Genomic DNA, 43,147 nt, shown 5'->3' on the forward strand with positions numbered 1-43,147 from the left:
ACAAAGGGCTAAAATGAACTTTATTTTAGCCCTTTGTCTTCTTTTCAGCGTGAACTGAAAACCTTTGCAGTCTAGGAAGGACGAGTACCGGAGCGGAGCGAATTTGACATTCGTGAGCACCGGCACGCAGGACTGACAAAGAATGCGATGGTTTGTCTACACTCTGGAGCCCCTTATCCATTTGATAAGGGGCTTTTCTTTATGCCAATTCTTCTTTCATTCGCTCATGCAATTGATCGAGATCCTCAATTTTCCCAAGAAACTTACTTGGGTCCACTTGTAAAATCATCTTGCCTTCTCTCTCAACGACGCCGAAGAAATATTCAGATGCTTTTGTGTTCATATGAAATGGCTTGATCTCGCTTAGCTCGATATCAATGATATCTTTTGCATCTGAGACAAGGCAGCCAATCATTTGATCATCTAATTCAAAAAGTAAAATCTTGGACTGATCGGTTACATCAAGAGGTTTTCCGTGAAGCATGACGCCTGTGTCACTGACTGGAATGACTTCTCCTCTTAAAGACATCAGTCCTTTAATCTCTTTTGGAAGGTTCGATACTTCTTGTAAATAAGGCACCTTCTCAATCGAACGAATATGCTCTACACTAATGCCAAAATCCTCTTGTCCTACTTGGAAAATAATGATTTTTTGCGTGCTCACAGAGTCTCCTGCCTTTACGATGGATTTGTCGTTTCTTCGATAATGGCGAGAACCATTTCAGCTGTCTTGACTAATTCTTCAATCGGCATCTTCTCATTTTTTGTATGAATATCTTCATATCCAACAGCTAGATTGACGGTTGGGATGCCGTTCCCAGCAATAACGTTTGCATCACTGCCTCCCCCGCTTGTCTGTAGCTCTGAAGGCCGGCCAATTTTTGCAGCCGCTTTTTTCGCCACTTCAACGACTTGATCGCCGTGAGAGAATTTGAAGCCTGGATACATGATGTCAATTTGTACATCGGCACTTCCGCCCATTTCTTTAGCGGTTTTTTCAAAGGCTTCTTTCATCTTCGCTACTTGCGCTTCCATTTTTGCAGGTTCTAAAGAGCGTGCTTCGGCAAGAATATCTACTTGATCGCAAACAATATTCGTTTGCGTTCCACCTTCAAAACGGCCAATATTCGCCGTTGTTTCGTCATCAATACGGCCAAGCGGCATGCTGGCAATCGCTTTTGCTGCAATGGTAATCGCAGACACGCCTTTTTCAGGTGCTACACCTGCGTGAGCTGTTTTTCCGTAAATGGTTGCCCGTACTTTCGCCTGTGTGGGCGCAGCTACGATAATTGTACCGACCTTGCCATCTGAATCGAGGGCATAGCCGTATTTCGCTGTCATCCATTTCGGGTCTAACGCTTTTGCTCCAACAAGTCCTGATTCCTCACCTGCTGTGATGACAAATTCAATTGTCCCATGCGGTAAATTCTTCTCTTTTAGGACACGGATCGCTTCCAACATCGCGGCAAGCCCTGTTTTGTCGTCAGCACCTAGTATCGTTGTTCCATCTGTTTTGACATAGCCGTCTTCAACGATTGGATTCACGCCGTTACCAGGAACCACTGTATCCATATGAGAAGTGAAATAGATTGTATCTGCCTGTTGATTTCCTTCAAGTGTACAGATCAGATTGCCTGCGCCGTGACCCGTTACCGCTTTTGAATCGTCTTCAACCACTTTAAGGCCAAGTCCCGAAAATTTTTCTTTAAGTACTTCCACAATTTTTTCTTCATGTTTTGTTTCTGAGTCGATTTGAACGAGTTCTAAAAATTCGTCTAATAAGCGTTTCTCATTGATCATGATGGTGTTCCTCCTCTTATAGCGGTATGTTGCCATGCTTTTTTAATGGTCTATCTTCTTGTTTACTGCGAAGCAGGTCAAATGAGCGGATCAACCGCTCTCTCGTTTCAGCTGGCATTAGAATATCGTCTATCAAACCTAATTGAGCCGCCTTCACGACATTGGGTTCGCTGCCGGTCTCACGCGAAGCATGATGAACAATTTCGTCTGCGAACGTTTTTCCCATGACATCAATTTCTGCCTTTGGCCATGCATAAACAAAGTCAGCACCTAAGCCCTTGCTGTTCATGGCGACATATGCCCCGCCAAACGCCTTTCTTAAAATCACGGTGATTTTTGGAACGGTCGCCTCAGCGTATGCATATAGAAGCTTCGCGCCGTGGCGGATAATTCCTGCATGCTCGGCTTTCTCCCCTGGCAAAAATCCGGGAACGTCCACAAGGGTTAAAATAGGAATATGAAATGCATCGCAAAATCGAATAAACCTGGCCGCTTTATCAGCAGCGTCAAGATCAAGACTTCCTGCCAGCACCTTTGGCTGATTGGCAACAAGACCAATCGAAGCCCCTTGTAATCTAGCAAAGCCAGTGACAATATTCTTCGAGAAACAAGGCTGCGTTTCAAAGAATGAGTCGTCATCGGTTAATGTTGTCACAACTTGCTTGACATCATAGGTGCGTGATGGGTCCTTTGGCAAAAATTCGGCTGGATCACTTGCAACATGCTTTCGTACCTCACGATGAATGACAGCCTGTTGTTTCGTTGGTATGTACGTTAAAAGAGTTCGAACTGCTTTTAACACGTCCTTCTCATCTTTCCCCGTATAGTGCACATTCCCGCTTGTCTGATGCTGAACACTTGCACCGCCAAGCCGGTCAGGACAGACCGTTTCTCCTGTTGCTTTTTCTATGACTTTCGGACCAGTTAAAAACATATGGGCTGTTTGCTTTGTCATGAAGACAAAATCAGTCAATGCAGGAGAATAGACTGCACCTCCAGCACAGGAGCCTAGAATAACGGATATTTGCGGGATTTGACCAGAGTACAGGACGTTACGTTTAAAAATCTGACCGTATCCTTCTAATGATACCACACCCTCTTGAATTCTCGCACCACCTGAGTCTTTTAGACCGATAATCGGCATTTGATTTTTAGCCGCCAGATCCATTAAAGAAGCAATTTTTTTGGCATGCATGTCGCCTAACGAGCCTCCGTATACTGTCGCATCTTGAGCATAGACACATACGGGTCTCTTATGAATTAGTCCCGTACCAATAACAACACCGTCACCTGCATACTCTGACCATTGACCTTTTGCAAATGGCTGAATTTCCATAAAACTGCCTCGGTCAAGAAGTTCATGAAGCCGTTCACGGACAGTCAGCTTTCCTTTGTTCCGGTGAGCCGCTGCCCGTTTTTCACCGCCGCCCTGTAAGGCCTTCTCTCGCCATTTAGACAAGTCATTGAACGATTCATGCATCTCCATCTCTCTCTCCTTTCAAAGGCTCACATAATTCAACTAACGCACCTGACGTTTCTTTTGGTGAAATAAACGCAATGCGCTTTCCGTTTGCACCCATTTGTGCGTTTTTTTGAAGGAGCTGTACACCTTGCTGGTCAAGTTGACGGAGATCAGCCTGGATGTCACCTGATTTTAATGCAATATGGTGAAGCCCCTCTCCTCTTTTTGTTAAAAAAATATGTAATTTGCTGTGATCTGACATCGGTTCAATCAATTCAATGTGCAGATCACCAAGTGAAACAAACGATGCCTTAATCTCTTGTTCAGGAATTTCTTGTATGTCTGAAAATTGCCAGTTAAACAACTGATAAAGCGTTTGACTTGTTTCTTTAATCGAAAAGACTGCAATGGCGATATGATCGATTTGATTCATCTGTTCACTTCCTTTGTTGATCACTTGTCGCGTACGAAAAAACCAGCTAAAATAAAGAAAGATGCGCTCGTCGCAAAAATCTTCGGTTATAGGGGTGCGATATGTCTCAGAAATTCATGAAATTTATGGTATTGCTCATGATTAGCCTGCTGTTAATTTCTTCACTATTAGCAGGAGCGGCAACCTTTTTATAAGGTTTCTATCATAAAACAGACAAGCAGGTGATTCGTTTGATCAACGAATGGCCTGTTTGTCTTTGGCTAGCTTTTCAAATGAATCGCTTGATTTAGTAATCCATACCTTTGTTCCAATTGGAAGCTGGTCAAACAATCGTTCTACATCTTGATTATGAAGTCTCACACAGCCTGCGGTTATAAATTTCCCTATCGATGTTTCGTCACTTGTTCCATGAATTCCGTAAGTTCTGCCATCTGTTCCTCGTGCATCAAATCCAATCCACCTTCGGCCGAGAGGGTTGTTCTTCGCACCGCCTTCAATATTCTTTCTTCTGTAGTAGGGATCTTTTGCTTTGATCATAATGGTAAATTCACCTTCTGGCGTTAAATCAGCTGTTTTGCCTGTAGAAACTGGATATATTTTTTGAATTTTCCCATGATCAATATAAGCAAGCTCGTTCGTTTGTTTATTAATAATGACAAACGGGTCCCCTGGAAGCGGATTCTGTCCGAGCGGCCAGATTGGCGAAAGCGACATGGTTAGCACAGTATAAAATAAAAGACGCATAGGCTCCTCCTTTTTTCATTAGATTGACCAATGAAGGAGGAACTCATGCGTCTCTATTCTTTCATCCCTTTAAAATAGCTTTTCAGCACTAAATATTGTTCCATTTCCCCTAGAAAATGAAATAGTGCCGCTCTTGCTTCAAATTCTTCACGTGTTTGCGGAAGCGGCAGTGCATCAAACTCTTCTTTCATATCAATCAGGCGTCTTAAGAACTTATGTGCCGTGTTCCCTGGGTGAATATGCTCGCGTAAGTCTCTGATATATTCTGCAATGATTTGTCCATGCTCTGTTGTAACAGAAATGGACGTAATCTTCGGCAGCACCCGCTCAATGATTTCAAATTGCTTTTGTCTCATGTTGAAATAATGATAATACAGATTTTCATGTCTTAGGACATGGTTTTCGACATCACGGTATGCAAGAGCTTTCGCTTCTTTGATCAATTGATGCGTTTCCGGTATTTCTGTTCCTGTCCAGTCTTGCTTCCCTGTCATTAAGTATTGTTCGATTTCTTCAAAGATTTTCGCAAAATTGGCTTCAATCTGTTCACTGTATTGTTTCAGCTTTTTATCAACGCTAGGCATATACAGGTTCATGATGAGTGCTACCCCGACGCCAATTGTAATGAGTAAAAGTTCATTCCAGATGAGCTGAAACGTGATTCCTCCAGACATATACAAATGAAGGATAATGACTGAGCTTGTGACAATTCCTTCTTTGATTCGAAGCAAAACGGTGGTCGGAATAAAGACGAGCAGCATAAGTCCTATAACGAAAGGGTGGTAACCAATGAGATCGAAAAATAAATAAGAAAATAAGATGGCTAGACTGCATGCTGCAAAGCGGGCACCTGATGCTAACAGTGACCTTTTTTTCGTCACCTGAATACAGAGGATAGTAATAATTCCGGCAGCTGAATAATTTTGCAAGCCAAGCATTTGTGCAATATAAATGGCTAGAGCTGTTCCTAATGCCGTTTTCAGCGTTCGATAGCCGATTTTAAACATGATGTGATTCACTCTTTTCTGTCTTGTTTCCATCACTTTTGTGAAATGATGAGCTTTTTTTACTTCCCCATTATAATCAAAAAAAGAAGAAGATGTTAAGTCTCCTTCTCTTTTTCTTTATAATATTTTTTGTAAAAAGTCTTGAGCACGCTGTGAAGATGGTGATTCAAAGAATTCCACTGGATTCGCATCTTCTACAATTTTTCCGTCATCCATAAAGATCACACGGTCTGCCACTTCTTTTGCAAAGCCCATTTCATGTGTGACGATGACGAGCGTCATCCCTGATTGAGCCAGCTCTTTCATGACCTCTAATACTTCCTTTACCATTTCAGGATCAAGTGCAGACGTTGGTTCGTCAAAGAGCATAATGTCTGGAGTCATCGCAAGTGCACGTGCAATGGCGACACGCTGTTTTTGACCACCTGACAAACGATTCGGGTAATCATCTTTCTTCTCTAGAAGTCCTACCTTTTTCAAAAGATTCTCGGCCTGCTTGATGCTGTCTTCCTTCGATTGATTCTTGACATTCATAGGAGCATACGTAATATTTTCTAGCACAGTTTTATGCGGGAATAAGTGAAAATGCTGAAACACCATCCCAATGTTTTCGCGCACTTTTAAAGCATTTGTTTTTGGATTTGTAATTTCAGTATCCCGAATCGTAATGACACCAGAAGTCGGCTTTTCAAGCAGGTTGATGCAGCGAAGAAACGTTGATTTCCCTGAACCAGACGGCCCGATGACGGCCACCACTTCGCCTTCTTTAATCGTGGTGTCAATGCCTTTTAATACTTCATTTTTCCCAAAGGATTTTGTGAGCTTCTCTATTTTAATCATTTGATTTTAACTTCCTTTCCACCGATTTACCGACAAAGGTGAGAACAAGAACGATGACATAATAGATGAGACCTGCAAAAATAAGCGGTTCAAGATAGTTATAGGTGACGGCACCTGCTTGATAGGCTCGTCTCATGACATCGCCCAGTCCAATGACTGTGACAATCGCTGATTCTTTTGTCAGTGTAATCGTTTCGTTCACAAGTGCTGGTGAAATATTTTTGAATGCTTGCGGAAGCAATAAGTCCTTCATCATTTTAGCATAAGGGATACCTAAAGCTACGGCTGCTTCTTTTTGCCCTTTATCAATGGCATTAATGCCCGCACGAATAATTTCTGATACATACGCCGCTGAGTTTAAAGAGAATGCGGCTACAGCAGCCCAGTATTGATCAATTTGAAAGCCGAGCAGCTGAGGAAGACCAAAATAGATAATCAACAGCTGAAGCACAAGCGGTGTGCCTCGAAAGATTGACGTATAAAAATCTGCAAGCCAAATGAGCGGCTTAAACACACTAATTTTACAGAGGGTTAATAAAATGCCCAAAATAAAACCAAGGAAGAGTGACACCACGACAATAGAAAGCGTTACTTTAAGACCTTCTAAAATAAAGGGCATCTGAGGTATTACATCTTTAAAATCCATCATTGTATTCTCCTTTTTTTGCCTTCAGATAAAATCAAAGAATAAACAGGAAAAAAGTTCAACAGATGTTGAACTTTTCAGCGCTTTCTACTTGATTTTCATGCATGACGCTGATCCTTTTCCTGACTTACTTTTCATCAGCAAACCATTTTTTAATTAATTTATCAAGTTCGCCATTTTCCTTCATTTCTTTTAATGATTGATTGAATTTCGCTGTTAGGTCGCTATTTTTTTTGAATGCAATGGCTGACCCTTCGTTTGTGCTATTTAATTTAAACGCTTGGAAGTCTTTTTCCTTTTTCAAATAACCAGCAGCCACTTTATCTTCAATAATCGCTGCATCAAAGCGGCCAGCTTTGATCTCTTGAATGATATCTGAGATTTTATTGCGATCTTCCACCGTTAAGTTATATTTCTCTTTCAAGCCGTTAGCTTCATCCTGTTGGATAGAACCTAATTGAACGCCGACTGTTTTGTCTTTTAAATCTTTCTCTGATTGAATACCGCTAGATTTTTTTGACACAATTAAGTTTTCAGCATTGTAGTAGACATCAGAGAAATCAACTTGTTTTTTACGCTTTTCTGTAGGTGTCATTCCTGCAAGAACAATATCCGCTTTGTTTGTTTTAAGTGCTGACACAAGGCTCGCAAAGTCCATATCTTGAATTTCCAGCTTATAGCCGTTCTTTTTCGCTAGAGCTGTTGCAAGGTCGACATCAAAACCGATAATTTTATCACCGTCTTTTGATTCAAATGGCGGATAATCTGCTGAAGTCGCCATGATGAGTGTTTTGTCGTCCCCTGATGCATTTGAATTATTAGAAGAAGTTCCGCACGCCGCTAGTGCAGCTGCAAGACCAGCTGTCATAAGTAATAATAACCACTTTTTCATATGATAATGCCTCCCAGTATTTAAACTCCATTGTAGAATTGAATATTTATTCACTATAATGTATTTTAAACACTTTCTTTTTGATATGCAATAGTATTTTGCTAAAATTATTTTGATTCTTATGTCTTATAAAACAAAAAACAGACCGGCCAAAAGACCGGACTGCTTCGTATTTATTCATTCAAAAGTAACATTTTATACTTCTTCGCAATGCTCATCGAAAGCGGCTTGAAGTTTTGACACCACTTCCATTGGTTCGTGCCCCTCAATCTCATGGCGCTCTACCATTGTAATCATTTTTCCATCTTTTAATAGGGCAAACGATGGCGAAGATGGCGGGTAGCCTTCAAAGTATTCACGTGCTCTTGCCGTTGCCTCTTTGTCCTGTCCAGCAAACACTGTAAGCAATTGATCCGGACGCTTATCGTAATGAACAGAATAACCAGCTGCTGGTCTTGCAATACCGCCAGCACAGCCGCAAACTGAATTCACCATGACAAGTGCCGTTCCTTTTTTCGTCAGCGCTTCATCAACCTCTTCAGCTGTTGTCAGTTCCGTGTAGCCTGCCTGCTTGATCTCGTCTCTCGCTTGTTTCACAATATCATTCATAAATAAATTAAAATCAATATTCATATCCGTCCACTCCTTCTACGTACCAAAGCATTTCAACTACATCATATCAAGGAAAACGCTGGCGGGCAAATGTGTTGTCTTGCCCTTTTCACTTTTTCCGAAGATCGTTTATGAGCTGTGGGATTGGGGAAAAGTGATAATAAAGTGATGAAAGGGAGAATGGCATGATGGCACAATTCAAAAAAGCGATGCTTATCTATAACGGAAATGCTGGACAAAAAAACATGGAAAAAACTCTAAGTCAAACAGTGCCTCTTCTTTCTTTACATATGGATGAACTCATCCTTAAACCGACAAAGCGGCCACATGATGCCTACCATTTCTGCCGTGAGATGGATGAGACGGTTGAACTGCTGATTATATTAGGCGGGGATGGAACCGTCCATGAATGTATGAACGGAATTGGCGGTTTAGAAAAAAGGCCGGCAGTCGCGATATTGCCTGGCGGAACATGCAATGATTTTTCTAGAACGCTGGGCATACCTCAGCAAATGCCAAAAGCCGCTCAAGTCATCATAGACGGCGCTAAAAAAAAGGTCGACTTAATCAAAGCAGAAGATCGATATCTTTTAAACTTTTGGGGGATCGGGCTTATTGCAGATACCTCTAATAATATCAACGACAAAGAAAAGGCCGTACTCGGAAAAATCAGCTACTTCACGAGCGCTATTCGAACCATTCAGCAAACAGATCCGTTTCACGTTCGAATTGAAACCGAAGAGGAAAACTGGGAAGAGGAAGCAGTCATCGTCCTTGTCATGAATGGGCATTTTATCGGTACAAATAAAATAGATCTGCCAAATGCGGCAATTGATGATGGAAAAGCCGAAATTTTAATTTGCAGAAATACGAGTTTCTCTGCTTTAAAAGAGATTTTTTCAATGAACCGGGAAGAGCTAGAGGATTTTACAGGAGACCTGTCTCTTATTCAAGCATCACGCATTCATATCCATACAAAAGAAGAAATGGATGCAGATACAGATGGTGAGGTATATATGACTGCTCCTTCTTCACTTGAAGTATTAAAACAGCGTTTGACCTTTATCGTTCCAGCAGAATAGAGAAAACGCCCGCATCATTTCGATTCGGGCGTTTTTTTGATATAACGTCTGTATAAATATTCAAGTGCATAGCCTAGCAGTGTCCCTAAAAGAAGGGAAATCCCTAAAAAACTATTGGCGACTCCTTTAAACCCGCCTACCATCAACAAGCAATAAGCGATTTGAATGATTGAAACGATAGATATGATCAGCAGTAATCGTTCAGGATGATTGCGTGATTTGGAAATATACCGAAGAAAAGCGAACGCAATGGCTGTCATAAACATAAGACCCACGGTAAGGAAAGCAAAGAAATCTAGTCCAGACATATCGCCGCTCCTTTCTGATTGATGTGGAAATCCCCTTCTCCTTGTGAGAAGGGGAAACATAAATGACTTAATAGACGGACGTCTGCTCGTCGATGCCTTCAAGAATTTGTTTAATTCTTTGCAGGAATCTGCCGCATACAAGACCATCAAGTACTCTATGATCTAATGAGAGACAAAGGTTCACCATATCTCTTGCTGCAATCATGCCATTTACAATCATTGGACGCTTCACGATTGATTCTACTTGTAAAATAGCGGCTTGCGGATAGTTAATGATCCCCATTGATTGAATCGAACCAAATGATCCTGTGTTGTTCACAGTGAAAGTGCCGCCTTCCATATCACTTTGCTTCAGTTTGCCTTGTCTCACCTTGGAAGCAAGCTCATGAATGTCTTTGGCGATACCCTTAATCGTCTTTTCATCCGCATCTTTGATCACTGGGACAAAAAGAGCGTCATCTGTAGCAACAGCAATGGATACATTGATCGCTTTCTTTTGCACAATTTTATCTCCAGCCCACATGCTGTTCATTTCAGGGAATTCTTTTAAGCCCTGAGCCACTGCTTTGACAAAGAATGCAAAGAACGTCAAATTAAAGCCTTCTTTTGCTTTGAATTGATCTTTTAGCTGATTTCTTCTTGTCACAAGGTTTGTCACATCCACTTCCATCATCGTCCAGGCATGTGGAATTTCGTGTTTGCTTCTTAGCATATTGGCGGCAATCGCCTGTCTAATCGGTGTGACCGGCAGTTCAACATCTCCAGGCATTGAAGAGATAGAAGGAGCTGCTTTTGCTTGTGACGGCTTCGCAGGCTCCGTTTGACCCGTACCATCACTCACAGGTGCTGCCGTTTCTTTTACGCCTCCACTTTCGATAAGCTTCAGCAAATCTTTTCTTGTGATTCTGCCGCCAGCTCCCGTTCCTTGAACAGCCGCTAAATCAATTCCGTGCTCATCTGCTAAACGAAGGACTGCTGGAGAGTATCGTTTCTTTTGACTCTGATCGGCATTTGTTTGATCAGCTTCTTTTGTTTCACTTTGCACAGGTGCCGCTTCTGCTTCTTTTGCACTCTGCTGCGCACTGCCTTCTACTTCAATTTCACAAAACACTTCACCTACTTGAAGTGTGTCACCCTCTGCAGCCGATAGCTTTGTGATCGTTCCTGTAAAGGATGACGGAACCTCTGCGTTCACTTTATCCGTCATGACTTCCGCAATCGGATCGTATTTATTCACATGATCGCCAGGTGAAACGAGCCATTTGCTAATGGTTCCTTCTGTTACACTTTCACCTAGCTGAGGCATTTTCATTTGTTCAATTGCCACTTGAAACCCTCCTCTTTCTTAAAACGCCGCTAACTCTCTCATTTCAGCTTCTACCTTATCCGGATTGACCATGAAAAATTTCTCCATTGTCGGTGCATACGGCATTGCCGGAATATCAGGTCCTGCTAGACGTTTAATTGGTGCATCTAAATCAAACAAGCAGTGCTCAGAAATGATCGCTGCCACTTCGCTCATGATGCTTCCTTCTTTTGTATCTTCCGTTAAAAGGAGCACCTTGCCTGTTTTTGATGCCGCTTCAATAATCGCTTCTTGATCAAGTGGATACACGGTACGTAAATCAAGAATATGAGCGGAAATTCCGTCCTTCGCAAGGCGCTCTGCTGCTTGCAAGGCAAAATGAACACAAAGACCATATGTAATGACCGTGATGTCATCGCCTTCACGTTTCACATCTGCTTTTCCAATAGGAAGCGTATAATCCTCCTCAGGCACTTCTCCTTTAATGAGACGGTATGCACGTTTGTGTTCAAAGAACAATACAGGATCTGGATCACGCACTGCGGCCTTTAACAGACCTTTTACATCATAAGGTGTAGAAGGCATGACAATCTTTAAGCCAGGCTGATTAGCAAAAATCGCTTCAACCGATTGTGAATGATAAAGCGCCCCGTGTACACCGCCCCCGTAAGGTGCACGGATGACCATCGGACAGCTCCAATCATTGTTTGAGCGGTATCTAATTTTTGCAGCCTCTGAAATGATTTGGTTGACAGCTGGCAGAATGAAATCCGCAAATTGCATCTCTGCGATCGGACGCATTCCATACATGGCTGCCCCAATGCCGACACCAGCAATCGCTGATTCTGCAAGAGGTGTATCCATCACGCGCGCTTCTCCAAATTGCTCGTAAAGACCCGCTGTCGCTTTAAATACGCCGCCTTTTTTCCCGACATCCTCTCCGAGCACAAACACTTTCGGATCTCGCTGCATTTCTTCTTTCATCGCTAGTGTAATAGCATCTATATATGACATGACAGGCATTTTTCTTCCTCCTTACTCCGCATACACGTAACGAAGTGCGCTTTCTGCATCAGCATAAGCTGCGTTTTCCGCTTCATCAGTGGCTTCGTTTACGATTTGCATAATTTCTGTTGTCATCTCTTCTTTCATTTCAGAAGTCATGACGTTTCCTTCGATTAAGTACGTTTCATACTGAATGAGCGGATCTTTCTTTCTCGCTTCGAGCACTTCTTCCTTTTCACGATAGCTAGAATCGTCGTCATCACTTGAATGCGCGGTTAATCGGTAAGAAATAGTTTCGATCAATGTTGGGCCTTCGCCTCGTGCCGCACGGTCTCTCGCTTCTTTGACCGCTGCATAGACTTCAAGCGGATCATTTCCATCAACCGTCACGCCAGGCATTCCGTACCCAATTGCACGATCGGAAATGCGTTCACATGCCACTTGTTTGTCATACGGAACGGAAATCGCATATTTATTGTTTTCACACATGAAAATAACAGGCAGCTTATGCACAGCAGCAAAGTTGGCGCCTTCGTGGAAATCCCCTTGGTTTGAAGAGCCTTCACCGAACGTGACAAAGCTGACAAAGTTCTTCTGCTCTAGACGCCCAGCAAGTGCAATTCCAACCGCATGGGGAACCTGTGTGGTCACAGGCGATGATCCAGTCACAATTCGGTTTGACTTTTGCCCAAAATGACCCGGCATCTGTCTCCCGCCTGAGTTTGGATCGTCTTTTTTCGCAAAACCAGACATCATCAAATCTTTCGCTGTCATCCCAAATGCCAGGACAACTCCCATATCACGGTAGTAAGGTAAAACGTAATCTTCTTCTCTATTGAGGGCAAAAGCAGCGCCGACTTGCTGCGCTTCCTGTCCCTGACAAGAAATCACGAATGGAATTTTTCCAGAACGGTTTAAAAGCCACATCCGTTCATCAATTTTTCTTGCTAGAAGCATGGTTTTATATATATCAATCGCTTGTTCATCTGATAATCCTAATTCCTGATGACGCATGTTACTCATCATGTTTCCCTCCTTGATTAAAAATGGATCGCCTTTCCGTCAACAGCAAGTGCTGCCTCGCCCATCGCCTCTGACAGGGTTGGATGCGGGTGTATCGTCTGCCCCACTTCCCACGGAGTTGCATCAAGTACTTTGGCTAATCCAGCTTCAGATATCATATCTGTTACATGGGGACCAATCATATGAATCCCTAAGATATCATCCGTCTTTTGATCGGCAATGATTTTGACAAATCCATCAGTCTCCCCAAACACAAGTGCTTTTCCAATGGCCATGAAAGGGAATGTCCCAACCTTGACTTCGTAGCCTTGCTCTTTTGCCTCCTGTTCAGTCAGTCCAACACTAGCGGCTTCTGGGTGAGAGTAAACACATTTAGACACGAGTGTTTCATCAAGCGGCTTTGGATCTTGACCTGCCATATGTTCCACCGCAATCATGCCTTCATGCGAAGCGACATGGGCCAGCTGAAGTCCGCCAATGACATCTCCTATCGCGTAAATATGTGACTCTTTCGTTTGATAATGCTCATTCACAACAATGCCTTGCTTTTCTATCTGGATGTCCGTGTTTTCAAGTCCAATGCCTTCCACATTCGGCACCCGGCCAACTGAAAGGAGCAATTTTTCTGCTTCAAACGATTGAATGTCTCCATCCTTTTCCGCTTGTATCTTAACGAGATTTTCATGCTTTTCTACGGAATCTGGCAGGACCTTCGCATTTGTCACAAAGGTGATGCCTTTTTTCGTTAATAGCTTTTCCATTTCTTTAGAAATATCTTGATCTTCTGTTGGCAAAATGCGATCAGCAAACTCGATTACTGTGACTTTTACGCCAAAGTCATTCAGCATGGATGCCCACTCGATCCCGATCACACCGCCGCCAACAATAAGCATGGACTGAGGGAGTTCTTGCAGTTCAAGCGCATCATCTGATGTGAGGATGTGCATTCCATCCGCTTCAAGTCCAGGCAAGACGCGTGGTCTTGATCCTGTCGCGATGATCACCTGCTTTGGAATCAGCATTTCATTTTCATCTCCATTTGCCATTTCTACCGAGATGGTTCCTGGCATTGGAGAAAAGATAGAAGGCCCCAGTATACGGCCTATTCCTTCATATACATCAATTTTCCCTTGTTTCATTAAATGTTTAACGCCGCCTGCTAATTTTTCTACAATCTCTGTTTTTCTTTTTTGTACGTTGGCAAATTGCAAGGCAACGCCGCTTGCTTCAACGCCAAAATCAGCGGCACGTTTCACCGTTTGATAGACTTCTGCACTTCTGAGGAGCGCTTTAGATGGAATACAGCCTTTATGAAGACATGTTCCACCAAGCTTTGATTTTTCTACGACTGCTGTTTTCAATCCAAGCTGAGAGGCACGGATAGCGGCTACATAGCCCCCTGTGCCTCCACCAAGAATGACGAGGTCATATTCAGTTGCCATGACTTGTCACTCCTTTCTTCATCCTTTGATCATTTGGGTATTCCTTCGGTGATTCTTCTTCTTTTAAAATACGGAGCGCACCTTCTGCTAAGGATTGCAACTCATTTTCACCTGGGTACACGACAACATCTGAAATCCAGTCAATGTACCCTCTAATACTTGACGTAATTTGTTTGCTGTACGCAAGGCCGCCTGTTAACACAATCACGTCAACAGCCCCTTTTAAGACAGCACTCGCCGCACCGATTTCTTTGGCAATTTGATAGCACATCGCTTCATAAATAAGGGCTGCACGCTCATCGCCAGCTTCGATCATGCGCTCTACTTTTACCGCGTCTGTCGTGCCGAGATAGCCCGCAAGACCGCCTTCACCAATAATGCGTTTGAGCATTTCCTCTTGTGAGTATTCACCAGAAAAGCAAAGGGTGACAAGGTCACCTGTCGGAAGTGTTCCCGCTCGCTCTGGGCTAAAAGGACCTTCGCCATGGAGACCGTTATTGACATCAATGACCTTTCCTTTTTCATGTACACCAATCGTAATCCCGCCGCCCATATGGGTAATAATCATGTTCAAATCTTCGTAACGCTTTCCAAAAGAAGCGGCTGTTTTTCTTGCGACTGCTTTTTGATTTAACGCATGAAAAATGCTTTTTCGCTCAATTGTCGGCAGCCCGGAAATCCGAGCAATCGGCTTTAGTTCATCTACTACCACTGGGTCCACAATAAAAGCCGGAATGTTGAGGCCAAGTGCAATTTCTCGGGCAATAATTCCGCCTAGATTGGAGGCATGCTGGCCAGCATACCCTTCTTTTAGATCTTTGACCATTTGCTCATTTACTTCATATGTGCCTCCTTCAATCGGGCGAAGAAGACCGCCGCGCGCGCAAACAGCATCAAATTTTGAGATGTTCATCCCCTGTTCATGCAGCGTTTTAAGAATTGTTTCTTTACGAAATGAAAACTGATCAATGATATGAGGGAATTTCTTTAATTCCTCATCTGTATGTCTTAATGTCGTTTCAAAGATAGATCGTTCATTATGAAACACACCGATTTTTGTTGAAGTAGAGCCAGGATTAATCGTGAGAATACGCCATTCTTTTGTCAGCAAAAACAAAACCTCCGTTTCAACTCATTCATCAAATTAGCGGCGACTTAAAATATGTTGGCCATTTTGCAGGAATTGACTTCTTGATTTGCGCATTCTTTCAATTCGCTCTTCAGCCAATCGGTCTGCCGCTTTATACGTTGGAATGGCATCACGGTTTGAGATTTCAATTACACGCTCAATATTTTGGTAAATGCCTTCTACTTTTTTCATTGCACGATCTGCATTATAGCCATAAAGTTCATCAGCCACGTTAATGACGCCACCTGCATTGATCACATAATCAGGTGCATACACTATGCCCATCTCATGAATAAGATCTCCGTGATGGGTTTCTCTCAGCTGGTTATTGGCTGCACCTGCAATGACTTTTGCTTTTAGCTTAGGAATTGTCACATCATTAATGGTTGCACCAAGTGCACATGGTGCATAAATATCACATGGTTGATCATAAATATCGTCAGGATCTACCGCTTTTGCACCGAAGTCTTCTACAGCTCGCTGAACAGAATCTTTGTTGATATCTGTGACGATCAGTTGTGCGCCTTCTTCATGCAGGTGTTTACATAGGTTGTAAGCCACATTTCCAACACCTTGAACGGCAATTGTTTTTCCTTCTAATGAATCCGTCCCGAAAGCAGCTTTTGCAGCTGCTTTCATTCCTTTATATACACCGTAAGCTGTGACTGGTGATGGGTTTCCGGAAGAACCAAATGCAGGAGAGATTCCTGTGACAAAGTCTGTTTCTTCATGGATAAGGTCCATGTCTTCTACCGTTGTACCGACATCTTCAGCTGTAATATAACGGCCATTCAGCCCTTGAATGTAGCGTCCAAATGCACGGAACATTTCTTCATTCTTGTCTTTTCTCGGATCACCGATGATGACCGTTTTACCGCCGCCAAGATTCAGGCCTGCTGCCGCATTTTTATACGTCATCCCTCTTGCAAGACGCAGCGCATCTTCAATAGCGGCTTCTTCGTTTTCATATGTCCACATTCTTGTTCCGCCTAGTGCTGGCCCAAGTGTTGTATCATGTATCGCAATAATGGCTTTTAAACCAGACTGCTCATCCTGACAAAATACAAGCTGTTCATAATCGTATCGTTCCATATATTTAAAAAGTTCCATTGTTTTTTCCTCCTATTACTTCCGCTTCATTTGATGTACAAATGGCAAGTGCAATTGAATAGAGCTTACTTTCGGCTGAATCAGACCGGCTTGTTAAAGCAATCGGTGCCTTCGCTCCTGCCACCACAGCCCCCACCTTTGCATGAGCAAAGTAGATGAGGGATTTATAAAGAATGTTGCCTGCTTCAATGGTTGGGACAAGCAAAATATCTGCATGACCAGCGACATCACTCGTAATATTTTTATGAGAAGCTGCCGTTTGAGAGATGGCATTATCTAAAGCAAGCGGTCCATCAATCAGGCAACCAGAAATTTGACCTCGGCGGTTCATTTGCGCAAGACTTGCAGCCGTGAGCGTCGAATCCATCGCTGGGTTCACCACCTCTACCGCAGATAGTACTGCCACCTTTGGCATGGCATTTCCAATAGCATGTGCGACTTGAACGGAATTGACCGTAATTTCTTTCAGCATTTTTAAATCCGGTGCGATGTTCATAGCAGAATCTGTGACATAAATAAAACGGTCGAAGCCCGGTACTTCAAATGCCGCAACATGTGATAGGACACTCGCTGTTCGAAGTCCATACTCTTTATTCAGAACAGCTTTTAACAATACGGCTGTCGGGACATGCCCCTTCATGAGAATATCTGCATGGTTTTCACTGACTGCCTGCACGGCAATTTTGGCAGATTCTTCGGGTGAATCGGAGTGAATAATATCTATCCAGTCTTCATTGATCTCATGCTGTTTGACTAGCTCCTTTAGGCTACGTTTGTTCCCAACCAGCAGGAAGCGAGCAACCTTTCGCTGAATGGCCATTTTGATGGCCTGAAGCACTTCTTCGTCTTCTGCATGAGCCACAGCCGCTGTTTTATTCTGCAACTGTGAGGCTTTCATAATCAGATCGTCAAGCTTCATACTTGCCCACCTTTCCTTGTGCTCGGTTCGTGTTTTTATATGCAAGTTCCGTGCCAGCTTGAAATGTGTGAAAAACGAACCTTTCCGAGAAGAATTCGTGCAATTTTTTGCAGATTACGTGCATGTTACTGCATGCTATCTTTTGCAAGCTGGTATTTATCCATTTTATAGTAAAGGTTTCGAATACTGATCCCTAATGTTTTCGCTGTTTTCGTACGATTGAATTGATGTTTTTCAAGGGTTTGTTTGATCAACTGCGCTTCAAATGCTTCAACAGCATCTGAAAGCGCCTCCCCTTCAAATTGACTTACAGCAAGCTCCTGCTGCTCTTTTTCTTCACGCGCTTCTGACTCCATAAAGGCAATATGCCTTTCTTCGATCCATTCTTCTTGCGGATTTAAAAAGATCATGGCTCGTCCAAGCACATTTTCAAGCTCTCTTACGTTACCTGGCCAACTATAAGAGCGAAGTCTATTGAGAGCCTGTTCTGTTAATCCGTTGACATTCCGTCCATAGTCTAAATTGATCTTCTGAATGAGTCGCTTGCTTAATGAGTCAATATCTTCAAGTCGCTGCCTGAGCGGCGGGATAGATATCGGGTATCTGTTCATTCGATAATATAAATCCTCTCTGAACTTCCCCTCTGCCATCGCTTTTTCGATATTGACATTTGTTGCCGTAATCACACGGACATCTACAGGTATCGCTTTTGTTCCGCCCACTCTCACAATTTCTTTCTCCTGCATGACGCGCAGTAATTTCGCTTGTGTACTTGGGCTCATTTCACCAATTTCATCTAAAAAGATGCTACCGTGATTCGCTTCTTCAAACAGCCCCTTTTTCCCGCCGCGCCTTGCACCAGAGAAAGCTCCCTCCTCGTAGCCAAAAAGCTCTGACTCTAAAAGGGTCTCTGATAATGCCGCACAATTGACACGAACAAAGCGGTTATATTTACGGTCACTTTCATTGTGGATGGCGTGCGCAAACAATTCTTTCCCAGTACCTGACTCTCCGCGCAGCAAAATGGTTGCCGGCGTTTTTGCGCCTAGCTTTGCCTGCTCAAGTGCAACAAGCATTTGTTCACTTTCCCCAACAATGTCTTCAAACGTATATTTGGCCTCAAGTGTACGGATGAGCTGTCTCGCTTTATTCAATTCATTCGTCAGTGATTGAATTTCTGATACGTCGTGAATGACACCGACACTACCCTTTAGAATGCCGTCAACAATCACAGGCGCTACGTTGACGATCACATCTTTTTTGTTTGGTCCAACCTTCATTCTGACGCCGCGAACCGGTCTTCTTGTTTCGAGTACCTTCAAGTGCATGCTTTCCCCTTCAGAGATATCTGCACCTGCTGGTTTACCAACCACTTCTTTGTCTGTTAAACCGGTCATTTTCGTATAAGCACGGTTAATCAAAATACCTTTTCCTTGCTCATCCACAACCGATATGGCTTCATCTGATGATTGAATGATGGCCTCAAGCATCGTTCGTACTTCTTTGAGGTTCGTCACTTCCTCCGCAAGCTCAACCGCATCTGTAATATCTTTAAAGATGGATAAAGCGCCAAGCATTTTCCCTGCGTCATCAATAATCGGAAGACGCGTGGTGACAATTTGAATTTGCTGATTTAAAAATTGTTTTTGATGAAATTCCGGCTCTCTGGATCTTAAAATATCGGGAAGTTTTGTGTTTGGAATGACTTCTCGAATGTGGCGGCCGATCGCATCCTTTTGTGAGCACCCTACCATTTTGGCAGCCGATCGATTAAATAGGACCACTTCTTCATCCATATTAATAAAAATCATGCCGTCATTCGTTGCATTAAAAATGCGGTCATGTTTATAGGTTTGTTCTTTGAGTATTTGAATAAGCTGTTGTTTCTCAGCCATTAATTCTGAAATGACGTATGCCATCGAACTTGGCACAATCACAGCATGCTCTGGTTTTTCTTCAATCAATTCCTTTAGCACAGCAGAACTGCCTGTTGTTTCAATGATGATATCAATGTCATCTTTTATGTATTCTTTCCAATCTGTTGTCGTGTCAATTCCATTCTTTTTCGCTTCTACCATCCCCGGTGCCTCGAGATCAAGGTCGGCGATCGCAATGATTTGAATCATATTTGTTTTCAGCAATGTTTCAAGCAGTGCTGATCCACCCTGTCCCGCACCGACAATCAAGACTCTCTGCATCCCGTTACCCCTTTATATGAAAAATTTTGCACACCATATTTTTCCGTTGCAAAAAATTGCACAACTCTTATATTACCACGTTTTCCTTTCTTGACAAAATATTTTTTGAATTAGACAATGGAAGTAAATGACGTTTAAGGGGACATTTGATGGGGAGAATCCTAGCATTAGTGATTATATTAATACCTGGCGCCTTTGCAGCACTTGGAATTAAGCTGCTGCGCGACACTATTTTCGGCATCATCATTGCACCATTTCCATATTTATGGCTGCAAGGAATTGCAGGGTTGTTTTTTTTAGGGGCAGGTCTTTATGTTGTCGCTGGATTTATTTTATATAGAGACCGCAAACGAAATAAAGTAACCACTCGTTTTAAACAAAGATGAGCATTAAAAGAGCCCTGCTATTGATTAGCAGGGTTTTTCGTCATTTCTTCTCTTATGTATGCTCACCGCTCGGTCAGGAAAATCAGTGAAAATGCCATCGACACCTAATGAGAACATGTTTCGTATTTGCTTTTCACTATTTACAGTAAACGGTCTGATCACTTGATGGGTGGCATGGAGCGCCGATACGACCTCTTTTGTCACCCCAGCGCCCTTGATATTCGGATGGTACCCTTTTGCCGGTATTGTTTTTAAATACATCTCCGGCTGATGAATGACATCCATCGTGAGGACAGCCAGTTCAATGTGCGGCATCAGCTTGTGAAAAAGAGCTAAGCTACCATGATGAAATGATGAGACCAGCACCCGGTCCTCAATCTGAAAGTGCTCAATTTGCTCTTTTACCTTTTCTTCGATCCCTGGATAGCGATAAATGGAGTTTTTCAGTTCAATATTGATCATAAAAGATGATCGCTGCGTGACTAGCTCTAACACTTCCTCTAAAAGGGGGATCTGCACCGCACCTGTTTCTTCATAAAAAGAATGACTCGCGTCCCCTCTTTTTAACTCCTCATATGTATAGTCTTTCACTAAGCCTTTCATATTCGTTGTTCGGTTTAGCTTCTCATCGTGAATGACCGCCAGTCTGCCGTCTTTGGTCAGCTGAACATCAAGCTCAATCCCGTCAGCTCCAGAATGGAGTGCATGTTCAAAGGCGATCATGGTGTTTTCAGGATACATTCCTTTAAAGCCTCTGTGTGCAAAAATTTTCGTCATATGCCACCTCTAAATATGATGATTACCTTCATTATGACGTGTCTATTTCCGTTTTTCCAGTCTGAGCACATAAAAAAACCTCTTCTGATAAGAGAGAAGAGGTTAACAGGTCAATTCGATCACGTAATCGCTCTGATGGCTTGCTCTGTCGTCTCTGCGTCAAGAGCAAAAAGGGAAGAAACAACTGCGAATGCTGTAACGATTGTTACACCTAACAACAACTTTTTCATAAGATAACCTCCACTTTCTTTTGAAGTATTTGTGCATCGAATTTCTTTTCAAGAAAACGAATGGCATTTTGATAATCGTTTCGTTCCTTGAAGTATTTCGATATTTGTTCAGACAAATCCTCAAGCTCCACATATAATCTATTTTTTTCTATGTAGTCTAGTTTTTCAGAGAATACGTCTGCTGCTCCACTATTTTCGCACATCAAATCTAAAATTTCAAATTTTACTATATATTCATTATTTTGGATATCGCAACTGTACTGAATACCCTCTTTAATATATTCTTTCGCCTCAGGATCATCTAGATGAACTAGGGCATTCGCCAAAACATATAAAGATTGGATGTAATAATGGCGATTGTCACGGTGAATTTGAATGCTCATCCCTTTTTTGGCGTACTGCGCACTTTTTTCATAATCGGGTTTTGCATAATAAAGAACCGCTAAATTGTGATAGCACTTTCCAATCAGCACTTCATTGTTAATGCGCTTACTTTTCTCAAGTGCCTCTTGATACTTTTCTTCTGCTTCATCAAATTGAAATAAATCAATACAATTGCTTGCATGTAAAATTAAGCTATCAATCGCCTGCGATGTGTACTCCTCATGCGCTTTGAACGTATCAATGGCTTTTTTTATATGATTAATGGAAATGAAATTCTGCTTAAGTTCATAATAGATCGAAGCGACTTTATGGTGAAAAGTTCCTACTTCCAGATCTTCATTCACCCGTTTTAGGCGCTGCTCTGCAATTTTGTAAAAGCTAATCGCTTCATCATACTTTTTCACATACGCGGCATACTGTCCTTTGTAAAAGTAAAAATAAAAATTAATAATGTCATCTGCTTTTTCATCCAGCGTTCCGACACTTTTTATAATATGATTGGCTTTTTCAATATTTCCAAGTAACATTTCATGTCTGCCGTCGACAAGCTGATAATAAAGGAGAACTTCGCGATCTTCATCTGTGTTTTTTAGCAAATTCTGAATTTTCTCTTTATAGACAACAGATTTCTCCAGATCATTTTGAGAAATGACCCTCGTCCACTTGCTAATTTCGTTCGCAACCTCAGCAGAGTGGATTTTCAGCTTTCCCATAACCTCACCCTCTTCTTTTCATTATTATAGCATAGTAAAAGAATGTGAAAATTATTAAATTCGACAATGGGAATATTCAGTTCAAAAGGCACAATCTCTAAGAAGCCAGTGACTTTAAAACGCCAATCAATCAGGTCAATAGAAATAGAACTTTCGATCTTATTTGTTTTATTTACCAATTGCATAAGACCTTTTGCTCTCATCCTTTTTCTTACGAATAAGCGTTTTCTTCTTCTATTTTGGTGTTAAGCCAATTGATTGGCGTAGCTGATTACCACTACTTTATGTCATATTGATTTCTTTCATGCTTTATTTTTCATTTTATTCTGAAAATAAAGCTGCCCGTTTGTCCAATTTAAACATAAGATGATTTTATCAATTTAACCATTTTTTGACAATGTTTTTTAAAAATAAAAAAACGCCTCAATGAAGAAACGTTTTTTCATGTTCATATATTTAGCTAGCTCTATGCTCTAAACGCAGACGATCAGCCACCATAGCAATAAATTCTGAATTGGTCGGTTTGGCTTTTGACATACTGACTGTGTAACCAAAGAGTGAGGAAATGGAATCAATGTTCCCTCTGCTCCAAGCAACTTCAATGGCATGACGAATGGCTCGTTCTACTCTGCTGGCTGTCGTGTTAAATTTCTTCGCAATGTCTGGATACAATACTTTTGTGATACTGCCGAGAAGTTCAATGTCATTGTACACCATCGAAATGGCTTCTCTTAAGTATAAATATCCTTTAATATGAGCTGGCACGCCAATTTCATGAATAATCGTCGTAATGCTCGCATCTAAGTTTTTACGTTTAGGTTCAGGTTTGTTACGAAGGACACTGTTTTGGATAGAAGAAGATCGATGGGTGATTTGTGTGCCGTTTCCACTGACTTGACGAATATGACCTACTAAGTTTTCCATATCAAATGGCTTTAAAATGAAATAGGATGCGCCTAAATCGACTGCTTTTTTCGTTACATCTTCTTGCCCAAACGCCGTTAGCATAATCACACTTGGCTGCTTGGTCATATCAGTGTTTTCACGAAGTCGTTCCAGTACAGCAAGACCGTCTAAATGAGGCATGATAATATCTAAGAGAAGAACGTCCGGCTCTTTATCTTTAAATAATGTCAGACACTCCTGACCATTATATGCCACGCCAAGTACTTCCATATCTTCCTGTCCCTCAATATACTCTGTCAAAAGGCCAACAAGTTCTCGATTGTCATCAGCTACACACACTTTAATTTTCTCCACGTTCTTTCCTCCCCAATGTCGATTCCTTTAGTCTTTTGCATTTCTCTTCTGAGTGTTCAATTCGACAAAACCATGCTATCCCCTTTAAAAAACTTTCATTTTCCGAATAATAGAGCATTATCTAGCTTTTTCTACGTTTTTCTTAATGAATCGACGATTATCGCAATTTGACAACATGCTGTTTTCCATTTTGTCGAAAAATCTCTTTTTCCTTATTTTATAACATGCGGAAAGAGAAAGAAAGGGGAGAAAAAAACTGCCGAAAAATTCACGGCAGTTTTTGATCAGCTTGCTTTTTTGTTTTTCTGATATAGGTCAATTCCTGCTTCTGACAGCATCCACTCGATGTGTACGCCATACCCGCTTGTCGGGTCATTGACGAAGACGTGAGTGACCGCTCCAATGACTTTGCCATTTTGAATAATAGGGCTTCCGCTCATTCCTTGAACAATGCCGCCCGTTTTGCTTAATAAACGTTCATCCGTTACTTTCAGCACCATTCCTTTTGTTGCCGGAAATTTTTGTGGTGTTGTGCTGACGATTTTAATATCAAACTTCTCCACTTTATCATGGTCCACAACGGTTAGTATTTCTGCTGGTCCTTCTTTTACTTCATTCGATAAAGCGACTGGGAGTGGTTGATCTGCTACATGATTTTCGAGCTTTTCGGTTAACGTACCAAATATACCGAAAGGACTGTTGCGAGAAATATCACCTATTGTTTTTCGCTCGGAAGAAAATCTGGCCAATTTTTCTCCAGGATTGCCTCCTGTGCCTTTTTCAATGGATGTTACGGTTGATCTGACAATTTCACCATTGTCGACGACGATTGGTTTTTTTGTATCCATATCAGAAATCACATGCCCTAGGGCACCATATTTTTTAGAAGATGGTTCATAGAAGGTCATGGTTCCAATTCCTGCTGCGGAATCACGAATGTAAAGACCGATTCGATAGGTGCCTTCACTTGCATCTTTCGCGGGTATTAATGTTGTTTGAAAGGTTTTATGATCTCTTTTGATGAGTAAATGAAGGGTTTCTCCCGTTTTCCCGGCTTTCTGGATAAATGGGGTAAGATCATTCATTTTCTCCATCTTTTGACCATTGATTTCAATGATCATATCCCCTGATTGAATGCCTGCGGCTTCACCTGGTGATTTTTTGCCGTCTGCTGTTGTGATTTGATGAAAACCGACAACGAGAACTCCGACAGAGTGGAGCTTGACACCAATGGATTGTCCTCCAGGAATGACTTTTAATTCAGGGAGAACGTCAACTTTTGTTTTCTTAATAGGAAATCCTTTAAAATCATAAACAATTTCGGCTTTTCCCGCCTTTTGTCCTGTTACTTCAAATTGATTCTGTTTGTCTGAAAGACTAAAGGCTGGTGAAGAAGCATTGGCTGATGCTTCAATTGATGTTTCAATCGAATGCTTCTCGTTTTCAAATACTGCGACATTTGTTGGAATGCTGATATAGTCCTTCACTATGCTCATAAACCCTGTACTTATTAAAGAAACAAGGAGAATAACACCAATGGCTTTTCTCATCTTTTCGGGCATTCATTTTTCACTCTCCTCGCTCCTTACCCACACCAGAACATAAATGTTTTGGCTACACCTTTACTTTTGCCTTCTTAGCGAGGATTTATAACCGGCAGCTGTAGAAAATGATTGGATAAATTGATAAAAGAAAAAGACGATTCCATGCGTATATACAGTGAATTTCAGACAACATAAAAAAGGCAGCTGATTTTTCAGCTACCCTGTCGTTTTGACATCATTTGCTTGATGCAATAATTCTTTTGCATGCTGTTTTGTCAGCTCTGTGACTTCTACGCCTGCAATCATTCGGCCAATTTCACTCACTTTTTCTTCATTACTTAATGGTTTGACACTCGTCAGTGTTCTGCCAGCTTTAGAGCGTTTAGAAATGAAGAGGTGAGTGTCAGCCATTGCTGCTACTTGCGGCAGATGCGTAATGCATAGGACTTGTGAGCCTGCCGCTACTTTATAAATTTTTTCAGCAATCGCCTGTGCGACTCTGCCGCTGACGCCTGTATCCACTTCATCAAAGATAATGGATGTCACTTCTTGTTTGGCGGAGAAAATACTCTTCACCGCCAGCATGACACGTGAAATTTCTCCTCCAGATGCTACTTTTGACAAAGACTTCATCGGTTCGCCAGGATTAGTAGAAATGACAAATTGCGCTTGATCTATTCCGTTTCTCCCGAGCTGAACGGGCTTTCCATCTAAAAGCGGGCAATCCGTACTGCCAAATGGCGCATATCGAACGGAAAAGGCCGTATCAAAGGACGATTTCTTCATATATAAATCCTTCAATTCAGCTTGAATTTGCTTCGCTAGTTTTTTTGCCCATTTTTTGCGAAGCTCGGAAACGTTAAGCGCTTCAAGCAATGCATCTCGGCTTAACGCATCAAGCTTGTCTTTGAGTGTTTGCAGGTGGCTGTCTCGATGTTGAATTTGATCTATTTCCTCTTCAATCTTAGCCGCATACTCTAAAATTTCCTCTACCGTTGTGCCGTATTTTCGCTTCAGCTGTTTCATCTCATTTAGCCTGGACTCAATAAAATCAAGACGAGCTGGGTCGAATTCTAACTGATCGAGCATACTGCGCATTTGAAAAGTCGAATCCTCTAATAGGTAATAGGAGTTCGAGACTTGTTCAGAGAGCTGTTTTAAATCTTCATTGATGTCAGAAACTTGCTCAAGCTCGCTTGAGGCCATTCCAACCCAATCAAGCCCTCCTTGCTCATTGCGCAAGGCATTATATGCATTTTGCAGCGAGGAGTAGATCTTTTCGAAATTGCTGATTTGATGACGTTCCTCTTGAAGCTTCTCATCTTCCCCAGGCTCTAATTGTGCCGCTTCAATCTCTTCCAGCTGAAATTGCAATAAGTCTAAACGGTGTACCATCTCTTGCTCATTTTCAGACAGCTGTTTGAGCTTTTGGGCCGTCTTCATATATTGATCATACGCTTCTTGATATTGCATGAGAGCAGGTGCAATTTCTTCTGCCCCAAATTGATCGAGCAGATGCAGATGATTTTCATCCTCCATCAATAGCTGATTATCATGCTGTCCATGTATATCGAGCAACAGCCGGCCAATTTCTCGCAGAAGAGAGATGGTGACAAGCTTACCATTAATGCGGCAGATGCTTTTCCCGCTTTGATTGATATCCCGGCGAAGAATCATCATTTCATCCGATGCGTCAATCCCCTGCTCTTCGCATAAAGCAAACACAGGATGATCTGCTGGTACAAGAAAAAGCCCTTCCAGCTCTGCTTTTTTTTCACCGTAGCGGACAAATTCAGATGATCCTCTTCCCCCTACAAGAAGTGAGACAGCATCAATCATAATTGATTTTCCGGCACCTGTTTCCCCGGTTAGAACTGTGAGTCCTTTTTCAAATGAAACCGTTAACTCTTCAATGATTGCAAAGTTTTTAATGGTTAGTTCTGCTAACACTCATTTGACACCTCTTTTTGTAAACCTGATCTCTTTATAGAAGCTCTAAAATTTTGGCCGAAACTGTATCCGTATCATCTGGCGTGCGGCAAATGATTAAAATGGTATCATCCCCGCAAATGGTTCCCATAATTTCTTCCCAATCTAAATTATCCATTAAAGCACCAATGGCCTGAGCATTCCCCGGCATGGTTTTTAAAACAATTAAATGACTGGCAGCATCCATTTTAATAAATGCATCCATCAAAGCACGCTTTAATTTTGACAGCGGGTTAAACCGCTGATCCGCAGGTAGGCTGTATTTATACGTTCCGTTGTTCGTTGGCACTTTCACTAAATGCAATTCTTTAATATCCCTTGATACGGTCGCCTGTGTAATGTTATATCCATCGGCTTTCAAAATATCGACTAATTCATCTTGTGTTTCGATCTCTTGGCTTGCAATGATTTCTCTAATCTTAATATGCCTTTGACCTTTATTCATTTTGACCCCCCTAGTAGGCGTTTCATTCTCAGTTTGTCTTTACGTTCTATGTTATATGATGCACACTTCAAAAAACAAGCATTACGTGAGAAACTGTCGATTCTCGTCTTTTGTCTATATAAAAAGGAATAATGCGTGCCGGTGCTCAACCGGTGCTCACGAATGTTAAATTCGCTCCGGTACTCGTCCTTCCTAGGGCTGCAAAGGTTTTCAGGTCACGCTGAAAAGAAGACAAAGGGCTAAAATAAAGTTCATTTTAGCCCTTTGTCAACAATCTAAAAGGAATAATAGCGAGCTATTATTCCTTTCATTTCAATGATCTCATGTGTCAGCCGGCTCAGGACTGTTTTTCTTTTCTTTCAATACGGAATGGGCTTCCTTGACGACTTTCTCAAGCGCAGAAACTGGAAGGGCCGTATTTTCCTCTTGATTAGGACGAAGCACCAAGTGAAGCAGGAATTCAATATTTCCGTCACCGCCCGTAATGGGTGAAAATGATACATCCTTTACATCATAGCCTTCTTTTGCAGCAAATTGATTCATTTCTTCTAATACTCCGAGGTGTACAGAAGGTTCACGCACAATGCCTTTTTTTCCAACAAGCTCTCGGCCAGCTTCAAATTGAGGCTTGACGAGGGCAATACAGTCACCGCCTGGCACAAGAATATGCTTAAGTGCCGGGAGAATGAGTTTGAGCGAAATAAACGAGACATCTATGGAAGCAACCTCTGGCAATCCTTCGGTAAAATCAGCTGGAACAGAATGGCGGAAATTGGTGCGTTCCATCACGATCACTCGATCATCCTGCCTTAATTTCCAAGCGAGCTGATTGTAGCCAACATCAACAGCATAGGATTTGACCGCTCCATTTTGGAGTGCACAGTCTGTAAATCCTCCTGTTGATGAGCCGATATCAATCAGCAGTTTTCCTTTAACTGTTAAGTCAAATTCTTTTAGTGCTTTTTCAAGCTTTAACCCGCCGCGGCTTACATATTTTAAAGGATTCCCCTTTACAGTCAGCGGGGTATCACGAGCGATTTTTTCTCCTGGTTTATCCAAACGGTTTTCATTTGAGTAAACGATCCCTGCCATAATGGCACGCTTTGCTTTCTCTCTCGTTTCCATTAGCCCTTGTTCGACTAATAAAACGTCAAGTCGTTCTTTCTTTGATGTCATGATCCAATTCCTTTTCTTGGTGCTGCAGGAAGCAGGTCACGTAAAGTTTCAGCCACCTGTGTTTTCGTCAGTCCAATTTCTTCAAGAAGCGCATCGACACTTCCATGCTCAATAAATTCATCTGGAATGCCCATACGTTCTACTTTTATATGTGACGTTTTTTTATCGTGTATATATTCTAATACGCTGCTGCCAAATCCACCTTGGAGCACAGCTTCTTCAATCGTTAAAATTGGAATGCCTTCAGACAGTATTTCATTTAACATTCCTTCATCCAGCGGCTTAATAAAACGAGCATTGACGACACGAATTGATTTTCCTTCTTTTTGGAGTTCTTCTGCTGCTTGCAGCGCCATTTTAATGGTAGTACCGAATGTTAAAATAACGGCATCTTTCCCTGGACGAAGAACTTCCCATGAACCAATTGGAATGGTTTTCAGCTGTTCATCCATTTTGACGCCTAGTCCATTTCCACGCGGGAAGCGCATGGCAATCGGACCGTCATTATATTGAATGGCTGTGTTGACCATGTGCTGTCCTTCATTTTCATCCTTTGGCATCATGAGAACCATATTCGGCATATGGCGCATGAAAGCAATGTCAAACACACCTTGATGCGTTTCTCCATCAGCTCCGACAAGACCCGCACGATCAATACCAATAAACACATTGAGGTTTTGACGGCAAATATCATGAAGCACTTGGTCATAGGCTCTTTGAAGGAAGGTCGAATAAATGGCCAAAAATGGCTTCATATTCTGAGTTGCAAGCCCTGCTGCCATTGTTGCGGCATGCTGCTCTGCAATCCCTACATCAAACATTCGCTCTGGAAATTCCTTTGCAAACCCTTCAAGCTTTGAGCCAACAGGCATCGCAGGTGTAATTGCGACAATCCGTTCGTCTTCCCTCGCCAGCTTTCTGACGGTTTCACTCACGAGCCCACTCCATGACGGTGCGGCCGCTGCCGGTTTCACAAAATCGCCTGTATCAATTTTGTATGGACCTGTGCCGTGCCAAGTACCGATTTTATCAGATTCTGCCGGCTTATAGCCTTTTCCTTTTTTCGTGATGACATGAAGGAGAACAGGGCCTTTTGTTTTCTTTGCGTATTCAAGGTTTTCAAAAAGGTCCTCATAGGAATGTCCGTCTACAGGGCCTAAGTACGTAAAGCCCATTTCCTCAAAGAACATACCAGAGACAAGCAAATATTTCAGGCTGTCTTTAATACGTTCTGCTGTTGCAGCAAGTTTTCCGCCTACTGCTGGAATACGCTTGAATAAGTATTCAAGCTCGTCCTTCACCCATTGGTATTTGCCAGCTGTACGCAGTCTGCCAAGCATGGTATGAATGGCACCGACGTTTGGCGCAATACTCATTTCATTGTCATTTAAGATGACAATCATGTCTTTCTTTTCATCACCGATATGGTTCAGTGCTTCAAGCGCCATACCGCCGGTTAATGCACCATCTCCGATAATCGGGAGAATATATTCATCTGTTCCTTTAATATCACGTGCTACCGCCATACCCATCGCGCCAGATAATGAGGTTGAACTGTGCCCAGTCTCCCACACATCATGTTCACTTTCATTTCGTTTAGGAAAACCGCAGAGCCCTTTATATTGACGAAGTGTATCAAACTCAGCACCACGTCCAGTTAACAGCTTGTGAACGTAAGATTGATGTCCAACATCCCAAAGGAATTTGTCTTTCGGGCTGTCAAATACTTTATGAAGTGCAACAGTCAGTTCAACGACACCAAGATTTGGACCGATGTGCCCGCCAGAGTTCGCTAACGACTCAATTAAAAACGTGCGAATTTCAGCACTAAGCTCCTCTAATTCTGCATTTGACATTCCTTTTAGAAACGTTGGATTTTTTATTGATAAAAGATCCAATCAGGATCAACTCGCTTTCAACAAAATTTCTATCTACATATATAATGCCTCATTCCTGTGAAAACCAATTCAGGAATAAGAGTTGTCTCACCACGATAAACTGTTTACAGTTTACCACAATTGCTCGAAGCCCCTCAAATCTAGGCTGTTTTTAATGATCTCTTGAGGCAATCAGATCGCATAAATCATGCAGCAAGTGCTGCTCTAAATCAAGATTTGAGACAATTTCTTTCGCACGAGTGATATGTTCATCAAGTTTTTCTTTCGCTCCTGAAAGCGTTAATAAAGAAGGATATGTCGACTTTTCATTTGCTGTATCGGAGCCGACCCGTTTTCCTATTTTTTCTTCGCTTCCTTCGAGATCTAAAATATCATCTCGAATTTGAAAAGCAATGCCAATGTGGTAGCTGAATTCTCTCAGCTTTTCGATATCATCATTAGATGCACCTGCCAGCATTGCGCCAGCTGCCACACTAAAGGTCAAAAGCTTTCCAGTTTTACGGGCATGTATTGATTCTAGTTCAGAAAGAGGGATCTGCTTTTGTTCTGCTTCCATATCATCAAATTGCCCGCCAACCATTCCAAGTGCACCTGCTGATTTTACAAGTTCATCGATGATTTTGAGCTTTTGCTCAGCTGGTACACGATCCGATAATTGCGATGTGATGAGGCGGAAGCTTTCCGTTAAAAGCGCATCACCTGCAAGAACCGCAGTTGCCTCTCCATATACTTTATGGTTGGTCGGCTTTCCTCTGCGCAGGTCATCATCATCCATGCAAGGAAGATCGTCATGAATCAATGAATACGTATGAATCATTTCCACCGCACAGCCCACTGGTATGCCGTCTTCTTCCCTTTTTCCATAAGCATTTAAAAGAGCAAGGACAAGAACAGGGCGAAGTCTTTTCCCCCCTGCTTTAAGAGAATAAAGCATCGAAGCTTTCAAGTCCTCTGGAATAGTTAATTCCTGAACATATGTAAATAAATAATCTTCAATTACCTGTTTTCTTGTTGTCAAAAATTCAGTTAAGTTACTTGTCACCAGCATCTGCCTCCTTCACTGAAAAAGGAGCCAGTTCACCGTCCTCTTTTAAAATGAAATCCATTTGCTTTTCAACGTGCTGTAATTTCTCATGACAAAGCTTTGAAAGTGTCATCCCCTCTTGGAAATAGTGGATGGCTTGCTCAAGCGGTACATCTCCTTCTTCAAGCTTCCCAACAATCTCTTCTAAACCTTTCATCGCCTCTTCAAATGTCATTTGTTCTTCTTTTTGTTTATTTGATTCTGTCATGATGATTGCTCCTCCTTCTCAATGACCTCACAAATGAGACGTCCATCCTTCATTGTGATGGCCAGCTGATCCTTCGTTTCTACTTGATTCACACTTTTAACCAGTTCATCTTCTTTATAGGCTAAACTATAGCCTCTTTCCATCACTTGAAGTGGATTTAATGCATTTAGTTTACCAAGAACCGATTGGAACTGCGAATGAATTGTTTTCATTTGCACATTCATGCTTCGGATGAGCTGTTCTGTTTGATTGACATGCCGTTTTTTCGCCTGAAGCAGCTGCTCTTTTGGATGAAGCGGTTTAAGTCTATAGATCTCACGCTCGAGTTGACTCCGTTTTTGTTCCATTTGTCTCGTCAGCTGTTTTTGAAAACGATCAAATACCATATCGAATTGCTGCTCTTTTTGCTCTTGTAATCGCTTTGGAAAACGGAAAGCATAAGAGGATTGAAGTGCCACAAGACGGTCTTTTGCTTGTGACGTTCGATTTTTTACTGCTCTTGTTAACCGAATGTCGATTGATTTGATTCGTTCCATTAAGTCAGCGGTGCTTGGAACAGCTAGTTCGGCTGCTCCTGTTGGTGTGGGTGCTCTCATGTCTGCAGTGAAATCACTAATCGTAAAGTCGGTTTCGTGCCCAACTGCAGAAATGATTGGAATGTCTGATGCGAAGATCGCTCTTGCGACTGCTTCTTCATTAAAGGCCCAAAGTTCTTCAATCGATCCTCCGCCTCTTCCGACAATCAAGACATCACAAAGCTGTTTTTCATTGGCTTCTTTAATCCGTTCCACAATCGAACGCGGAGCATTTTCTCCTTGGACTAATGCCGGTAGCACAATGATCTTGGCCTGCTGATAGCGCCGGTTGATGGTTGTAATAACATCTCGAACAGCGGCTCCTGTTGGGGATGTAATGACACCAACGACCTCCGGATACTCAGGAATTGTTTTTTTGTAGCGCGCATCAAATAAGCCTTCACTGGCTAGCTTTTTCTTCAGCTCTTCGTAAGCAAGATGAAGAGCACCAACACCATCAGGCTGCATTTCTTTTGCATATAATTGATAGCTTCCGCTCGGTTCGTAGACTTGAATTCCGCCACGCACGAACACTTTCATTCCGCTCTTTGGTGAAAAGGGCAGCTTGGACGCAGAACGCTGGAACATGACAGCTTGCATACGTGCATGTTCGTCTTTTAAGGTGAAGTAAACGTGACCTCTTGAATGAATCTTCACATTTGATAACTCACCTTTGATCCAAATATCTTCTAAATGAGGGTCAACATCAAATTTTCTTTTTATGTATTTTGTAAGGGCTGTGACCGTCACAAAGGCTTTTTCACTCATGACGTATTCCTCCTCTTCAAAAACGCACATTCATCCACCGGCAGCACGCAGGTGGATGAATGGATCAAGCTTATGATAATGTACGTTTTGCTGATTTAACCGTATTGTGTGCAAGCATCGTAATCGTCATTGGACCAACTCCGCCAGGGACTGGTGTGATGTAAGAAGCTTTTTCTTTTGCTGCTTCAAAGTCAACGTCCCCTACAAGTTTCCCTGTTTCTAGACGATTGACTCCTACATCAATGACAATAGCGCCTTCTTTAATTTGGTCAGCTTTAATAAAGTTTGCTCGACCGACGGCAACAACTAAAATGTCCGCTTTTAACGTATGTTCTGAAATGTTCGCCGTTTTGGAGTGACAGTATGTGACAGTTGCATTTTCGTTTAACAGCAATTGTCCAACTGGTTTGCCGACAATATTGCTTCGTCCCACAACCACTACTTCTTTTCCAGAAAGATTGACACCGGTTTTGTTCAGCAATTCAACAATACCTGCTGGTGTACATGGAAGGAATGTGTCTTCACCAAGCAGCATCTTCCCAATATTCAGCGGATGAAAACCATCTACATCTTTCTCTGGTGAGATACGTTCAATGACGGCTTTTTCAGAAATATGTTTTGGCAGTGGAAGCTGAACAAGAATCCCGTGGAATTGATCGTTCGCATTGTACTGATCGATTAGCTGAAGCAATTCTTCTTCTGTTAAAGAAGCATCTAAATGATCAAGCTGAAAATGCATGCCCATGGCTTCAGCTGCTTTTTTCTTCCCGCGCACATAAGAAAGTGAGGCCGGATCATCACCGATTAGAATAACGGCAAGACCAGGTGTGACTCCTTTTTGTTTTAGCTCTTCTACTTCTTTTGCTAATTGTTCACGCTTTTCTTTTGCTGTTTCTTTTCCATCGATGATTGTTGCGGTCATGTCGAATCCTCCTATTGCTTTAGGTCGTTTTTAATGTTTGAAAGTACGCCATTTACAAATTTCGGTGCTTTATCATCACCAAACACTTTAGCCAGTTCAATGGCTTCATTCATTGAAACACTAACCGGGATGTCTTCTTGATATACCATTTCGTATACAGACAGCCTTAAAATGGCTCTGTCTACGTTCGCAATACGATCGAGTTTCCAATTCACAAGGTGCTGTGAAATCATGTCATCGAGCTTGTCCTTTTGTTCAAGCACACCGAAAACCAGTTCCTCGAAAAAAGGATCTGATTCTTGTTCATCCAGCGCATGTGTAATGGCCTCTTTCGGATCAATATTGCTGACATCAATTTGAAATAATGTTTGTAGCGCCTTTTCTCTTGCAGTTCTTCTTTTCATCATTTACTCCTTTAACCACTTTATCCGCTTGTCGTTAAGCCATACAGAGATCATAACATATTTTGAACGTGGTCGCACCAAGATCCATGCGAGCTACGGCGAAAAACGAATAAATCAAAGCGTGACGTAATCATTATTCGGAACTCACCCAAAAATGGGCTTTAAAAAACCAAAGAGGCGATGCCTCCTTGGTTTCACTTCAACCCTTTTTACATTTCTTGATCTACTTCAGCCTCAGGTGCTTTTGTATCAAATTGAATGCCCACCACATGAATGTTGATTTCATTAATCGTTAAGGCGGTCATGTTTAAAAGGGTTTGACGGATATTTTCTTGAACAGCGGTGGATACCTTTGGAATGGACAGGCCAAACTCAACCACACAATACACATCAATTGTGATGACTTCATCAGAGACATCTACTTTTACACCTTTACGGTGATTTTTCTTACCAAAGCGTTCTGCCACATCAGCAGCGAAGTTGCCGCGCATTTCCGCAATTCCCTCAACCTCTGAAGCAGCAATCCCAGCGATGACTTCAATCACTTCTGGCGCAATTTGCACTTTTCCCAATTGATCTTCATCAAGGTTCATTTCAAGCAAATTGTTTTCTGACACGATCATTCACCTCCGAAAGCTGTTATTATTTCATAATTTGATACGTTTCTAAAAACTTCGTATTAAAATTACCGCTCACAAATGTTTCATGCTCAAGCAATCTAAGGTGGAATGGAATGGTTGTGTAGACTCCTTCAATGACGAATTCTTGAAGCGCACGTTTCATTTTTGCAATCGCTTCTTCTCTCGTCTTACCATATGTGATGACTTTTGCAATCATACTATCGTAATATGGCGGAATCACATAACCCGGATAAGCAGCAGAATCAACACGTACACCTAGTCCGCCTGGCGGAAGATACATTTTAATTTCACCTGCAGAAGGCATGAAGTTTTTCTCTGGGTTCTCTGCATTAATACGGCATTCGATTGCCCAGCCTTCATATACGACATCCTCTTGAGTAAGAGAAAGCTTTTCACCTGATGCAACCATGATCTGTTCTTTGATCAAGTCAACACCTGTGACCATTTCCGTAACAGGATGCTCTACTTGGATACGGGTATTCATTTCCATGAAGTAAAATTTCTCTTCATTATAATCATAAATGAATTCGACCGTTCCAGCCCCTGTGTATTCAACAGCTTCTGCTGCTTTCACAGCTGCTTCTCCCATTTGCTCACGAATATCTGCATTCAGTGCTGGTGATGGTGTTTCTTCAAGAAGCTTCTGCATTCTTCTTTGAATGGAGCAATCACGCTCACCTAAATGAATCGTATTCCCATGCTGATCAGCAAGCACCTGGATTTCCACGTGTCTAAAGTCTTCAATGAATTTCTCCAAATAAACACCTGGGTTACCAAAGTTCTGCGCTGCTTCTTGCTGCGTGATTTTGACACCGTTGATGAGCTCTTCTTCTGTACGAGCTACACGAATACCTTTACCGCCGCCGCCTGCAGTTGCTTTGATAATAACAGGATACCCAATACTTGCTGCGGTTGAAACGGCATCATCAAGGTCTTTTACAATTCCTTGAGAACCAGGGACAATTGGTACGCCTGCCTGCTTCATTGTTTCTCTTGCCACATCTTTTGTTCCCATTTTGGAAATCGCTGATGCAGTTGGTCCAACAAAAATGACATTACATTCTTCGCAAAGCTCTGCAAAATCTGCATTTTCAGCAAGGAATCCGTATCCTGGATGAATGGCATCTGTACCTGTCAGCTTTGCAACACTGACAATATTTGTCACATTTAAATAACTATCTTTTGAAGCAGTCGGTCCGATGCAATATGCTTCATCAGCCATTTGAACATGCAGCGCATCTCGATCCGCTTCAGAAAATACCGCAACGGTTTCAATTCCAAGCTCTTTACAAGCGCGGATGATTCTAACTGCGATTTCTCCTCTGTTTGCAATTAATAGCTTTTTAATCATGATCGTACTCCTTACTCTGCTTTCACTAGAAAGAGGGGTTGTCCGAATTCTACAAGCTGACCGTTTTCAGCTAATACTTCGACGATTTCACCTTTTACTTCTGCTTCGATTTCATTAAACAGTTTCATCGCTTCAACGATACATACAACTGAGTCTTCCTTCACCTTAGAACCTGTTGTCACGTAAGGATCTGCTTCTGGTGAAGAAGAAGCATAAAATGTGCCAACCATTGGGGATGTGATTTTATGCAGATTTTCAGACGCAACTGCCTCTTGTGCAGGGACTTCGGTCTGAGCTGGAGCTTGTGCTTTCGGAGCTTGTTGAGCTGGAGCTGCTTGGACAGGAGCCACTGGTGCTTGTGCCGCAACTTGCTGAACGACTTCTTTATTTTTTTTCAGTTTGATTGTTGCACCTTCATTTTCGTACGTAAATTCATCAATTGTAGATTCGTCAATTAATTTAATCAGTTCATGAATTTCTTCAATTTTTAACATGGATTTGCACCCCTATGTATGGATTTATCTTTTTTTATAGGCTAGTACTAAAACTACATACTATAACCATCTTACAGGAGGATTTCGTTGAATTCAACTACTATTGTGATGAAACGCTCCATTCAGGCATCTTAAAAAGGCCGCCAAACCGCATAAAAAACGCCCTTTTCAGCAAAGGGCGCTGGTTCATTTTTTATTGATTCGATGGCTCAAAAGTGACGGCTACGTTATCAAGCCCCCTCATTTCCTTTGTGACCAAATCAATAATATCTGCTGCTTGGGACTTTGATTTTTTATCAGAACGAACCGTGATGCTCACTTTATCGCCTTCAGCACTCACAAGAGCATCTTTATATCCTTTTGTTTTAATTAATGTCTCCAGCTGACGCTCTGTTCCTTCTGCCTCACTAAGAGCTGTCATTTGATCATACGCTTCACTTTTTTCTTGCGCTGTTGCATCATCACTAGACACGATTTCGTTAAATTCTTCGCGCTGCTTGCTGCGCTTATCTTCTAGTTCTAGTCTGTATGTTGTGAAAAGCTCATCGTCTGTCTGCTCTGAAACAGCCTTTCCTTCTTCACCACTTGTTTCAACATCTTCTTGTTTGGCATTTGTTTCTTTGTCAGTTGACTTGTCACCTGCGCCTTTTTCCGTTCCTTTTTCTGTTTCAGTCTTTTTCTCTTCCATTCCTTTTGATTTCGTATCTTCTACTGTCACTGCATTCTCACCTTGTGGGGACATGATATAGTACACACTTAATACGACAACTAAACTTAGCATCGTTAATAGCCAAACCGTTTGTTTTTTTAACATCATTCCGAATCCTCCTTGATTTTTTTAGGGGCAACAGCCACTCTATGGCTCGGTACATCAAGCACTCGTGTAACCGCTTCAATGATGGTTTTCTTTATTTGAACGTTGTCTACTCCTTGAGCAACAACGAGAACACCTCGAATTTCAGGCTTTTTCGTTTGGACAACAACAGGTGTTTCTTCATTGCCGTTTTTGATGATGACGATCTCTTCTTCCTTTGTTTGATCCGTCACACTTCGCACGCCGCCTTCTTTATCTGTTTCCTCTGTCGTTGTGCTTTTATTGGATTTGTTTTTTTCAAAAACTTTTAAAGACGTCGCATCTACATTGACCACAATGGACACATCTTCAACACCAATGATCGTCTCTAAAATTTCTTTCAACTGATTTTCGTACTCTTGCTCAACATCCTCAATTGAGTTTTTCTCCTTGCTTGACGACGCTGGTTTGAACACCGTCTGCTCCTCTGAAGATGTTTTTTTAGATGCTGGAACAGCAGCCTGTTGTTTGCTTGATGGTGGTGAGAGAATCTGGCTGACTAACATGAACGACACGCCGATAATGAATACAAGCAGCAAGTAATGATGCTTCGTTAATTTTGGTTTTCCTTCACCTTTTTCAGGTGGTTGGAACAATGATTTCAGCTTTTGTTTCCAGTCCTTGTTATTCATGATCTGCTGCGTCACCTCCCTCAATGTTCAGCGCAATATGTTCAGGACTTGTATTCCATACATCCGCAAGCGTCTCTTTTACTCTCGCCATCTCTTTTGGTGACGATCCAGCGCTTTCCTCCTTTTGCCTGGAGAGATCAATGTCGACCTTTGCCACCGTTTCTACAGCATCACCTGTGAGCGGGGAGAGGACTGCTTTGATGCGGAATTGATCTACCTCCATGTTCTGATCAAGGTGCTCTTCATCTGCCAACACTTCTACGTGTTTCATTTCATAGCTCTCCTTCTCCAGTGGCTCTTTTGCGCTTTTTTCTAGTTGGACAGCCATTTGCTTTAAAATATATGCACGCTGTGAGGCTTGTATTTCTTTTTTTTCTAAATTCATCTGATTTTTTATTTCTTCTGATTGCGCTTCTTCCTTTCCCTTCATTAATTCCGAGAAAATTTGGTCAGGATTGGCACGAAATAAAGCAAAGATCGGATTAAGCATCACAACGATCAGCAGTAGGCTGACGACCATTTTTGCATATTTCTGCATGCTTGAATTAGGAAGCAAAAGATCAATCACAATAGCAAATAAAATAAATAGGATAATACTTGTGATCCATTCTGTGAGAAAACTCAAAAGGTGCCCCCTCCTTACTTCATCATCATTGTGAGATTGCCAGCTGTAATGATGACGGTAATACTTAAAAAGAACATCAGTGACACAACAGCTAGTGCAGCAAATATATACAGAACACTCTTTGAAATGACATCAAGACAGCTTATAATCGGTCCGCCCCCTAAAGGCTGAAGAATGGCGGCGGCAAGCTTATAAATAAGGGCGAGCGACAGCACCTTAATCGCCGGAAAAGCCGCAATTGAGATCAATATGGCGACACCAACAAGGCCAACCGTATTTTTAAGAAGCACTGAGGCGCTGATGACGGTATCTGTCGCATCTGTAAACATCCGGCCGAGAACAGGAATGAAATTTCCTGTAATAAATTTGGCTGTCCGAAGCGCAATGCCGTCACTGACAGCAGCAGATGCTCCCTGGACGGAAATGACGCCGAGAAAAACGGTGAGAAAAACAGCAAGTCCGCCAATCGCCACATTTCTTAACAGCTGAGCCAGCTGGGTGACCTTGTATTGTTCCGTCAGCGTGCTGACAATGCTCAATATGGCGGATAAAAAGATGAGCGGAAGAACGACATACTGAATAAAAATGCCGCTCGTGTTCATTAAAAATAAAATCACAGGATGAAAGAATCCGGCAGAAACAATTCCGCCTGATGAAGCAATGAGCGCTAATAAAAGAGGAATAAGAGCAAGAATAAAACTGCTCATCGTTTGAATCGCTTCTGTTGCATAAGAAATGGCGACATGAAAACTGTTTAATGCAATAATGATGAGCACCATATAAACAAGAGCGTATGCGACTTTACTGACAGTGCTTTGCTCAAAAGCGTTTTGTAAAAGCTGCAAAAGCGAACAAAAGATGGTGAGTAAAATCAATGTGCCTAGAAGCTTTCCATTGGCAATGACCTCATGAAAAAGATAATGAACAAATGCCTTCAGCCACGTTTGGGGAGACAACTCTTTATCGCCATCAATCATTTCCTTCACTGTGCCTTTTTGGCTTTCAGGGAGAAAGCCGCCATACTCGTCCAATATGCTTTCCCAAAAGTCATTGATGGAATGAAGCTCTAATGCATCAGCCTGTCCACTCGCCGCTTCTTCTGCGGCCGGTTCTTCACTTGATAAAGGCTCATTTTCTTCTGCATTTGCATACGGAACCATCATCCAAAAGAACATGATAAGCCCCGCCACAGCCATCACCCGTTTCATTAACATCACCTCTTTTCAATCAAGTCATGGACGGGATCATGCCTAAAATGGTCTCAATGATGACCGTTAAAATCGGGACCGCCATGACCAAGATGAGAATCTTGCCGCCAAGCTCTATTTTCGAAGCAATGGCGCCTTGTCCTGCATCTTTTGTGAGCTGGGCGCCAAATTCTGCAATATAGGCAATTCCGATGATTTTCAAAATGGTTTCAACGTACTTCATATTGACACCGGCACTTGCCGCAATTTTTTCAATCATGGAGATAATGGCATAGATTTGATCGATTAAATAAAGAAAAATCACACACCCTGTAAACACAACAAGCATAAAGGCGAAGGTTGGCTTTTGTTCTTTGACGATTAAAGCTAGAAAAGTAGCAATTAAACCAAGGCCAACAATTTGAATGATTTCGATTTGTAAGCCCTCCCCTATCCTTGAAATAGAAATACGGCTTTAATCTTCTTAAACAAATCATCTACAATGGTTGCCACCATAAATAAAATGTAGATAAACCCAAGCAGTGTCACCCACTGAGCGTACTCTTTTTTCCCCATTTGATCCAAAATCGTATGAAGAAAGGCCACGACGATGCCTACTCCTGCGATTTGGAAAATGACGTTTACATCAACGCCCATGCTCTCGACTCCCTTCTTCTCACATCAATAACAGAATCAGTAGTAATCCACTTAAAAATCCAAGACTCCTCACCATTTTTTCATTTTTCGCTTGGGCAACTTCAGCTTCTTTCTCTTCTGATTCCAAATGACCTAACGCCAGCTTGATATATTTTTGCTGAGCAGTGACATCATGCTGACCAAGAGTTTCTCCAAAATGCTTCAGCGCTTCATATTCGCCTTTTTTCAAAACGGTCTTTTTCCAAACGTCCTCTAAACTTTCGTTCCATGCATGCCTTGCTGAAAAGGTGCCGGCTTTGAGTTTTTCTGCAAATTGTTCAAATAATCGATTCACAGGTGGCCCTACTTGCGATGCAATTTGATCAGCGGCTCTAGCTAAAGGTGTTTGACCATACATGATTTCAGCTTCAAGAGATTGGAGAGCAAACCGAAGCTGCCGAATTTGCTTAGGCCGGTCGCTGTATCGTTTGGCAAACTCAAATCCTCCCCAAGTCGTGGCCGCGACGATGAAAATAGCGCCAATGAGCTTTAGCATACGTCCACTCCCTGCCTATACTTCATCTCTTGTCCATCTTGGTCATACATCCGACCGATCGTGCCGGGACCATTTTTTCTATTTAATTCAACATACCGATCAAATACTCGAAACTGCCATAACGGCTCGAATGATGGCCGTTTATATAGGTCCTCCAGTGAATACCCATGAGCTGAGACGATAATGGTGACTCCAGCATGGATCGCTTCTAAAAGTGCCTGTACATCCTCACTTTTTCCGATTTCATCTACAATGATGACCTCTGGACTCATGGAACGGATCATCATCATTAACCCTTCAGCTTTTGGACACGCATCCAGTACATCAATCCGGTGTCCAAAAGAATGCTGCGGCACCCCTCTTATACAACCTGCGATTTCAGATCGTTCATCTACAATCCCTGTTTTTCTAGGAGAAATGGTTGTTGTTCCTGTACTGACAAGACGTGCTAGATCACGCAGCAATGTCGTTTTCCCGGTTTGCGGCGGACCTATAATCAGTGTGTTACACCAATGTTTTTCATATAAATAAGGGAGAAACGGCAAAGCAATTCCGATCTTCTCTTTTGCGATGCGAATATTAAATGAAGAAATATCTCTTAAGCCTTTGACGAATCCATTTTCGACGATGACCTTTCCAGCAAGCCCAACCCGATGTCCGCCAGATATGGTGATATAGCCCTGTTTTAACTCTTCCTCAAGTGTGTACATGCTGTAATTACTGAGCCTGCCTAATAGCTGAGCCGCATCTTCACCTGTTGTATGATAGGAAAGAAAGCGCGGTTTTCCTCCTTGCATCAATTCAACCGGACGATCTGTGCGAATGCGGATTTCTTCTATTTGCGCCCATTCTGCTTCTTTCAGCAGGCTGAGCTCTTGTCCAATCGAATGCGGGAGAATATCCAACAAACTCCGCAACGAATTCCCCTCCTTTTTTTCTTCTCTAAAATGTATGATGTGTGGCGTTAATTATGCCAAGCCATTCACTTATAAATCCCAACAAGAATAAACACGACACCCATGAAAATAAACACAAGCTTTGCATAGGATAACTGCCCTGCGATTTGATAGATTCCAATCGTCATGGTGATAATAAAAATGAGCGGCCCGATGATCGCTAGAATGCTATTGATGACAACCGCTTTACGTACATCATTTGTAAGTAAAATGAGGATGGCGGCCGTCAGTTCAATGGTCGCTGATAAAAATCTCATGCCTGCCATTGCAGCGACTGACGGGTGTATGCCCGGGAAAAGAAATTGTTTCATATAGAACCTCCAGCTTTTTTTACACTATATGCTTCACTAGCTGGAAGTAGTCTTGTTTTTCAGAAGGAAGAGAGATGAATGAGAGAATAGAGAGAGAAGTGTTTGGAGAGGCGTTATTTTTTCAATAAAAAAAGACTGTAAACTCGAGGTTTACAGTCTCAGATTGTTGACAAAGGGCTAAAAT

The 43,147-nt window shown here is 42.1% G+C and carries 47 protein-coding genes; 3 read left to right on the top strand and 44 right to left on the bottom strand.

Going from position 1 to position 43,147, the window contains the following annotated elements:
• Window positions 1–199: 199 nt before the first annotated feature.
• Genes BA1_RS10330 through mce form a run of 4 tightly spaced genes read right to left on the bottom strand, consistent with a single transcriptional unit; the run spans window position 200 to window position 3,695 of the window.
• Window positions 200–664 (bottom strand): chemotaxis protein CheW, encoded by a 465-nt coding sequence (locus BA1_RS10330; RefSeq protein WP_008358544.1) that lies wholly within the window; start codon window positions 662–664, stop codon window positions 200–202.
• A gap of 14 nt (window positions 665–678) precedes the next feature.
• Window positions 679–1,800: a M20/M25/M40 family metallo-hydrolase gene (locus BA1_RS10335; protein WP_008358547.1), complete on the bottom strand. Its 1,122-nt coding sequence runs from the start codon at window positions 1,798–1,800 to the stop codon at window positions 679–681.
• A 16-nt stretch (window positions 1,801–1,816) separates the two neighbouring features.
• The gene (locus tag BA1_RS10340) at window positions 1,817–3,286 is read right to left on the bottom strand and encodes an acyl-CoA carboxylase subunit beta (protein ID WP_034739092.1); all 1,470 of its coding nucleotides are present in this window, start codon (window positions 3,284–3,286) and stop codon (window positions 1,817–1,819) included.
• On the bottom strand, window positions 3,273–3,695 hold the full coding sequence (gene mce, locus BA1_RS10345; protein ID WP_008358550.1) for a methylmalonyl-CoA epimerase: 423 nt from the start codon (window positions 3,693–3,695) through the stop codon (window positions 3,273–3,275). Before mce ends, BA1_RS10340 begins: the two co-directional genes overlap by 14 nt.
• A 101-nt stretch (window positions 3,696–3,796) precedes the next feature.
• Here mce and prli42 point away from each other — a divergent pair, with 101 nt between their 5' ends.
• Window positions 3,797–3,889, top strand: coding sequence for a stressosome-associated protein Prli42 (gene prli42 / locus BA1_RS19035; protein WP_149865350.1), 93 nt, complete (start codon window positions 3,797–3,799; stop codon window positions 3,887–3,889).
• A gap of 40 nt (window positions 3,890–3,929) precedes the next feature.
• Here the strand turns inward: prli42 and BA1_RS10350 are convergent, their stop codons facing one another.
• From BA1_RS10350 to BA1_RS10375, 6 genes are all read right to left on the bottom strand, one after another.
• Window positions 3,930–4,439, bottom strand: coding sequence for a L,D-transpeptidase (locus BA1_RS10350; protein WP_008358551.1), 510 nt, complete (start codon window positions 4,437–4,439; stop codon window positions 3,930–3,932).
• A 53-nt stretch (window positions 4,440–4,492) separates the two neighbouring features.
• Window positions 4,493–5,446 carry an aromatic acid exporter family protein gene (locus BA1_RS10355; RefSeq protein WP_008358552.1) on the bottom strand — a complete coding sequence of 318 codons (954 nt, stop codon included), beginning with the start codon at window positions 5,444–5,446 and terminating at the stop codon, window positions 4,493–4,495.
• Between the two features lie 117 nt (window positions 5,447–5,563).
• Window positions 5,564–6,286, bottom strand: a complete 723-nt coding sequence (locus BA1_RS10360) for an arginine ABC transporter ATP-binding protein ArtM (protein ID WP_008358554.1) — start codon at window positions 6,284–6,286, stop codon at window positions 5,564–5,566.
• Window positions 6,279–6,932, bottom strand: coding sequence for an arginine ABC transporter permease ArtQ (locus BA1_RS10365; RefSeq protein WP_008358556.1), 654 nt, complete (start codon window positions 6,930–6,932; stop codon window positions 6,279–6,281). Before BA1_RS10365 ends, BA1_RS10360 begins: the two co-directional genes overlap by 8 nt.
• A gap of 127 nt (window positions 6,933–7,059) precedes the next feature.
• A complete protein-coding gene (locus BA1_RS10370) occupies window positions 7,060–7,824 on the bottom strand; it encodes a transporter substrate-binding domain-containing protein (protein ID WP_008358558.1) in 765 nt (254 codons plus the stop codon).
• Window positions 7,825–8,019: 195 nt separating this feature from the next.
• Window positions 8,020–8,457, bottom strand: coding sequence for a BrxA/BrxB family bacilliredoxin (locus tag BA1_RS10375; RefSeq protein ID WP_008358561.1), 438 nt, complete (start codon window positions 8,455–8,457; stop codon window positions 8,020–8,022).
• A 167-nt stretch (window positions 8,458–8,624) separates the two neighbouring features.
• Here BA1_RS10375 and BA1_RS10380 point away from each other — a divergent pair, with 167 nt between their 5' ends.
• Window positions 8,625–9,518, top strand: coding sequence for a YegS/Rv2252/BmrU family lipid kinase (locus tag BA1_RS10380; RefSeq protein ID WP_008358563.1), 894 nt, complete (start codon window positions 8,625–8,627; stop codon window positions 9,516–9,518).
• Window positions 9,519–9,532: 14 nt separating this feature from the next.
• Here BA1_RS10380 and BA1_RS10385 read toward each other — a convergent pair whose 3' ends face one another.
• From BA1_RS10385 to BA1_RS10425, 9 genes are all read right to left on the bottom strand, one after another.
• Complete coding sequence (locus BA1_RS10385; RefSeq protein ID WP_008358565.1) at window positions 9,533–9,826, bottom strand: YesK family protein; 294 nt, start codon at window positions 9,824–9,826, stop codon at window positions 9,533–9,535.
• Window positions 9,827–9,893: 67 nt separating this feature from the next.
• Window positions 9,894–11,153: a dihydrolipoamide acetyltransferase family protein gene (locus BA1_RS10390; RefSeq protein ID WP_008358567.1), complete on the bottom strand. Its 1,260-nt coding sequence runs from the start codon at window positions 11,151–11,153 to the stop codon at window positions 9,894–9,896.
• A gap of 18 nt (window positions 11,154–11,171) precedes the next feature.
• Window positions 11,172–12,155 (bottom strand): alpha-ketoacid dehydrogenase subunit beta, encoded by a 984-nt coding sequence (locus tag BA1_RS10395; protein WP_008358569.1) that lies wholly within the window; start codon window positions 12,153–12,155, stop codon window positions 11,172–11,174.
• A 12-nt stretch (window positions 12,156–12,167) separates the two neighbouring features.
• The gene (locus BA1_RS10400; RefSeq protein WP_008358571.1) at window positions 12,168–13,160 is read right to left on the bottom strand and encodes a thiamine pyrophosphate-dependent dehydrogenase E1 component subunit alpha; all 993 of its coding nucleotides are present in this window, start codon (window positions 13,158–13,160) and stop codon (window positions 12,168–12,170) included.
• 17 nt (window positions 13,161–13,177) lie between these two features.
• Complete coding sequence (gene lpdA / locus BA1_RS10405; RefSeq protein WP_008358573.1) at window positions 13,178–14,602, bottom strand: dihydrolipoyl dehydrogenase; 1,425 nt, start codon at window positions 14,600–14,602, stop codon at window positions 13,178–13,180.
• The gene (buk, locus tag BA1_RS10410) at window positions 14,592–15,713 is read right to left on the bottom strand and encodes a butyrate kinase (RefSeq protein WP_008358576.1); all 1,122 of its coding nucleotides are present in this window, start codon (window positions 15,711–15,713) and stop codon (window positions 14,592–14,594) included. Before buk ends, lpdA begins: the two co-directional genes overlap by 11 nt.
• A 33-nt stretch (window positions 15,714–15,746) precedes the next feature.
• Window positions 15,747–16,841 carry a branched-chain amino acid dehydrogenase gene (gene bcd / locus BA1_RS10415; RefSeq protein ID WP_008358578.1) on the bottom strand — a complete coding sequence of 365 codons (1,095 nt, stop codon included), beginning with the start codon at window positions 16,839–16,841 and terminating at the stop codon, window positions 15,747–15,749.
• A complete protein-coding gene (gene yqiS / locus BA1_RS10420; RefSeq protein WP_008358581.1) occupies window positions 16,828–17,760 on the bottom strand; it encodes a phosphate butyryltransferase in 933 nt (310 codons plus the stop codon). The genes bcd and yqiS overlap by 14 nt, the downstream gene beginning before the upstream one ends.
• A gap of 125 nt (window positions 17,761–17,885) precedes the next feature.
• Window positions 17,886–19,958 carry a sigma-54 interaction domain-containing protein gene (locus BA1_RS10425; RefSeq protein WP_008358583.1) on the bottom strand — a complete coding sequence of 691 codons (2,073 nt, stop codon included), beginning with the start codon at window positions 19,956–19,958 and terminating at the stop codon, window positions 17,886–17,888.
• A gap of 149 nt (window positions 19,959–20,107) precedes the next feature.
• Between BA1_RS10425 and BA1_RS10430 the strand changes: the two genes are divergently transcribed.
• On the top strand, window positions 20,108–20,344 hold the full coding sequence (locus tag BA1_RS10430) for a DUF2627 domain-containing protein (RefSeq protein WP_008358585.1): 237 nt from the start codon (window positions 20,108–20,110) through the stop codon (window positions 20,342–20,344).
• Between the two features lie 24 nt (window positions 20,345–20,368).
• On the opposite strand, the gene BA1_RS10435 is transcribed toward BA1_RS10430, so the two are convergent.
• The 25 genes from BA1_RS10435 to BA1_RS10560 all read right to left on the bottom strand — a co-directional run bounded on the left by BA1_RS10435 (window position 20,369) and on the right by BA1_RS10560 (window position 42,963).
• The gene (locus tag BA1_RS10435) at window positions 20,369–21,121 is read right to left on the bottom strand and encodes a glycerophosphodiester phosphodiesterase (RefSeq protein WP_008358587.1); all 753 of its coding nucleotides are present in this window, start codon (window positions 21,119–21,121) and stop codon (window positions 20,369–20,371) included.
• Between the two features lie 226 nt (window positions 21,122–21,347).
• Window positions 21,348–22,448, bottom strand: coding sequence for a Rap family tetratricopeptide repeat protein (locus tag BA1_RS10440; protein ID WP_008358589.1), 1,101 nt, complete (start codon window positions 22,446–22,448; stop codon window positions 21,348–21,350).
• 456 nt (window positions 22,449–22,904) lie between these two features.
• The gene (gene spo0A / locus BA1_RS10450; protein WP_008358592.1) at window positions 22,905–23,708 is read right to left on the bottom strand and encodes a sporulation transcription factor Spo0A; all 804 of its coding nucleotides are present in this window, start codon (window positions 23,706–23,708) and stop codon (window positions 22,905–22,907) included.
• A gap of 284 nt (window positions 23,709–23,992) precedes the next feature.
• A complete protein-coding gene (spoIVB, locus tag BA1_RS10455) occupies window positions 23,993–25,270 on the bottom strand; it encodes a SpoIVB peptidase (RefSeq protein WP_008358594.1) in 1,278 nt (425 codons plus the stop codon).
• A gap of 198 nt (window positions 25,271–25,468) precedes the next feature.
• Complete coding sequence (gene recN, locus BA1_RS10460; RefSeq protein ID WP_008358596.1) at window positions 25,469–27,202, bottom strand: DNA repair protein RecN; 1,734 nt, start codon at window positions 27,200–27,202, stop codon at window positions 25,469–25,471.
• A gap of 34 nt (window positions 27,203–27,236) precedes the next feature.
• Entirely contained in the window at window positions 27,237–27,686 is a 450-nt protein-coding gene (ahrC, locus tag BA1_RS10465; RefSeq protein WP_008358598.1) for a transcriptional regulator AhrC/ArgR, read from the bottom strand.
• A 321-nt stretch (window positions 27,687–28,007) separates the two neighbouring features.
• Window positions 28,008–28,862 carry a TlyA family RNA methyltransferase gene (locus BA1_RS10470; RefSeq protein WP_008358601.1) on the bottom strand — a complete coding sequence of 285 codons (855 nt, stop codon included), beginning with the start codon at window positions 28,860–28,862 and terminating at the stop codon, window positions 28,008–28,010.
• Window positions 28,859–30,760 carry a 1-deoxy-D-xylulose-5-phosphate synthase gene (gene dxs / locus BA1_RS10475; RefSeq protein ID WP_008358603.1) on the bottom strand — a complete coding sequence of 634 codons (1,902 nt, stop codon included), beginning with the start codon at window positions 30,758–30,760 and terminating at the stop codon, window positions 28,859–28,861. Before dxs ends, BA1_RS10470 begins: the two co-directional genes overlap by 4 nt.
• 151 nt (window positions 30,761–30,911) lie before the next feature.
• Window positions 30,912–31,808 carry a polyprenyl synthetase family protein gene (locus BA1_RS10480; RefSeq protein ID WP_193352007.1) on the bottom strand — a complete coding sequence of 299 codons (897 nt, stop codon included), beginning with the start codon at window positions 31,806–31,808 and terminating at the stop codon, window positions 30,912–30,914.
• Window positions 31,792–32,052 carry an exodeoxyribonuclease VII small subunit gene (locus BA1_RS10485; protein WP_003215880.1) on the bottom strand — a complete coding sequence of 87 codons (261 nt, stop codon included), beginning with the start codon at window positions 32,050–32,052 and terminating at the stop codon, window positions 31,792–31,794. The genes BA1_RS10480 and BA1_RS10485 overlap by 17 nt, the downstream gene beginning before the upstream one ends.
• Window positions 32,049–33,395, bottom strand: coding sequence for an exodeoxyribonuclease VII large subunit (gene xseA, locus BA1_RS10490; RefSeq protein ID WP_008358608.1), 1,347 nt, complete (start codon window positions 33,393–33,395; stop codon window positions 32,049–32,051). The genes BA1_RS10485 and xseA overlap by 4 nt, the downstream gene beginning before the upstream one ends.
• A 70-nt stretch (window positions 33,396–33,465) precedes the next feature.
• On the bottom strand, window positions 33,466–34,317 hold the full coding sequence (gene folD, locus BA1_RS10495) for a bifunctional methylenetetrahydrofolate dehydrogenase/methenyltetrahydrofolate cyclohydrolase FolD (RefSeq protein WP_008358610.1): 852 nt from the start codon (window positions 34,315–34,317) through the stop codon (window positions 33,466–33,468).
• Window positions 34,318–34,328: 11 nt separating this feature from the next.
• On the bottom strand, window positions 34,329–34,721 hold the full coding sequence (gene nusB / locus BA1_RS10500; RefSeq protein ID WP_008358612.1) for a transcription antitermination factor NusB: 393 nt from the start codon (window positions 34,719–34,721) through the stop codon (window positions 34,329–34,331).
• A 209-nt stretch (window positions 34,722–34,930) separates the two neighbouring features.
• A complete protein-coding gene (locus BA1_RS10505) occupies window positions 34,931–35,338 on the bottom strand; it encodes an Asp23/Gls24 family envelope stress response protein (RefSeq protein WP_008358614.1) in 408 nt (135 codons plus the stop codon).
• Between the two features lie 25 nt (window positions 35,339–35,363).
• The gene (gene accC, locus BA1_RS10510; protein WP_008358616.1) at window positions 35,364–36,713 is read right to left on the bottom strand and encodes an acetyl-CoA carboxylase biotin carboxylase subunit; all 1,350 of its coding nucleotides are present in this window, start codon (window positions 36,711–36,713) and stop codon (window positions 35,364–35,366) included.
• 11 nt (window positions 36,714–36,724) lie between these two features.
• A complete protein-coding gene (gene accB, locus BA1_RS10515) occupies window positions 36,725–37,207 on the bottom strand; it encodes an acetyl-CoA carboxylase biotin carboxyl carrier protein (protein WP_008358617.1) in 483 nt (160 codons plus the stop codon).
• 193 nt (window positions 37,208–37,400) lie between these two features.
• Window positions 37,401–38,021, bottom strand: a complete 621-nt coding sequence (locus BA1_RS10520) for a SpoIIIAH-like family protein (protein ID WP_008358619.1) — start codon at window positions 38,019–38,021, stop codon at window positions 37,401–37,403.
• Window positions 38,021–38,692, bottom strand: a complete 672-nt coding sequence (spoIIIAG, locus tag BA1_RS10525) for a stage III sporulation protein AG (RefSeq protein ID WP_008358621.1) — start codon at window positions 38,690–38,692, stop codon at window positions 38,021–38,023. The genes BA1_RS10520 and spoIIIAG overlap by 1 nt, the downstream gene beginning before the upstream one ends.
• The gene (spoIIIAF, locus tag BA1_RS10530; RefSeq protein WP_008358623.1) at window positions 38,685–39,317 is read right to left on the bottom strand and encodes a stage III sporulation protein AF; all 633 of its coding nucleotides are present in this window, start codon (window positions 39,315–39,317) and stop codon (window positions 38,685–38,687) included. The genes spoIIIAG and spoIIIAF overlap by 8 nt, the downstream gene beginning before the upstream one ends.
• A 14-nt stretch (window positions 39,318–39,331) precedes the next feature.
• Window positions 39,332–40,513: a stage III sporulation protein AE gene (spoIIIAE, locus tag BA1_RS10535; protein ID WP_420196200.1), complete on the bottom strand. Its 1,182-nt coding sequence runs from the start codon at window positions 40,511–40,513 to the stop codon at window positions 39,332–39,334.
• Window positions 40,514–40,544: 31 nt separating this feature from the next.
• Window positions 40,545–40,958 (bottom strand): stage III sporulation protein AD, encoded by a 414-nt coding sequence (gene spoIIIAD / locus BA1_RS10540; protein ID WP_087978339.1) that lies wholly within the window; start codon window positions 40,956–40,958, stop codon window positions 40,545–40,547.
• Window positions 40,955–41,161 carry a stage III sporulation protein AC gene (gene spoIIIAC / locus BA1_RS10545; RefSeq protein WP_003153142.1) on the bottom strand — a complete coding sequence of 69 codons (207 nt, stop codon included), beginning with the start codon at window positions 41,159–41,161 and terminating at the stop codon, window positions 40,955–40,957. Before spoIIIAC ends, spoIIIAD begins: the two co-directional genes overlap by 4 nt.
• Window positions 41,162–41,180: 19 nt before the next feature.
• A complete protein-coding gene (gene spoIIIAB, locus BA1_RS10550) occupies window positions 41,181–41,696 on the bottom strand; it encodes a stage III sporulation protein SpoIIIAB (RefSeq protein WP_008358628.1) in 516 nt (171 codons plus the stop codon).
• Window positions 41,690–42,613, bottom strand: coding sequence for a stage III sporulation protein AA (spoIIIAA, locus tag BA1_RS10555; protein WP_034739100.1), 924 nt, complete (start codon window positions 42,611–42,613; stop codon window positions 41,690–41,692). The genes spoIIIAB and spoIIIAA overlap by 7 nt, the downstream gene beginning before the upstream one ends.
• A gap of 65 nt (window positions 42,614–42,678) precedes the next feature.
• The gene (locus BA1_RS10560) at window positions 42,679–42,963 is read right to left on the bottom strand and encodes a YqhV family protein (protein ID WP_008358631.1); all 285 of its coding nucleotides are present in this window, start codon (window positions 42,961–42,963) and stop codon (window positions 42,679–42,681) included.
• Window positions 42,964–43,147: the final 184 nt, after the last annotated feature.

Origin of the sequence: Bacillus xiamenensis (genome assembly GCF_000300535.1) — a bacterium.
Taxonomy (GTDB): Bacteria; Bacillota; Bacilli; order Bacillales; family Bacillaceae; genus Bacillus; species Bacillus xiamenensis.

What these genes read in the sequence shown, in the direction of transcription:
- spoIIIAB (WP_008358628.1), bottom strand. Translation starts at nt 41,696, where the DNA reads ATGCTAAAGCTCATTGGCGCTATTTTCATCGTCGCGGCCACGACTTGG.
- BA1_RS10365 (WP_008358556.1), bottom strand. Translation starts at nt 6,932, where the DNA reads ATGGATTTTAAAGATGTAATACCTCAGATGCCCTTTATTTTAGAAGGT.
- accC (WP_008358616.1), bottom strand. Translation starts at nt 36,713, where the DNA reads ATGATTAAAAAGCTATTAATTGCAAACAGAGGAGAAATCGCAGTTAGA.
- BA1_RS10485 (WP_003215880.1), bottom strand. Translation starts at nt 32,052, where the DNA reads ATGACAGAATCAAATAAACAAAAAGAAGAACAAATGACATTTGAAGAG.
- BA1_RS10375 (WP_008358561.1), bottom strand. Translation starts at nt 8,457, where the DNA reads ATGAATATTGATTTTAATTTATTTATGAATGATATTGTGAAACAAGCG.
- accB (WP_008358617.1), bottom strand. Translation starts at nt 37,207, where the DNA reads ATGTTAAAAATTGAAGAAATTCATGAACTGATTAAATTAATTGACGAA.
- nusB (WP_008358612.1), bottom strand. Translation starts at nt 34,721, where the DNA reads ATGAAAAGAAGAACTGCAAGAGAAAAGGCGCTACAAACATTATTTCAA.
- BA1_RS10435 (WP_008358587.1), bottom strand. Translation starts at nt 21,121, where the DNA reads ATGACGAAAATTTTTGCACACAGAGGCTTTAAAGGAATGTATCCTGAA.
- BA1_RS10370 (WP_008358558.1), bottom strand. Translation starts at nt 7,824, where the DNA reads ATGAAAAAGTGGTTATTATTACTTATGACAGCTGGTCTTGCAGCTGCA.
- BA1_RS10355 (WP_008358552.1), bottom strand. Translation starts at nt 5,446, where the DNA reads ATGTTTAAAATCGGCTATCGAACGCTGAAAACGGCATTAGGAACAGCT.
- BA1_RS10360 (WP_008358554.1), bottom strand. Translation starts at nt 6,286, where the DNA reads ATGATTAAAATAGAGAAGCTCACAAAATCCTTTGGGAAAAATGAAGTA.
- BA1_RS10430 (WP_008358585.1), top strand. Translation starts at nt 20,108, where the DNA reads ATGGGGAGAATCCTAGCATTAGTGATTATATTAATACCTGGCGCCTTT.
- spoIIIAC (WP_003153142.1), bottom strand. Translation starts at nt 41,161, where the DNA reads ATGGGCGTTGATGTAAACGTCATTTTCCAAATCGCAGGAGTAGGCATC.
- folD (WP_008358610.1), bottom strand. Translation starts at nt 34,317, where the DNA reads ATGACCGCAACAATCATCGATGGAAAAGAAACAGCAAAAGAAAAGCGT.
- spoIIIAG (WP_008358621.1), bottom strand. Translation starts at nt 38,692, where the DNA reads ATGAATAACAAGGACTGGAAACAAAAGCTGAAATCATTGTTCCAACCA.
- lpdA (WP_008358573.1), bottom strand. Translation starts at nt 14,602, where the DNA reads ATGGCAACTGAATATGACCTCGTCATTCTTGGTGGAGGCACAGGGGGC.
- spoIIIAE (WP_420196200.1), bottom strand. Translation starts at nt 40,513, where the DNA reads ATGGCTGTGGCGGGGCTTATCATGTTCTTTTGGATGATGGTTCCGTAT.
- BA1_RS10470 (WP_008358601.1), bottom strand. Translation starts at nt 28,862, where the DNA reads ATGACATCAAAGAAAGAACGACTTGACGTTTTATTAGTCGAACAAGGG.
- BA1_RS10350 (WP_008358551.1), bottom strand. Translation starts at nt 4,439, where the DNA reads ATGCGTCTTTTATTTTATACTGTGCTAACCATGTCGCTTTCGCCAATC.
- BA1_RS10425 (WP_008358583.1), bottom strand. Translation starts at nt 19,958, where the DNA reads ATGCAGAGAGTCTTGATTGTCGGTGCGGGACAGGGTGGATCAGCACTG.
- BA1_RS10560 (WP_008358631.1), bottom strand. Translation starts at nt 42,963, where the DNA reads ATGAAACAATTTCTTTTCCCGGGCATACACCCGTCAGTCGCTGCAATG.
- xseA (WP_008358608.1), bottom strand. Translation starts at nt 33,395, where the DNA reads ATGAGTGAAAAAGCCTTTGTGACGGTCACAGCCCTTACAAAATACATA.
- BA1_RS10380 (WP_008358563.1), top strand. Translation starts at nt 8,625, where the DNA reads ATGGCACAATTCAAAAAAGCGATGCTTATCTATAACGGAAATGCTGGA.
- BA1_RS10480 (WP_193352007.1), bottom strand. Translation starts at nt 31,808, where the DNA reads ATGCTGGTGACAAGTAACTTAACTGAATTTTTGACAACAAGAAAACAG.
- mce (WP_008358550.1), bottom strand. Translation starts at nt 3,695, where the DNA reads ATGAATCAAATCGATCATATCGCCATTGCAGTCTTTTCGATTAAAGAA.
- BA1_RS10340 (WP_034739092.1), bottom strand. Translation starts at nt 3,286, where the DNA reads ATGGAGATGCATGAATCGTTCAATGACTTGTCTAAATGGCGAGAGAAG.
- BA1_RS10335 (WP_008358547.1), bottom strand. Translation starts at nt 1,800, where the DNA reads ATGATCAATGAGAAACGCTTATTAGACGAATTTTTAGAACTCGTTCAA.
- BA1_RS10395 (WP_008358569.1), bottom strand. Translation starts at nt 12,155, where the DNA reads ATGCCTGTCATGTCATATATAGATGCTATTACACTAGCGATGAAAGAA.
- bcd (WP_008358578.1), bottom strand. Translation starts at nt 16,841, where the DNA reads ATGGAACTTTTTAAATATATGGAACGATACGATTATGAACAGCTTGTA.
- yqiS (WP_008358581.1), bottom strand. Translation starts at nt 17,760, where the DNA reads ATGAAGCTTGACGATCTGATTATGAAAGCCTCACAGTTGCAGAATAAA.
- BA1_RS10400 (WP_008358571.1), bottom strand. Translation starts at nt 13,160, where the DNA reads ATGAGTAACATGCGTCATCAGGAATTAGGATTATCAGATGAACAAGCG.
- BA1_RS10440 (WP_008358589.1), bottom strand. Translation starts at nt 22,448, where the DNA reads ATGGGAAAGCTGAAAATCCACTCTGCTGAGGTTGCGAACGAAATTAGC.
- spoIVB (WP_008358594.1), bottom strand. Translation starts at nt 25,270, where the DNA reads ATGCCCGAAAAGATGAGAAAAGCCATTGGTGTTATTCTCCTTGTTTCT.
- ahrC (WP_008358598.1), bottom strand. Translation starts at nt 27,686, where the DNA reads ATGAATAAAGGTCAAAGGCATATTAAGATTAGAGAAATCATTGCAAGC.
- BA1_RS10520 (WP_008358619.1), bottom strand. Translation starts at nt 38,021, where the DNA reads ATGTTAAAAAAACAAACGGTTTGGCTATTAACGATGCTAAGTTTAGTT.
- BA1_RS10385 (WP_008358565.1), bottom strand. Translation starts at nt 9,826, where the DNA reads ATGTCTGGACTAGATTTCTTTGCTTTCCTTACCGTGGGTCTTATGTTT.
- prli42 (WP_149865350.1), top strand. Translation starts at nt 3,797, where the DNA reads ATGTCTCAGAAATTCATGAAATTTATGGTATTGCTCATGATTAGCCTG.